At 72.9% G+C, this 56,437-nt stretch carries 53 protein-coding genes and 2 rRNA genes (1 of these 55 cut by a window edge); 21 read left to right on the top strand and 34 right to left on the bottom strand.

The features are described from left to right. The 3 genes from thrS to E1266_RS03395 all read right to left on the bottom strand — a co-directional run. Positions 1-1,183: the 5' portion of a threonine--tRNA ligase gene (gene thrS, locus E1266_RS03405; protein ID WP_132043606.1), read on the bottom strand. 803 nt of this gene lie to the left of the window's left edge; the window shows 1,183 of its 1,986 coding nt (coding positions 1-1,183); it begins with the start codon at positions 1,181-1,183; its stop codon lies beyond the left edge, outside the window. Between the two features lie 305 nt (positions 1,184-1,488). Continuing rightward, complete coding sequence (locus E1266_RS03400; protein WP_132043604.1) at positions 1,489-2,952, bottom strand: sugar porter family MFS transporter; 1,464 nt, start codon at positions 2,950-2,952, stop codon at positions 1,489-1,491. 56 nt (positions 2,953-3,008) lie between these two features. Next, positions 3,009-3,638, bottom strand: coding sequence for a class I SAM-dependent methyltransferase (locus E1266_RS03395; protein WP_132043602.1), 630 nt, complete (start codon positions 3,636-3,638; stop codon positions 3,009-3,011). A gap of 147 nt (positions 3,639-3,785) precedes the next feature. Here E1266_RS03395 and E1266_RS03390 point away from each other — a divergent pair, with 147 nt between their 5' ends. Then, the gene (locus E1266_RS03390; RefSeq protein WP_243718199.1) at positions 3,786-5,039 is read left to right on the top strand and encodes a sensor histidine kinase; all 1,254 of its coding nucleotides are present in this window, start codon (positions 3,786-3,788) and stop codon (positions 5,037-5,039) included. 24 nt (positions 5,040-5,063) lie between these two features. Continuing rightward, entirely contained in the window at positions 5,064-5,738 is a 675-nt protein-coding gene (locus E1266_RS03385; RefSeq protein WP_132043600.1) for a response regulator transcription factor, read from the top strand. Positions 5,739-5,753: 15 nt separating this feature from the next. Here E1266_RS03385 and E1266_RS03380 read toward each other — a convergent pair whose 3' ends face one another. Together E1266_RS03380 and E1266_RS03375 are read right to left on the bottom strand one after the other, a co-directional pair. Beyond that, positions 5,754-6,710 carry an NADPH:quinone oxidoreductase family protein gene (locus tag E1266_RS03380; protein ID WP_132043598.1) on the bottom strand — a complete coding sequence of 319 codons (957 nt, stop codon included), beginning with the start codon at positions 6,708-6,710 and terminating at the stop codon, positions 5,754-5,756. A 23-nt stretch (positions 6,711-6,733) separates the two neighbouring features. Beyond that, positions 6,734-7,492: an SDR family NAD(P)-dependent oxidoreductase gene (locus E1266_RS03375; protein ID WP_132043596.1), complete on the bottom strand. Its 759-nt coding sequence runs from the start codon at positions 7,490-7,492 to the stop codon at positions 6,734-6,736. Positions 7,493-7,544: 52 nt separating this feature from the next. Between E1266_RS03375 and E1266_RS03370 the strand changes: the two genes are divergently transcribed. Then, a complete protein-coding gene (locus tag E1266_RS03370) occupies positions 7,545-8,768 on the top strand; it encodes an acyl-CoA dehydrogenase family protein (protein ID WP_132043594.1) in 1,224 nt (407 codons plus the stop codon). Further along, positions 8,765-9,433, top strand: a complete 669-nt coding sequence (locus E1266_RS03365) for a TetR/AcrR family transcriptional regulator (RefSeq protein ID WP_132043592.1) — start codon at positions 8,765-8,767, stop codon at positions 9,431-9,433. Before E1266_RS03370 ends, E1266_RS03365 begins: the two co-directional genes overlap by 4 nt. Before the next feature lie 70 nt (positions 9,434-9,503). Here E1266_RS03365 and E1266_RS03360 read toward each other — a convergent pair whose 3' ends face one another. The 8 genes from E1266_RS03360 to E1266_RS03325 all read right to left on the bottom strand — a co-directional run bounded on the left by E1266_RS03360 (position 9,504) and on the right by E1266_RS03325 (position 16,268). Then, positions 9,504-9,707 carry a cold-shock protein gene (locus E1266_RS03360; protein ID WP_131974991.1) on the bottom strand — a complete coding sequence of 68 codons (204 nt, stop codon included), beginning with the start codon at positions 9,705-9,707 and terminating at the stop codon, positions 9,504-9,506. A gap of 193 nt (positions 9,708-9,900) precedes the next feature. Further along, positions 9,901-11,151, bottom strand: coding sequence for a kynureninase (gene kynU / locus E1266_RS03355; RefSeq protein WP_132043590.1), 1,251 nt, complete (start codon positions 11,149-11,151; stop codon positions 9,901-9,903). Positions 11,152-11,215: 64 nt separating this feature from the next. Further along, positions 11,216-12,241 carry an amidohydrolase family protein gene (locus E1266_RS03350; protein ID WP_132043588.1) on the bottom strand — a complete coding sequence of 342 codons (1,026 nt, stop codon included), beginning with the start codon at positions 12,239-12,241 and terminating at the stop codon, positions 11,216-11,218. Between the two features lie 11 nt (positions 12,242-12,252). Further along, complete coding sequence (locus tag E1266_RS03345; protein WP_132043586.1) at positions 12,253-12,825, bottom strand: 3-hydroxyanthranilate 3,4-dioxygenase; 573 nt, start codon at positions 12,823-12,825, stop codon at positions 12,253-12,255. Continuing rightward, the gene (locus E1266_RS03340) at positions 12,822-13,280 is read right to left on the bottom strand and encodes a RidA family protein (RefSeq protein ID WP_207945394.1); all 459 of its coding nucleotides are present in this window, start codon (positions 13,278-13,280) and stop codon (positions 12,822-12,824) included. The genes E1266_RS03345 and E1266_RS03340 overlap by 4 nt, the downstream gene beginning before the upstream one ends. Next, the gene (locus E1266_RS03335; protein WP_243718198.1) at positions 13,277-14,020 is read right to left on the bottom strand and encodes a fumarylacetoacetate hydrolase family protein; all 744 of its coding nucleotides are present in this window, start codon (positions 14,018-14,020) and stop codon (positions 13,277-13,279) included. The genes E1266_RS03340 and E1266_RS03335 overlap by 4 nt, the downstream gene beginning before the upstream one ends. Further along, the gene (locus E1266_RS03330) at positions 14,020-14,820 is read right to left on the bottom strand and encodes a fumarylacetoacetate hydrolase family protein (protein ID WP_279436299.1); all 801 of its coding nucleotides are present in this window, start codon (positions 14,818-14,820) and stop codon (positions 14,020-14,022) included. Before E1266_RS03330 ends, E1266_RS03335 begins: the two co-directional genes overlap by 1 nt. Before the next feature lie 11 nt (positions 14,821-14,831). Continuing rightward, entirely contained in the window at positions 14,832-16,268 is a 1,437-nt protein-coding gene (locus tag E1266_RS03325; protein WP_132043584.1) for a 2-hydroxymuconic semialdehyde dehydrogenase, read from the bottom strand. A gap of 84 nt (positions 16,269-16,352) precedes the next feature. On the opposite strand from E1266_RS03325, the gene E1266_RS03320 reads away from it, so the two are divergent. Then, a complete protein-coding gene (locus E1266_RS03320) occupies positions 16,353-17,279 on the top strand; it encodes a LysR substrate-binding domain-containing protein (protein WP_132043582.1) in 927 nt (308 codons plus the stop codon). Here E1266_RS03320 and E1266_RS03315 read toward each other — a convergent pair. Both E1266_RS03315 and E1266_RS03310 read right to left on the bottom strand, forming a co-directional pair. After that, positions 17,269-18,132 (bottom strand): alpha/beta hydrolase, encoded by an 864-nt coding sequence (locus tag E1266_RS03315; RefSeq protein ID WP_243718197.1) that lies wholly within the window; start codon positions 18,130-18,132, stop codon positions 17,269-17,271. The genes E1266_RS03320 and E1266_RS03315 overlap by 11 nt on opposite strands. A 58-nt stretch (positions 18,133-18,190) precedes the next feature. Then, complete coding sequence (locus tag E1266_RS03310; RefSeq protein ID WP_132043580.1) at positions 18,191-19,780, bottom strand: ATP-binding cassette domain-containing protein; 1,590 nt, start codon at positions 19,778-19,780, stop codon at positions 18,191-18,193. Positions 19,781-19,852: 72 nt separating this feature from the next. Here E1266_RS03310 and E1266_RS03305 point away from each other — a divergent pair, with 72 nt between their 5' ends. Beyond that, complete coding sequence (locus tag E1266_RS03305) at positions 19,853-20,518, top strand: TetR/AcrR family transcriptional regulator (RefSeq protein WP_132043578.1); 666 nt, start codon at positions 19,853-19,855, stop codon at positions 20,516-20,518. Here the strand turns inward: E1266_RS03305 and E1266_RS03300 are convergent. After that, positions 20,515-21,366, bottom strand: a complete 852-nt coding sequence (locus tag E1266_RS03300; RefSeq protein WP_132043576.1) for a helix-turn-helix transcriptional regulator — start codon at positions 21,364-21,366, stop codon at positions 20,515-20,517. The genes E1266_RS03305 and E1266_RS03300 overlap by 4 nt on opposite strands. A gap of 126 nt (positions 21,367-21,492) precedes the next feature. Here E1266_RS03300 and E1266_RS03295 point away from each other — a divergent pair, with 126 nt between their 5' ends. Next, positions 21,493-22,488 (top strand): aldo/keto reductase, encoded by a 996-nt coding sequence (locus tag E1266_RS03295; protein WP_132043574.1) that lies wholly within the window; start codon positions 21,493-21,495, stop codon positions 22,486-22,488. A gap of 43 nt (positions 22,489-22,531) precedes the next feature. Here the strand turns inward: E1266_RS03295 and E1266_RS03290 are convergent, their stop codons facing one another. Then, positions 22,532-24,880, bottom strand: a complete 2,349-nt coding sequence (locus tag E1266_RS03290) for a penicillin acylase family protein (RefSeq protein ID WP_132043572.1) — start codon at positions 24,878-24,880, stop codon at positions 22,532-22,534. A 67-nt stretch (positions 24,881-24,947) separates the two neighbouring features. Continuing rightward, positions 24,948-25,406 (bottom strand): NUDIX hydrolase, encoded by a 459-nt coding sequence (locus tag E1266_RS03285; protein WP_207945393.1) that lies wholly within the window; start codon positions 25,404-25,406, stop codon positions 24,948-24,950. Positions 25,407-25,609: 203 nt separating this feature from the next. Between E1266_RS03285 and E1266_RS03280 the strand changes: the two genes are divergently transcribed. Beyond that, entirely contained in the window at positions 25,610-26,449 is an 840-nt protein-coding gene (locus E1266_RS03280; protein ID WP_132043570.1) for a DUF4253 domain-containing protein, read from the top strand. A 25-nt stretch (positions 26,450-26,474) separates the two neighbouring features. Continuing rightward, complete coding sequence (locus E1266_RS03275) at positions 26,475-27,623, top strand: hypothetical protein (protein WP_132043568.1); 1,149 nt, start codon at positions 26,475-26,477, stop codon at positions 27,621-27,623. 30 nt (positions 27,624-27,653) lie between these two features. Here the strand turns inward: E1266_RS03275 and E1266_RS03270 are convergent, their stop codons facing one another. The 7 genes from E1266_RS03270 to E1266_RS03240 all read right to left on the bottom strand — a co-directional run bounded on the left by E1266_RS03270 (position 27,654) and on the right by E1266_RS03240 (position 36,162). Next, positions 27,654-29,621: a SpoIIE family protein phosphatase gene (locus E1266_RS03270; RefSeq protein ID WP_132043566.1), complete on the bottom strand. Its 1,968-nt coding sequence runs from the start codon at positions 29,619-29,621 to the stop codon at positions 27,654-27,656. A gap of 161 nt (positions 29,622-29,782) precedes the next feature. Next, complete coding sequence (locus E1266_RS03265) at positions 29,783-30,643, bottom strand: fused MFS/spermidine synthase (RefSeq protein WP_132043564.1); 861 nt, start codon at positions 30,641-30,643, stop codon at positions 29,783-29,785. Positions 30,644-30,685: 42 nt separating this feature from the next. Beyond that, on the bottom strand, positions 30,686-31,705 hold the full coding sequence (locus E1266_RS03260; RefSeq protein ID WP_132043562.1) for a dipeptide ABC transporter ATP-binding protein: 1,020 nt from the start codon (positions 31,703-31,705) through the stop codon (positions 30,686-30,688). Further along, on the bottom strand, positions 31,698-32,741 hold the full coding sequence (locus E1266_RS03255) for an ABC transporter ATP-binding protein (protein WP_132043560.1): 1,044 nt from the start codon (positions 32,739-32,741) through the stop codon (positions 31,698-31,700). Before E1266_RS03255 ends, E1266_RS03260 begins: the two co-directional genes overlap by 8 nt. A 3-nt stretch (positions 32,742-32,744) precedes the next feature. Beyond that, complete coding sequence (locus E1266_RS03250) at positions 32,745-33,647, bottom strand: ABC transporter permease (protein WP_132043558.1); 903 nt, start codon at positions 33,645-33,647, stop codon at positions 32,745-32,747. Between the two features lie 10 nt (positions 33,648-33,657). After that, the gene (locus E1266_RS03245; RefSeq protein WP_132043556.1) at positions 33,658-34,584 is read right to left on the bottom strand and encodes an ABC transporter permease; all 927 of its coding nucleotides are present in this window, start codon (positions 34,582-34,584) and stop codon (positions 33,658-33,660) included. A gap of 6 nt (positions 34,585-34,590) precedes the next feature. Next, positions 34,591-36,162 carry an ABC transporter substrate-binding protein gene (locus E1266_RS03240; protein WP_132043554.1) on the bottom strand — a complete coding sequence of 524 codons (1,572 nt, stop codon included), beginning with the start codon at positions 36,160-36,162 and terminating at the stop codon, positions 34,591-34,593. Between the two features lie 272 nt (positions 36,163-36,434). Between E1266_RS03240 and E1266_RS03235 the strand changes: the two genes are divergently transcribed. From E1266_RS03235 to E1266_RS03215, 5 genes are all read left to right on the top strand, one after another. Next, on the top strand, positions 36,435-37,772 hold the full coding sequence (locus E1266_RS03235; protein WP_132043642.1) for a M20/M25/M40 family metallo-hydrolase: 1,338 nt from the start codon (positions 36,435-36,437) through the stop codon (positions 37,770-37,772). Between the two features lie 44 nt (positions 37,773-37,816). Next, positions 37,817-38,779, top strand: coding sequence for a hypothetical protein (locus E1266_RS03230; protein ID WP_132043552.1), 963 nt, complete (start codon positions 37,817-37,819; stop codon positions 38,777-38,779). Positions 38,780-38,899: 120 nt separating this feature from the next. Then, positions 38,900-39,937, top strand: a complete 1,038-nt coding sequence (locus tag E1266_RS03225; protein WP_132043550.1) for an MBL fold metallo-hydrolase — start codon at positions 38,900-38,902, stop codon at positions 39,935-39,937. A gap of 105 nt (positions 39,938-40,042) precedes the next feature. Further along, positions 40,043-40,789, top strand: a complete 747-nt coding sequence (locus E1266_RS03220; RefSeq protein ID WP_132043548.1) for a DUF899 domain-containing protein — start codon at positions 40,043-40,045, stop codon at positions 40,787-40,789. Between the two features lie 222 nt (positions 40,790-41,011). Next, positions 41,012-41,650, top strand: a complete 639-nt coding sequence (locus E1266_RS03215; RefSeq protein WP_132043546.1) for a pyridoxamine 5'-phosphate oxidase family protein — start codon at positions 41,012-41,014, stop codon at positions 41,648-41,650. An 85-nt stretch (positions 41,651-41,735) separates the two neighbouring features. Here E1266_RS03215 and E1266_RS03210 read toward each other — a convergent pair whose 3' ends face one another. After that, positions 41,736-41,924 (bottom strand): DUF5302 domain-containing protein, encoded by a 189-nt coding sequence (locus E1266_RS03210; RefSeq protein ID WP_132043545.1) that lies wholly within the window; start codon positions 41,922-41,924, stop codon positions 41,736-41,738. Between the two features lie 143 nt (positions 41,925-42,067). Here E1266_RS03210 and E1266_RS03205 point away from each other — a divergent pair, with 143 nt between their 5' ends. Further along, a complete protein-coding gene (locus tag E1266_RS03205; protein WP_207945392.1) occupies positions 42,068-43,483 on the top strand; it encodes a cytochrome P450 in 1,416 nt (471 codons plus the stop codon). Positions 43,484-43,496: 13 nt separating this feature from the next. Here E1266_RS03205 and E1266_RS03200 read toward each other — a convergent pair whose 3' ends face one another. Then, positions 43,497-43,862, bottom strand: coding sequence for a hypothetical protein (locus tag E1266_RS03200; protein WP_132043541.1), 366 nt, complete (start codon positions 43,860-43,862; stop codon positions 43,497-43,499). Between the two features lie 115 nt (positions 43,863-43,977). Here E1266_RS03200 and E1266_RS03195 point away from each other — a divergent pair, with 115 nt between their 5' ends. After that, positions 43,978-44,385, top strand: a complete 408-nt coding sequence (locus tag E1266_RS03195; RefSeq protein ID WP_132043539.1) for a DUF2795 domain-containing protein — start codon at positions 43,978-43,980, stop codon at positions 44,383-44,385. A gap of 28 nt (positions 44,386-44,413) precedes the next feature. On the opposite strand, the gene E1266_RS03190 is transcribed toward E1266_RS03195, so the two are convergent. The 4 genes from E1266_RS03190 to E1266_RS03175 all read right to left on the bottom strand — a co-directional run bounded on the left by E1266_RS03190 (position 44,414) and on the right by E1266_RS03175 (position 50,641). After that, a complete protein-coding gene (locus E1266_RS03190) occupies positions 44,414-46,405 on the bottom strand; it encodes an aconitate hydratase (RefSeq protein WP_132043537.1) in 1,992 nt (663 codons plus the stop codon). Between the two features lies 1 nt (position 46,406). After that, complete coding sequence (locus E1266_RS03185) at positions 46,407-47,972, bottom strand: FAD-dependent monooxygenase (RefSeq protein ID WP_132043535.1); 1,566 nt, start codon at positions 47,970-47,972, stop codon at positions 46,407-46,409. 133 nt (positions 47,973-48,105) lie between these two features. Then, on the bottom strand, positions 48,106-49,707 hold the full coding sequence (locus E1266_RS03180) for an acyl--CoA ligase family protein (RefSeq protein ID WP_132043533.1): 1,602 nt from the start codon (positions 49,705-49,707) through the stop codon (positions 48,106-48,108). A 70-nt stretch (positions 49,708-49,777) separates the two neighbouring features. Next, on the bottom strand, positions 49,778-50,641 hold the full coding sequence (locus tag E1266_RS03175; protein WP_132043530.1) for a hypothetical protein: 864 nt from the start codon (positions 50,639-50,641) through the stop codon (positions 49,778-49,780). Positions 50,642-50,758: 117 nt separating this feature from the next. On the opposite strand from E1266_RS03175, the gene E1266_RS03170 reads away from it, so the two are divergent. Then, the gene (locus E1266_RS03170; protein ID WP_132043528.1) at positions 50,759-51,292 is read left to right on the top strand and encodes a hypothetical protein; all 534 of its coding nucleotides are present in this window, start codon (positions 50,759-50,761) and stop codon (positions 51,290-51,292) included. Here the strand turns inward: E1266_RS03170 and murA are convergent. Then, complete coding sequence (murA, locus tag E1266_RS03165; protein ID WP_132043526.1) at positions 51,289-52,590, bottom strand: UDP-N-acetylglucosamine 1-carboxyvinyltransferase; 1,302 nt, start codon at positions 52,588-52,590, stop codon at positions 51,289-51,291. The genes E1266_RS03170 and murA overlap by 4 nt on opposite strands. Positions 52,591-52,804: 214 nt before the next feature. On the opposite strand from murA, the gene E1266_RS03160 reads away from it, so the two are divergent. From E1266_RS03160 to E1266_RS03145, 4 genes are all read left to right on the top strand, one after another. After that, a complete protein-coding gene (locus tag E1266_RS03160; RefSeq protein WP_132043524.1) occupies positions 52,805-54,031 on the top strand; it encodes a PHB depolymerase family esterase in 1,227 nt (408 codons plus the stop codon). Positions 54,032-54,215: 184 nt separating this feature from the next. Continuing rightward, positions 54,216-54,770: a hypothetical protein gene (locus tag E1266_RS03155; protein ID WP_132043522.1), complete on the top strand. Its 555-nt coding sequence runs from the start codon at positions 54,216-54,218 to the stop codon at positions 54,768-54,770. Then, positions 54,754-55,116 (top strand): hypothetical protein, encoded by a 363-nt coding sequence (locus tag E1266_RS03150; protein ID WP_165965908.1) that lies wholly within the window; start codon positions 54,754-54,756, stop codon positions 55,114-55,116. The genes E1266_RS03155 and E1266_RS03150 overlap by 17 nt, the downstream gene beginning before the upstream one ends. Before the next feature lie 392 nt (positions 55,117-55,508). After that, positions 55,509-56,003: a tetratricopeptide repeat protein gene (locus E1266_RS03145; RefSeq protein ID WP_132043518.1), complete on the top strand. Its 495-nt coding sequence runs from the start codon at positions 55,509-55,511 to the stop codon at positions 56,001-56,003. Between the two features lie 58 nt (positions 56,004-56,061). Here the strand turns inward: E1266_RS03145 and rrf are convergent. Then, positions 56,062-56,178 (bottom strand): 5S ribosomal RNA (gene rrf, locus E1266_RS03140). Between the two features lie 163 nt (positions 56,179-56,341). Further along, a 23S ribosomal RNA gene (locus tag E1266_RS03135) occupies positions 56,342-56,437 on the bottom strand; the annotation flags it as partial.

Below are 56,437 nucleotides of genomic sequence, written 5' to 3'. Positions count from 1 at the left end.
TGAGGCCGTGCACCACGCCCGACTTCTCGAACCGGTACACCGAGCCGAACTCGAACAGCCGCAGCGGCAGCTCGCGGTAGGACCGGCCGCGCGCCCCGAAGATCAGGTTGTGCATGGGGCAGTTCATCGGCTTGAGGTAGTAGTCGCCGCCGTCGACCTGCATCGGCGGGAACATGTCGTCCTTGTACCAGCCGAGGTGCCCGGAGACCTCGAACAGGTCGCCCTTGGTGATGTGCGGGGTGTTGACGAACTCGTACCCGCCCTCCTCGTGGCGCCTGCGGGAGTAGTCCTCCATCACGCGGCGGACGACGCCGCCCTTGGGGTGGAAGACGGCCAGGCCGCTGCCGATCTCGCTCGGGAAGGAGAACAGGTCGAGCTCGGCGCCGAGCCGGCGGTGGTCGCGCTTCTCGGCCTCCTCCAGGAACTTCAGGTACTCGTCCTGCCGCTCCCGGGACTCCCATGCGGTGCCGTAGATCCGCTGGAGCTGCGGGTTCTTCTCGCTGCCGCGCCAGTAGGCGCCGCCGGTGCGCATCAGCTTGAACGCGGGGATGACCCGGGTGGACGGCAGGTGCGGGCCGCGGCACAGGTCCTTCCAGCGCAGCTCGCCGGACTTGGCGTCGAGGTTGTCGTAGATGGTCAGCTCGCCGCCGCCGACCTCGACGCCGGCGCCCTCGGCCGCGTCCTCGGCGGACCCGGAGCCCTTGAGGCCGATCAGCTCCAGCTTGTACGGCTCGCCGGCCAGCTCGGCGCGCGCGTCGTCGTCGGAGACGGGCCGCCGGGAGAACCGCTGCCCCTGCTTGACGATCTCCCGCATCCGCTTCTCGATGCGCTTGAGGTCGTCGGGGGTGAAGGGCTCGGCGACGTCGAAGTCGTAGTAGAAGCCGTTCTCCACCGGCGGGCCGATGCCGAGCCTCGCGTCGGGGAACAGCTCCTGGACGGCCTGCGCCAGCACGTGCGCGGCGGAGTGCCGCATGATCGCCCGGCCGTCGTCGGAGCCGATCTCGACGGGTTCGACGGCGTCCCCGTCGCGCAGCTCGCCGGCGAGGTCGCGCAGCTCGCCGTTCACCCTGGCCGCGATCACGGTGCGGCCGTCGGCGTCGAGGGCCTGACCCGCGGTGGTGCCCGCCGGCACCGCCCGCTCGCTCCCGTCGAGGGTGATGCGCAGCTCCGACACGGTGGACACGGGTACTCCTCGCAGTATTCGGTCAGGACTCGATGGGCTTGGATCAGCGGTTCCCGATGCTATCGACTCGGGATGTGCTCCGGACGCATCCTGCTTCATCGGCCGCTCCTCTCGTCGTGGAGGGCCCGGCGCGGTCCCGGAACGCGGCCTGACATGCGGCAGGGCCCCGGGATCGCTCCCGGGGCCCTGCCGCGTGCAATGTTCAGGACATGCCGCGATCGCGCCGGGAACGACCCGGCGTCGTCGTCTCGAAGACGTGCGGCATGCGTCCATGCTATGCGACCTGCGCGGGGCCTCGCACGGCTTTACGCGCGGGCCCTCGGCGAGGTGAGCGAGTCCATGTCCTCCAGTTCCCGCCCCTTGGTCTCGGGCACGGCGCGGAGGACGAAGATGATCGCCAGCAGGGAGAACGCGGTGTACATGCCGTAGGCGAGGCCGAGGGACACGCCCGAGACGGCCGGGAACGTGGTGGTGATCACGAAGTTCGCGATCCACTGCGCTGAGGCGGCGACGGCGAGGGCGGAGGCGCGGATGAAGTTGTTGAACATCTCGCCGAGCATCACCCAGACGACGGGGCCCCACGTCGCGGCGAACGAGGCGACGAACGTGTTGGCGGCCACCAGCGCGACCGGGCCGGCGACGTCGCCGAGGGCGGGCTCGCCGTCCACGACGGGCGCCGTGGCGAAGCAGACGGCGAGGGCGCCGAGGGAGAGCGCCATGCCGGCCGCGCCGCCGAGGAGCAGGGGGCGCCGCCCGATCCGGTCGATGAGCGCGATCGCGACCAGCGTGAACGCCACGTTGACCAGCGAGTTGATCACCGAGGTGAGCATCGCGTCGCCCTCGGAGAACCCGACCGACTGCCAGAGCGACGTCGAGTAGTAGAAGATGACGTTGATCCCGACGAACTGCTGGAACACCGACAGCAGGAGCCCGACCCAGACGATCGGCAGCAGGCCGAGCCGGGGGCCGCGCAGGTCGGCCAGGCGGACCGGGCGGTCCTCGGCGAGGGAGCGGGAGATCTCCTCGACCTTGGCGTCCACCTCGGCGGGGTCCATGACCCGCCGCAGCACTTCCCGGGCCCGCTCCGGCTGCCGCTTCTTCACCAGGTAGCGGGGCGACTCGGGGATGACCAGGGCGATCACGCCGTAGAGGGCGGCGGGGAGCAGCTCGCTGGCGAACATCCACCGCCAGGCGGTGCCGCCCAGGGGGAACTCGCCGGAGGCGCCGCCGTCGGACACGCGGGCGATGAAGTAGTCGGCGACCAGCGCCGCGAAGATGCCGAGGACGATCGCCATCTGCTGCAGCGACCCGAGCCGCCCGCGCATCCGGGCGGGGGCGATCTCGGCGATGTAGGCGGGCGCGATCACCGACGCCGCGCCGATGGCGAGCCCGCCGACCAGCCGCCAGACGATGAGGTCGGCGGCGCCGAAGGAGAGGGCGGAGCCGATCGCGCTGATCAGGAAGAGCGCCGACGTGATCAGCATCACCCGCACGCGGCCGATGCGGTCGCCGAGCGGCCCGGCGAACCACGCGCCGGCGGCGCAGCCGAGCAGCGCCGACGACACGACGAACCCGACGACGAAGGCGCTGAGCCCGAAGTCCCCCTCGATCGCGTCTACCGCACCGTTGATGACCGAGGAGTCGAAGCCGAACAGGAAGCCGCCGACGGCGGCGGCGGTGGCGAGGAGGGCGGCGATGGCGGTCGGGTTGGCGGGCCCCTTGCCCGCCGGGTCGCCCTGGGGGTGCGGGATCCCACCGGCTGCGGTCATGCCCCACCGCTTCCCGGGAGAAGGGGGCTTATGCGGCTTCGCGGTCGCGCGGTGGATCAGTCGCGGACGGCGATCCCGATGACGTGCGGCGACGCCGGGTTGCCGCGGGTCTCCGGGAACTCGAAGCGCCGCTCGGTCCGCACGGTGAAGCCGGATCCGGCGATCCACTCGTCCGTCCGGCGGGACACGTGGCACCCGCCGGCGAGGTACGGCCACACGACGTCGGTCCAGCGCTGGAAACGCACCTTCCCGGGCGTGCTCCCGCGGACGTGCTCGTAGTAGCGCAGCTCGCCGCCGGGCCGCAGGACGCGCCTCAGCTCGGCCAGCGCGCGGACCGGGTCGCGCACCGAGCACAGCACGAGCGAGGCCACCGCCACGTCGAAGGACGCGTCGTCGGCGTCGAGGTCCTCCGCGACTCCGGGCCGCACGGTGACGGGGACGGGCGCGCGGGCGGCGCGGGCGGCGGCCCCGGCGCGCAGCCGCGGCTCGGGTTCGACCGCGACGACCTCGGTGACCTCCGGCGGGTAGTGCGCGAAGTTGGCCCCGTACCCCGCGCCCACCTCCAGCACGCGGCCGGACGCCCCGGCGAGCAGCTCGGCGCGGTGCTCGGACCCGCCCGCCTTGGCGGTGGCGGCGTCCAGCCGCGGGTAGAGCCGGGCGAAGATCGGATGCCTCAGGTCGGTCATCAACGCAGTGTCCGCCGCCCCGGGCGATCACCGCAAGATCGCCGCCCGGCGGGGCGCGCCGGGCGGCCTGATACCAGCGGACCGGGCCGGATCTCCCCCGCCGGGGTCAGGCGGTCCGTCACCGGCGCGTTCTAGGCTCCGAGTCAAATGAACGAACCAGACCGCTTCGCGCCGGGGGGCCGTCCCCGGCTGCTCGCCGGGGCCCGCTCGGCGCTCATGCCCGGCGGGGACGACCCCGCCGTCACCCTGCTGCCCGAGCACAAGGCGCTGCGCATCCCGATCCTGCTGCTCCTGCTCGCACTCACGATCGGCTTCACGGCCGGGTCCATCGCGATCTCCATCACGCAGGACGGCGTCGACACGAGGCTCGCCTGGCCGCTCGGCGTGCTGCAGGCGACGCCGCTGATGTTCGCGGCGCGCTGGCCGCTCGCCGCGTGGCGGGCCGCCGCGGCGGGCCTGCTCCTGATGGTCTTCGTCCGGCACGGGGAGGGCTTCATGCCCTGGCCGGTCACCGCGATCCTCGCCCTGATCGTCATCCTGTTCTTCACCGGGGTCGGCGCCGACCGGCAGACCACCCTCGGCGTCGGCGCCGTCACCATCACCGGGGTGCTGCTGCCCGCCGTGCTGTTCGGGATGCCGGGCTGGTTCGCCATGATCCTCGGCGGGCTCGCGGCGCTCGCGCTGACCTTCGGCGACGCGGTCGGCGGCCGGCACTCGGCCGTGGAGGAGCTGCGCAGGCGCGAGGAGCAGCACCGGCAGGACCTGGCGCGGCAGGCGGTGCTTGAGGAGCGCGCCCGCATCGCCCGCGAGCTGCACGACGTGGTGGCGCACCACATGTCGGTGATCGCGATGCAGGCGGAGGCCGCCCCCTACAAGATCCCGGACCTGCCGGACGCGGCGCGGCAGACGTTCGGGGTGGTGCGGGACGCCGCGCGGGAGGCCCTCACCGAGACCCGCCGCGTCGTGGGGCTGCTGCGCTCCGACGGCGAGGACGCCGAGCGCACCCCGCAGCCCGGCCTGGAGCGGCTGGACGACCTGGTCGGCGGGGCCCGCCGGTCCGGGCTGTCCGTCGCGGTCGTCGTCACCGGGGTGCCGCGGCCGCTGAACGCCGGGGTCGACCTGTCGGCGTACCGGATCGTCCAGGAGTCGCTGAGCAACGCGTCCCGGTACGCGCCGGGGTCCCGGGTCCACATCGAGGTCAAGTACGGCGCCGAGACGCTGGCGGTGTCGGTGACCGACGACGGCGCGCGCAGCACGCCGGAGGAGTCGCAGGGCGGCGGGCACGGGCTCGTGGGGATGCGCGAGCGCGTGACGATGCTCGGCGGCGGGCTGACCGCCGGCCCGCAGGACGGCGCCGGCTGGTCGGTCGTCGCCGAACTGCCCTACGGCGACCCGGAGTGATCTTAGGCGCCGTAGGGTGTTGCCGTGACGATTCGGGTGCTGATCGCCGACGACCAGGTCATGATCCGCGACGGGCTCGCGGCGCTGCTGTCCTCCGACCCGGGGATCGAGGTGATCGGGCAGGCGGGCAACGGCCGCGAGGCGGTGGAGATGGCCCGGCGGCTCGATCCCGACGTGGTCGTGATGGACATCCGGATGCCGGAGATGGACGGGCTCGCCGCCACCGCCGAGCTGATCGGCGCCCCGGCTCCGGACACCGACCCCGCCGACGTGCGGCCGAAGGTCCTCGTGCTGACCACGTTCGACCTGGACGAGTACGTCTACGAGGCGCTCGGCGCGGGGGCCAGCGGTTTCCTGCTGAAGGACGCCTCCGCCGCCGACCTGGTGAACGGCGTGCGGGTCGTCGCGTCCGGCGACGCGCTGCTCGCCCCGTCGATCACCCGGCGGCTGATCGGCGACTTCGCGCGCCGGCGGCGGCACCAGCGGCCCAGCCCGCAGGCGACCGCGGGGCTGACGCCGCGCGAGCTGGACGTGCTGCGGCTCATCGCGCGCGGTCTCTCCAACGCCGAGATCGCCGCGGAGCTGGTGCTGGCCGAGCAGACGGTGAAGACGCACGTCGGGCACGTGCTGACCAAGCTCGCCTTGCGCGACCGCACGCAGGCCGTCGTGTACGCCTACGAGAACGGTCTCGTGGGCTGACCCCGTCAGGCCCTCTCAGCGCGACGGGTCGAGGACGAGCTTCCCGGTGGTGCGGCGGGCGCGCAGGTCCTCGTGGGCGCGCCTGGCCTCGGTGAGGCCGTACTCGCCGCCCCCGACCGCGCGGAGGCGTCCGTCCGCGACGAGGCCGAACAGCTCGTCGAGGGCGGTCCGCATCACGTCGCCGGGGAGCTGGAAGACGTGCGCGAGCCACATCCCGGCGATCGTGGTGGAGTGGCTCATCAGCGTGGCGGGGCGAACCGGCGACGGCTCCTTCCGCGACGCCATGCCGTAGAAGGCGAGGCGCCCGAACGGGGCGAGGGCGCGCAGGCTGTCGTCGGTGACGGTGCCGCCCGTCATCTCCAGGACGGTGTCCACCCGCCTGCCGCCGTTGGCCTCGATGAGGGCGGCCTTGAGGTCGGGCTCGCCGGGGTCGACCGCGGCGTCGGCGCCGAGTTCGAGGGCGAGGTCGCGCTTGTCGGGCGACGAGGCCGTGGCGATGACGCGCCCCGCGCCCCACGCCTTGGCGAGCTGGACGGCGAGGCTGCCGACGCCGCCCGCGGCGGCGTGCACGACGACGGACTCCCCCGGTGCCAGGTGGACGCTGCGGCGCAGCAGCACCCATGCCGACGCGCCCTGGATGACCATGGCGAGGGCGGTGAGGTCGTCGATGCCCTCCGGGACGTCCCACGCGAGCGCCTCGGGCGCGACGGCCTTCTCGGCGTACCCGCCGGTGCCGACGAGCGCGACGACGCGGCGGCCGTCCGCGGTCGTGCCGACGACCTCGCCGCCGGGGACCAGCGGCAGCGTGGACTCCGACAGGTAGCTGTTCTCGGCCTGGTGGGTGTCGGCGTAGTTGATCCCCGCCCGCGAGACGTCGATGAGCAGGTGGCCCGGCCCGGCCTCGGGGTCGGGCAGCTCGGTGACGGTGAGCACGTCGGGCCCGCCGAACTCGGTGATCTGGATGGCGCGCATGATTCTCCCTGTCCGGTCGGATTTCAGCGCGGGCCGGGGACGCCGCGGAACTTGAAAGGCTCGGACGGGCGCCCGGGGACCACGTACCAGGCTTCGCCCGCCCCGTCCGCGGCGAGGATGCGGATGAACGCCTCCACGACGTCGGCCACGTCCAGGATGGGGAATCCGGTCTCCTGGAGATGCCCCTTCATCGGGGTGAGGATGTCGGTGTCGGCGAACGAGGGGCACAGCGCGTTCACCCGGACGCCCTCCTCCGCGAGCTTCGGGCCGAGGGCGCGGACCAGCCCGACCACGGCCGCCTTGTTCGCCCCGTAGACCGGGTCGAACGGCGTGGCGGTGAGCGCGGCCATGCTCGCGGTGGCGACGATGTCGCCGCCGCCGCGGGCGCGCAGCGCGGGCAGCGCGGCGTGCACGCCGAAGAAGACGCCGTCGAAGTTGATGCCCATGGCCCGCCGGTAGGCGGCGAGGTCGAAGTCGTCGCCGACCCCGCCCCCGCCGGCGACGCCGGCGTTCAGGAACGCCACGTCCAGGCCGCCGAAGCGCTCGACGGCGGCCGCCACGGCGGCCTCGCTCTCGGCGGGCTCGCGGACGTCGCAGCGGACGAAGGCGCCGTCCAGCTCCTTCGCGAGCGCTGTCCCGGCGGCCGCGTCGACGTCGGCGAGGACGACCCGGGCACCGTCCTCGGCCAGCCGGCGCGCCACCGCGGCCCCGATGCCGTTGGCTCCGCCCGTGATCAGTGCGACCTTGCCGGTGCCGTCGAAGCCGCGGTCGTCGACTGCCATGGGACTCCCCTCACGGAGTGAAAGTAACTGACTCGTCAGTTACTCTAGCGGAATGGACTTCGGTTTGAGCGAGCGCGCCCAGGACCACCTCGGCCGCCTCCAGGAATTCATGGACTCCCACGTGTATCCGGCGGAGCCGGTGTACGAGGCCCAGCGGGCGGAACTGCGCGCGGCGGGGCGCGAGCACCACCTGCCCCAGATCGTGGAGGACCTCAAGGTCGAAGCCCGCAAGCGCGGCCTCTGGAACCTCTTCCTGCCCGACAGCGAGGACCCGGCCCACGGCCTCAGCGTGACGGACTACGCGTCCCTCGCCGAGGTGACCGGCCGGTCCCCCGAGCTGGCGCCCGAGGCCACCAACTGCGCGGCGCCCGACACCGGCAACATGGAGGTCCTGCACCTGTTCGGCACGCCCGAGCAGAAGGAGCGGTGGCTCAAGCCGCTGCTGAACGGCGAGATCCGCAGCGCGTTCGCCATGACGGAGCCGGAGGTGGCCAGCTCCGACGCGAGGAACATCTCCACCCGCATCGAGCGGGACGGCGACCACTACGTCATCAACGGCCGCAAGTGGTGGATCACCGGCACCGCCGACCCTCGCTGCAAGATCATGATCGTGATGGGCAAGACCGACCCGGACGGGCACCCGTACCGCCAGCAGTCGATGGTGCTGGTCCCGGTCGACACGCCCGGGGTGGAGATCGTCCGGCCGCTGCCCGTGTTCGGCTACCAGGACCAGCACGGCCACTGCGAGATCACCTTCACCGACGTCCGCGTCCCGGTGGAGAACCTCGTCGGCGAGGAGGGCGGCGGCTTCGCCATCGCCCAGGCGCGCCTCGGCCCCGGCCGCATCCACCACTGCATGCGCGCACTCGGCGCGGCCGAGCGGGCGCTGAAGCTGATGTGCCGGCGCGCCCTGTCCCGCGAGGCGTTCGGCGGGCCGATCGCCCGGCAGGGCGTGGTGCGGGAGCAGATCGCCGAGTCGCGGATGGCGATCGAGCAGGCCCGGCTGCTCACGCTCAAGACCGCCTGGCTGATCGACAAGCACGGCGTGCAGGCCGCCCGGTCCGAGGTGGCGGCGATCAAGGTGATCGCGCCGCGGGTCGCGCTGGAGGTCGTCGACCGGGCGATCCAGGTGCACGGCGGCGCCGGGGTCAGCGGCGACACCCCGCTCGCCGCCATGTGGGCGGGCCTGCGGACGCTGCGCCTCGCCGACGGCCCGGACGAGGTCCACGTCCGCTCCGTCGCCCGCGCCGAACTGGGCAAGTACACCGACGCATGACCGACGGCACGGGGGAGCGCGCGCCCGGCGTACGGCGGCGGATGCCGTACGCCCGGCGGCGCGAGCAGCTGCTCCAGGTGGCGCTGGAGGAGTTCGGCCGCCGCGGCTACCACCTGACGCAGATGGAGCACGTGGCCGCCGCGGCGCAGGTGTCCAAGGCGCTGCTGTACCAGCACTTCACCTCGAAGGAGGAGCTGTTCGCCGAGGTCACCGAGGCGATCGTCGCCGAGCTGACGGCGCGGCTGAACGAGGCCGTGCTGGCCGAGCGCGGCTCGCCGCACGGCATCCGCGCCATGATCCGGGTCTTGTTCGACTACGCCACCGAGGAGCCGGACGCGTGGGCGCTGGTGGTCCGGCACCTCGACAAGCCCGACGACGTCGGGGTGGAGCTGCGCGAGCTGCGGGACCGCCTCGGCGGCGCGTTCGCAGACCTGCTGCTGCGCCGCCGCCGCGCCGACCCGAAGCTGTCCCCGGCGGCGCTGGCGGTGAACGAGCGGCGCGCGCGGCTCCTCGTCCCCCTGATGTACGGGTCGATGCTGTCGATGGTGTCGTGGTGGCTGGAGCATCCCGACACCCCGCGCGACCGCGCCGAGCAGATGGCGATCGAGTTCATCTGGCTCGGCCTCGACCGGCTGCGCACCGGCGAGCGGCTGCCCCGGGAGTAGCCCCCGGAGGGCGGGCACGCGAAAGGCCGGGGACGGCGTGCGTCCCCGGCCTTCTAAGCTCGCTGTGGCCTTAGAGCGGGGAGACGCCCTCGGCCTGCGGGCCCTTCTGGCCCTGCGTGATCTCGAACGAGACGCGCTGGTTCTCGTCCAGGCTGCGGTAGCCGTTGGTGGCGATCGCCGAGTAGTGGACGAACACGTCCGGGCCGCCGCCGTCGGGCGCGATGAACCCGAAGCCCTTCTCGGAGTTGAACCACTTCACGGTGCCTTCGGCCATGGTCTTTCCCTTCGGGTGAAACTCACCGGCCCGCCGGGCGGCGGACCGGGCTGCAAGCGGACTCATCTCACGCCCGCCGGTCACCCGGAGAAAACGCTTCGAGACTGCCTGGCTCCCGGCCGGCCTGACCGGGCGCCATCGTGCAACGCAACCGAACCTACCCGATGCCGGGCCACCCTATGCACCGACACTCCTAAACAAGATCCCGGAGGGCCTCGGCGGCGCGGTGGCAGTCGTGGAACGTGCAGTACAGCGGGGCGGGCGCGAGGCGGACGACATCGGGCTCGCGGGCGTCGGCGACCACTCCGCGGTCCTGGGCGAGCCGCCGGACGAGGCCGCCCGCGTCGTCCACCCGCAGCGAGAGCTGGGCGCCGCGGGCCGCCGGGTCGGCCGGGGTGATGATCCGCGCCCCGGTCTCCGCGAGGCGGTCCGCGAGGTAGCCGGTGAGCCGCTCGCTCTTGGCGCGCAGCGCCGCCATCCCGACCCGGTCGAAGATCTCCAGGGACGCCAGCACCGGGGCCAGGGCCATGATCGGCGGGTTGGACAGCTGCCACGCGTCGGCGGAGGCGGGCGGCGAGATGTCGGGGTCCATCCGGAACCGGACGGCCGGGTCGGTGCCCCACCAGCCCGCCAGCTTCGGCACGGACGCGCCCCGGACGTGCCGCTCGTGGACGAAGCATCCGGCGACGGCTCCGGGCCCGCTGTTCAGGTACTTGTAGGTGCACCAGGCGGCGAAGTCGACGTCCCAGTCGTGCAGCCGCAGCGGGACGTTCCCGGCGGCGTGCGCGAGGTCCCAGCCGACGGCGGCGCCGGCGGCGCGGCCCGCCTTGGTGATCGCGGGCATGTCCATGAGCTGGCCGGTGAGGTAGTTGACGCCGCCGAGCAGGACGAGCGCGACCGTGTCCCCTTCGCGTTCGAGGAAGGCCACGACGTCCTCGGTGCGCAGGTCGTCCTCGCCGGGGCGCGGCCGCAGCCGCACCACGGCCGCGGCCGGGTCGAGGCCGTGGTGGACCGCCTGGCTGGCGACGGCGTAGGAGTCGGAGGGGAACGCCGAGTCCTCGATGACGATGCGGGTGCGGTCCCCGGCGGGCCGGTAGAAGCTCGCCATCATCAGGTGCAGGTTGACCGTCAGCGAGTTCATGGCGACGACCTCGTGCGGGAGGGCGCCGACGAGGCGCGCCGCGGGCTCGCGCAGCAGCTCGTGGTAGGCCACCCACGGCCGGCGGGCCTCCGTATGGGCCTCGACGGCGAGCCGCGCCCAGTCGTCGAGCTCCTCGCGGAGCCGTCCCGCGACCGCCCTCGGCTGGAGCCCGAGGGAGTTGCCGGCGAAGTAGGCGGCCTCCTCGTACGCCCCGCCGGGGGCGGGCGGGACGAGGAACTCCCCGCGCAGGGTGGGCAGCGGATCGGCGGCGTCGAGCCGCCGCGCCTCGTCCTCGGCCGTCACGGCGTCCCTCCCCGGTTCGTCGTCATCACGGTGCCTCTTGCGTTGCCTCTGCAGGGTGTCTGTCTCACGTGGCCGGCATCGTCGCGGCGGGGACCTCGGCCGGCGCGAAGAAGTCCAGCGCGTTGCCGCCGAGGAGCCGCGCGCGTTCGGCGTCGTCCAGCCCGGGGCAGGCCCGGATCGTCGCGCCCGGCTCCTCCTCCCCCAGCGGGAACGGGTAGTCGGTGCCGAGCATCACGCGCTCCACGCCCATCACGTCGACGAGCAGGCGGAGCGCGCGCGGGTCGAACACGGCGGAGTCGACGTGGAACCGGTCGACGTACTCCGACGGCGGGCGCGGCGAGTCGGCGCGGACGATGTCGCGCCGGTGCCAGGCGTTCTCGGCCCGCCCGAGCAGGAAGGCGAAGCTGCCGCCGCCGTGGCAGAAGCACAGCCGCAGCGACGCCGGGATGCGCTCGAACGCGCCGGACAGCATCAGCCCGAGGATGCTCAGCTGCGTCTCGGCGGGCATCCCGGACAGCCACGGCAGCATGTGGCCGCGCATCCGGTCCCCGCCGAGCATGTCCCACGGGTGCGCCAGGACCGGCAGCCCGATCCGGGCGCAGTGCGCGAGGAACCCGGTGATCCCCTCGTCGTCGAGGTTGCGGTCGCCGACGTGGTTGCCGATGTGCACGCCGCGGTGCCCGTCCGCCGCCGCCCGGGACGCGACCTCGCAGGCCAGCGCCGGGTCCTGCAGCGGGACCTGGCACAGCGGCAGCAGCCGGCCGGGGGCCTCCGCGCAGAACGCGAGGATGCGGTCGTTCACCAGGTCGCACCAGTCGGCGGCGCGGGACGGCTCGGCCGCGTACCCGAACATCAGCGGCGTGGACGAGACCGCCTGGACGTCGACGCCCGCGGCGTCCATGTCGGCCAGCCGCCGGGCGGGGTCCCAGAGCGCCTCCCCGACCGGCCGGTACTCCTCGTCGCCGCACATCATCATGCCGGTGCCGGCGCCGTCGACGCGCAGCCACGGCTCCGCCTCGTCGGTGAGCGTCCGGCCCTCGTTCCGGCCGAGCCGCGGGAAGACGTGCGTGTGGACGTCGATGACGGTCACGGGATCACCTGTCAGGCCCGGGGCGCGGTGACCGGGGTCATCGTCCGCGGCCACTGCCTGCCCGGGTGCATGGCGCCGCAGTTCGGGCACTCGCGGTCGCTGTCGTAGAAGCCCTGGAACGCGGGCGGCAGGTCGTCGACGATCGAGCGGACCTGCAGTTCGGCGCGGTGGACGAGGTGGTGGCACTCGGTGCAGTACCACTCGAACGCCTCCCGCAGCCCCTCCGGCCGCGGGATCTCCACGACGAGGCCGATCGACCCGGCCTCGGGCCGCTGCGGCGAGTGCCGCACGTGCGGCGGCAGCAGGAAGACGTCGCCCTCGTTGATCTGCACGTCCCGCGGCGGGCGGCCCTCCTCCTCCATGACGCGCAGGACCATGTTGCCCTTGAGCTGGTAGAAGAACTCCTCGGTCGGATCGTCGTGGAAGTCGGTGCGCTGGTTGGGGCCGCCGACCACCATGATGATCAGCCCGGCGTCGTCGAACACCTGCACGTTGCCGACCGGCGGCTTGAGCAGGTCGCGGTGCTCGTCGATCCAGGACCCGAAGTTGAACGGCGTTCCGAACGACAGCTGGGGCAGGGTCATGTTCCGGCCTCCTCGGCGGTTGTGTCGGCGGGCGCGCGGCCCCTGGGGATGTGCGCGACGCACGAGATCTCGATGAGCAGGTGCGGGTGCGGGAGCTGGTGGACGGCGACGGTCGTGCGGGCCGGGCCGGTCTCGTCGAAGTACTCCCCGTACACCTCGTTGTAGCCGCCGAAGTCGTTCATGCTGACCAGGTAGGTGGTGACGTTGACGATGTCGGACAGCCCGCCTCCCGCGGCCGCGAGCAGGTCGCGGATGTTGCCGATGACGGCGCGGGTCTGCTCGCGGATGTCGAGGTCGGTGACGCCCATCGCATCGGCGCTCGCGCCCGCGAACGTCCCGTCGGGGCGGCGGGAGCTCGTCCCGGACACGAACACGAGGTCGCCGGCGCGCCGCACGTGCGGGAAGCGGCCGCGCGGCGCGGCCTTGCCCTCGACGAGGATCGCGTCGCCCGTCACGTCGTCACCTCCACGCCGCCCAGCCCGGCGCCGGTGACGCGGACGTGCGCGTCCTTCGGCAGCGGGACCGCCGCCGTCGCGGCGCCGGCCAGCACGATCCAGCCCGGTTCGAGGGGCGTCCCGGCGCCGAGCGCGAGCCGCGCCGCCGCCCGCAGCGACCGCGCCGGGTCGCCGAGGATCGCGGCCGACGAGCCGGTCTGCACGGGCCGCCCGTCGATCTCCACGAGCAGGCCGACGTTCGACACGTCGCGGGGCGGATGCCAGGCCCCGAAGCCGAACCGCGCGGCGGACGCGTTGTCGGCGATGACGTCGGGGAGCGTGAACTTGAAGTCGGAGTACCGGGAGTCGAGGACCTCGAACCCGACCGCGACGCCGGCCACCGCCGACTCGGCCTCGGCGGGGGAACGGACCTCCCGCCCGATCAGGTAGGCGATCTCCGGCTCGATCCGCGGGTGGATGAGGCCGGAGACGTCGACGGACGACTCGGCGAGCATCCGGTCGGTGAGCAGGCCCCAGATGACGTCGTCGACGCCCATCTGCACCATCTTGGCCCGGCTGGTGAAGCCCATCTTCACCCCGGCGAGCCGCTCGCCCCGGCGGCGGCGCAGCTCGATCCCCGCGCGCTGCACGGCGTAGGCGGCCGCCTCGTCGAGCGGTGCCTCGTCGGTGAGCCGCGGGATCGCCCGGACCTCCCGGGCGGCGTCGTCCAGCCTCTCCGCGAGGGCGTGCACGTCCACCATCAGGACTCCTCCCCACCCGGCTCGACACGGCCGAACGCGACGCGCACGTCGCCCAGTCCGTCGATGCGGGCCTCGAACACGTCGCCGGGCGCGGCGGGGACGACCGGGCCGAGCGCGCCGGTCAGCACGGTGTCGCCCGCGCGGAGCGGACGCCCGACGCGGACGAGGGTGTCGGCGAGCCACAGCGCGGCGTTCAGCGGGTGCCCCAGGCAGGCGGCGCCGTTGCCGGTGGAGACCTGCTCGCCGCGCCGCTCCATCACCATCCCGCAGAGCCGCAGGTCGACGTCGGCGAGCGGGACGGGGCGGCTGCCCAGTGCGTACATGCCGGACGAGGCGTTGTCGGCGACGGTGTCGGCGAGCGTGATGTCCCAGTCGCGGACCCGGCTGCCGACGACCTCGATGGCGGGCAGCGCGAACGCGGTCGCGCGGATCACGTCGGCGACGGTGTGCCGCTCGTGGGCGAGGTCGTGCTCCAGGACGAGCGCGACCTCCGCCTCGGCGCGCGGCTGCAGCACCGCGCCCGCGGGGATCTCGTCCCCGTCCGGGACGGCCATGTCGGCGAACAGCATCCCGAAGTCCGGGCTGTCGACGCCGATCTGCGCCTGCACGGCCCGCGACGTCAGGCCGATCTTGCGCCCGGCGAGGCGGCGGCCCTCGGTGAGCCAGCGCTCGGTCAGCCGCTCCTGGACGGCGTAGGCGTCGTCGGCCGTGCCGATCAGGTCGCGGACGGGTTCGCACGGCGTGCCGGAGGCGTAGGCGCCGAGGAGCCGCTCGGCGGCGGCTTCGATGTTCGTTGTCACTGGGCTCGCTCTCAGATCTGGATGCACACGTTGACGGGCTCGGAGAAGAAGTCCAAGGAGTACTCTCCCCCTTCCCGCCCGATCCCGGACGCTTTGACACCGCCGAACGGTGTGCGAAGGTCGCGAAGATTCCAGCAGTTCACCCAGACGATCCCCGTCTCGAGGCGCGGCGCCACCCGGTGCGCCCTCGACAGGTCCCGCGTCCACAGCGTCGAGGCGAGCCCGTACGGGCTGTCGTTGGCGAGCGCCAGGGCCTCGTCCTCGGTGTCGAACGGCGCGACGTGGCAGACCGGCCCGAAGATCTCCTCCCTGACCGTCCGGGCCGTCTCCGGGAGGCCGGTCAGGACGGTCGGCTGCACGTAGAAGCCCCCGTCGCGGTCGTCGCCGAACTCGGGCGCGCCGCCGCCCGCGACGACCGCGGCGCCCTCGTCGCGGGCGAGGCGGTAGTACGACAGGACCTTGTCGCGGTGCTCGGCGGAGATCATCGGCCCGTAGCCGCCGAGGGCCTTCGCGCGCTCGGCCAGCCGGCCGGTGAACTCCTCGAAGACGGGCCGCTCCACGTAGACGCGCTCGGTGCACAGGCAGATCTGCCCGGAGTGGGTGAACGTCGAGCGGACCGTGCCGTCCACGGCCGCGCCGAGGTCGGCGTCGGCGAAGACGAGCGCCGGGTTCTTGCCGCCCAGCTCGAACGACAGGGGCGTGACGTGGTCGGCGGCGTTGCGCATGATCGCGGCGCCGGTGGCGGACTCGCCGGTGAAGGCGATGGCGTCCACGCCCGGGTGGCCGGTGAGGAACTCGCCCGCCGCGCCCGCGCCGTGCCCGTGCACGACGTTGAACACGCCGTCCGGCAGCCCGGCGTCGTGGACCACCCGGGCGAGCAGCGTCGCGGTGGACGGCGTCTCCTCGGACGGCTTGAGCACGACGGTGTTGCCGCACGCCAGCGCGGGGGCGATCTTCCACGTCGACAGGAGCAGCGGCAGGTTCCACGGGGAGACGACCGCCACCACGCCCAGCGGCCGGCGCACCGTGTAGTTGAGCGCCTCGCCCGTCCCGGAGCTCCACCCGGGCACCTGCGTCATGTAGGCGCGCTCGGGCCGCCCGTACAGCAGGTCGGCGTAGGCGCGGAAGTTGCCGACCGCCCTCGGGACGTCCACGGTGGACGCGAACTCCCGGGACCTCCCGGTGTCGGCGACCTCCGCCTCGACGAACTCGTCGAACCGCGCCTGGATCCCGTCGGCGACGGCCCGCAGCGCGGCGGCCCGCTCCTGGGCGCCCAGCGCTCCCCACGGCCCCTTCAGCGCGGCCCTCGCCGCGGTCACCGCGTCGTCCACGACCTCCCGCGTGGCCTCGGGGACGGTGCCCAGCTCGGAGCCGTCCGCGGGCGCGATGAGCGGGAAGGGCGTCCCTTCCGTGCGGAAGGTTCCGCCGACGTAGTGTTCGGCCTTCATACCGCGATCCTCCGCCCTCCGAGCTATGCCTGACAAATACCAATCATCCCGGGAGCTATCACGAAACTGTGATAGCAAGGAGGCATGCGCCAGCTCGACCTGCTCAACGGACGGCTGAAGCTCCGGCACCTCGTCCTCGTCGTCGCGATCGCCGAGCACGGCAGCGTCCTGCGGGCGGCCGAGCACCTGCACCTCGCGCAGCCCGCGGTCACCCGGAGCCTGCGCGAGGTCGAGGGCATCCTCGGGGTGGAGCTGTTCACCCGCGGCCCGCGCGGCGTGACGCCGACCCTGTTCGGGGACGCGTTCACCGAGCACGCCCGCGCCGTCCTCGCCGAGCTGCGCCGCGCGGGCGAGCGGATCACCGGCCTCGCGGACGGCGAGGTCGGCACCGTCACGATCGGCACCCTGCTCGCCGGCTCCAACGTCCTGCTCCCCCGCGCGATCGCCGCGCTGAAGAAGGACAGGCCGGGCATCACGGTGATCGTCCAGGAGGCCACGTTCGACGCGCAGGTCCCCCGCCTGCTGGACGGCGAGATCGACCTGATCCTCGGCCGTCTCAACCCCATCGACGACCTGCACGGCCTCCGGCAGATCACCCTCTACGGCGAGCCGGTCCGCCTCGTCGCCCGGCGCGGCCACCCCGCGCGCTCGCTACCGCACCTCGGCCTGGCCGACCTGCTCGGCTACCCGTGGGTCCTGCCGCTGGAGCAGACCGCGCTGCGCGCGGAGCTGGAGCAGGTGTTCCGCGCGGAGGGCCTCGTCCTGCCGGGCAACCTGGTCGAGTGCACGTCGGTGCTGACCGTCCGGACGCTCGTCCGCGACACCGACATGATCGCGGCCCTCCCCGAGCTCGTCGGCCGCACCGACGCCGACATCGCGCCGCTGCCGGTCCCGCTGGAGACCGTCCGCCGCCAGGTGGGCGTCACCCTCCCCGCGCACCGCGCGCCGACGCCGTCCGCCCGCATCATGCTCGACCACCTGCGCCGGGAGGCGGCCGCGCTCACCGCCTGAGCAGGCCGAGCAGCGCCGCACCGACCGGTGACGCCGGATCCGCCAGATCGCAGACGACGTCGAAGTGGTCCCGTCCGGGCGCCACCAGCAGTTCCCCGGCGCCCCACTTCGGCTGGAACGACCGGGACTGCTCCAGGAACCCCTCGCCGTCGTTCTCCGCGACCACGAAGACCGCCGGGCACCGGTACTCCGCGGGCAGCAGCGCGGGGCTCAGCGCGGCCGCCCGCTCGACGTCGAGCCGCACGGCCTCGTTCACGTAGACGCGGGTGATGGGACGGATGTCGAACAGCCCGCTGATCGGCATGGCGGCCTTCACCACGTCGCCCGGCAGCCCCAGCGGCTCCTGCCACCCGCCGACCATCGTCATGCCGGTCAGGTGCCCGCCGGCCGAGCTGCCGCCGACCGCGATCCGCGCCGGATCGAGCCCGTGCTCGCGGCCGTGCCGGTGGATCCACGCGATCGACGCCCGGACCTGCCGGACGATCTCCTCCAGCGACGCCTTCGGCGCCAGCGTGTAGTCCGGCACGACGGTCGCGACGCCCTGCTCGTAGAGCCCGCGGGCCATGAACGACGACACGTCCCGCGAGAGCGCCATCCAGTAGCCGCCGTGCAGGAAGACGAACACGGGCCGCAGCCCCTCGCCGGCGCCCCAGACGTCCAGCCGCTCTCCGCTCGCCTCGTCGTAGACGATCCCGGGATGCCCGGGGAGCCCGTCGACGGCGCGCGCCGACTCGTCCCGGTACCGCGCCATGTGCCGCGCGAAGAGCTCCTCCCCCGCCTTCCGCCGCACGTTGTAGGCGACGTCCAGCTCCTCGTCGCTCAGCTCGCTCCCGGGCCACTCCTCTACCACCACAGCCCTCCTCTGCTCGAGATGAGTCCTTCCGCGGACGGCCCCATCGAACACCGGCGGATCACCCGTGCCCGCCGGTCCAGACCGGAGTGTCCGACTCGTGGACGGCTCCGTCGGACCCGAAGATCAGAAAGCGGTCGAAGTCGCCCGCGAACCAGCGGTCGTGCGTGACGGCCAGAACGGTTCCCGAGTAGGAGGCCAGGCCCTCCTGCAGTGCCTCGGCACTGGCCAGGTCCAGGTTGTCGGTCGGCTCGTCCAGGAGGAGCAGGGTAGCGCCCGACAGCTCCAGGAGGAGGATCTGCAGGCGGGCCTGCTGGCCGCCCGAGAGGGTCTCGAACGGGCGGGTGCCGGCGGGCGCGAGCTCGTAGCGGGCGAGGGCGGCCATGGCGTCGTTGCGGGTGAGCGCGTACTCCGACATGACGATGTCCGCGGGGGCGCGGGCGTGCAGGTCCGGGCGGGTGTGGGTCTGGACGAAATGGCCGGGCACCACCCGGGCGCCGAGGCGGAACGCTCCGCTGTGCGGTATCGGACCCCCCGCCAGCAGGCGCAGGAACATCGACTTGCCCGAGCCGTTGGAGCCCAGCACCGCGACGCGCTCGCCGTACCAGATCTCGGTGTCGAACGGGCGCGTGGTGCCGGTCAGCTCAAGGGACTCGCAGATGAGGGCGCGCTTGCCGGTGCGGCCGCCGCGCAGGCGCATCCGCACGTTCTGCTCCTTGGGCGCGCTCTGCGGCGGCCCCGCCTCCTCCAGACGTCGCAGGCGGGTGCGGGCGGCCCGGTAGGAGGAGGCGACCGCGTCGTTGTTCGCCGCGCGCTGGCGCAGTACGTGGACGAGCTGCTTGAGGCGGGCGTGCTCCTCGTCCCAGCGGCGGCGCAGCTCGTGGAGGCGTTCGGTACGGTCGCGGCGAGCCTGCGCGTAGCCCGCGAACCCGCCGCCGTGCACCCAGACGTCACGCGACTCCACCGTGACGATGCGCTCGGCCGCGTCGGCGAGCAGTTGCCGGTCGTGGGACACCAGCAGGACGGTCTTGCTCGTCGCGCGCAGCTTCTCGGCCAGCCACTCCTTGCCGGGGATGTCGAGGTAGTTGTCGGGTTCGTCCAGCAGCAGGACCTCGTCCGGGCCGCGCAGGAGGGCCTCCAGGACGAGGCGCTTCTGCTCGCCTCCCGACAGCGTGTTCACTCCGCGGGTCCTCACCTCATCGAAGGGCAGGCCGAGCGCCATCGTGGTGCAGGCGTCCCAGACGACCTCCATGTCGTAGCCGCCCGCGTCGGTGTAGACGGTGATGGCCTCGGCGTAGGCGAGCTGGCTGGGTTCGCCGTCGTCCAGCTCCCGCTCGGCGCGCGCCAGCCGCTCCGCCGCGGCCCGGACCCCGTCCGGCGCCGCCGAGAGCAGCAGGTCGTGGACGGTCCGCCCGTCGCGGACCCCGCCGATGAACTGGCGCATGACACCGAGGCCGCCGGAGCCCGCCACCACGCCCCCTGCCGGCTCGATGTCCCCCGCGATCAGCCGCAGCAGCGTCGTCTTGCCGGCCCCGTTGGGCCCGACGAGCGCGGCGACCACCCCGTCCCCGACGCGGAAGGAGACGTCGTCCAGGAGCAGCCGGCCGTCGGGAAGCGCGTAGGTCAGCCGGCTCACTTCGATATGGCCCATACACCCACTCGTACATTGTTCGAGTCACCAGATCAACGGTCTAATTCTCGTTCAATGTACTAGAGTGGGCGCATGACCGAGAGCGTGTGGCTGCGGCAGAACCGGCGCCGACGGGAGGCGCCGCCCCTGACGCGGGAGCGGATCGTCGCCGAGGCCGTGGCGCTGCTGGACGAGGAGGGCGCCGGGCGGCTGACGATGCGCCGGCTCGCCGAGCGTCTCGACACCGGGGCAACGACCCTGTACTGGCACGTCAAGACGAAGGACGACGTCCTGGAGCTGGCGCTCGACGCCGTGTTCGGAGACGTTTCCGTACCCGAGGCCGGGACGGACTGGCGCGCCGACGTGACCGCGCTCATGTCGGGCTGGCGGGCGGCGATGCTGCGCCACCCCTGGTCGGCGTCGGTCCTCGGAGGCCGCCCGCTCCTCGGCCCGGAGGTCATGGCCCGGACCGACTTCCTGTACGCCGCGCTGTCCGGGACCGGGCTGACCGGCACGCGGCTCGCGGGCGCCGCGTACGCGGTCGCGAACTACGTCATCGGCTCGGCGCTGATGGAGGTCGGCGCCCGGCACGGCGACGGGCCCGAGGCGGAGAAGGCCGCCGAGGAGCATCTCGCCGGCCACCGCGACCGGTACCCGCATCTCGCCGCGCACGGCCATCTCAGCGGCGGCGAGTGGGACGCCGCCTTCCTCCAGGGGCTGGGCTACATCCTGGACGGCGTGGCCCGCGCCGAGTTCTAACGCGCGGGCGCGTCGGAGGGGAACTCCTCAGTGCCGAGCACCCGCAGCAGTTCCAGGCGCTCGCGGGCCTCCTCGTCCGCCGGGGTGAGCACCACCAGCTCCTGCCGCTGGTCGGGGGTGACGAGCGTCTCGCAGTCCATCCGCAGGCTCCCCACCCGCGGATGCACGATGGTCTTGCGGTCGGCGCGCCGCACCGCGACCTCGTGCTCGTCCCAGAGGCGGCGGAAGTCGCCGCTGGCCGCCCGCAGCCGGTCGACCAGCCGCGAGACCTCCGGGTCGCCCGGCCGGCGGCCCGCAACGACGCGCAGGTCGGCGACGATCTGGCGGGAGTGCCGCTCCCGGTCGTCCGCCGCGTGGGCGGCGCGGACGTCCGGCTCGGTGAACCAGCGGTACGGGAGGTAGCGCCGGTCGCCGGAGAAGCCGGTGAGGTCCCCCGCCAGCAGGACCGACGTGCGGTTCTGCGCGAGGACCTCCCCCAGTTCGGACAGCACCAGCGCAGGGGTGCCGTCGAGCAGGTCGAGCATGCGGATCAGGCCGGCGCGGGCGAGGCAGGCCGTCCCGTCGGCGGGCACCGGCTGGTGGCCCGCGAGGTGGAACAGGTGGTCGCGCTCGTCGTCGGACAGGCGCAGCGCCCGGGCCAGCGCACCGAGCAGCTGGGCCGACGGCCGGCTGCTGCGGCCCTGCTCGAGGCGGACGACGTAGTCCACGGACATGCCGGCGAGCATCGCGACCTCTTCACGGCGGAGGCCCGAAGTGCGGCGGCGCGGCCCCTCGGTGAGCCCCGCCTCCGCCGGCCTGACGGCCTCGCGGCGGCGGCGCAGGAAGTCGGCGAGCTCCTCACGTTGCATGACTCCATGGAACCTCGCCGCGAGGCGCGTTATCCAGGGAGCGGCTCTCCCACGATGAACGCTCCGCTTTCGGCCGCCCCGGTTCGGACGCAGGGTCGTGGTGACAGCGAAGCGAGGGAGAACGTGATGAAGACACGAACCTTGGGCAAGTCGGGACCGGTCGTTTCCGCCCTGGGGCTGGGTGCGATGGGGATGTCGGACGCCTACGGGCCCACCGACCGGGCGGAGAGCATCGCCACCGTGCACGCCGCGCTGGACGCCGGCGTCACGCTGATCGACACCGGCGACTTCTACGCCATGGGGCACAACGAGCTGCTGCTGGCCGAGGCGCTGCGCGGGCGCGATCGCGACGGCTACCGGCTGAGCGTCAAGTTCGGGATGCTGCGGGGGCCGGGCCCCGGCTTCGGCGGGCACGACGGCCGGCCCGAGGCGGTCAAGAACTTCCTGGCCTACTCGCTGACGCGGCTCGGCACCGACCACATCGACGTCTACCGGCCCGCGCGGCTGGACCCCGACGTGCCGATCGAGGAGACGGTCGGCGCGATCAAGGAGATGATCGACGCCGGGTACGTGCGGCACCTCGGCCTGTCGGAGGTCGACGCGGCGACGGTCCGCCGGGCGCACGCCGTGCACCCGGTCGCCGATCTCCAGATCGAGTACTCGCTGATCTCCCGCGCGGTGGAGGACGACGTCCTGCCGACGCTGCGGGAGCTGGGCATCGGCATGACCGCGTACGGCGTCCTCGGCCGGGGGCTGATCTCCGGGCACTGGTCCGCCGGTCGCGGCGCCGCCGGCGACGGCCGCGCCGCGATGATGCCGCGGTTCTCCGGCGAGAACGTGGCGCACAACCTCGCCCTCGTGGAGGCGCTCCGCGGGGTCGCCGACGCGAAGGGATGCACGGTCGCCCAGCTCGCCATCGCCTGGGTGGCGGCGCAGGGCGAGGACATCGTGCCGCTGGCCGGCGCCCGCACCCGGAAACGGCTGGACGAGGCGCTGCCCGCCGTGGACGTCGCCCTCACCGCCGACGACCTGGCCGAGATCGAGAAGGCGGTGCCGCGAGGCGCGGCGCGCGGGGACCGCTACCCGTCGGCGTTCATGGCCAACCTGGGCGCGGGCAACTGAGGACCGGCCCCTGGCGGGCCCGCGGGCCCACCAGGGGAGGACGTCAGCGTCCGCTGAGCTGGACGACCTTCAGGCCGGGGGCCTTGGTGATCTCGTCCTGGCAGAAGCGTCCGGTGACCCAGCCCTTCTTCGAGAAGAGGCGGGTCTGGTCGGCGTAGTGGGGGGACGTCGGGTCGGCGGACTGGGAGTACGTCATGAGGGTCCGGGTGTCAGGGCAGCGGTCGCCGTCGAAGGAGACCACCTGGACGTAACTCGATCCGGTCCCGACCTCGGTGTACCCCTGGCCGGGCGTCCACCTGGCCTCGATCTTGTTGAGGATGCCGAGGTCCTCCGTGCCGCCACCGACCGGGATCCTCTCGCCGTTGCGGATGACGTACTGGTGGTCGCCGAGGGGCGCGTCAAGAGGGATGTTCGACGCGCGCAGTTCGCCGACCGCGTCGACCAGTGCCTTGCGGGCCGCCCAGGAGGCGGTGTTGAAGTCGCGCGGCGTGTTGACCGGGTCGGAGACGTCGAACGGGGTCTTCCACAGGTCCCAGGCGGCCGTCGCCTTGCGCCAGTAGCGGTCGAACAGGAGGGCGCCGCGGCTGCCGGTGTCGGCGGTCTTGTCCCACTTGGCGAGGACGTCGCAGGGCTCGCCGAGCCGCATCTCGCGGCACATCTTCACGCTGCCCTCGGCGGCGAGTTCACCCGCGATGTTGCGGTTGGCGAAGACGAGGTCCTGCATGTCCGGGCGGGTGAAGCGGCCCTGGCCCAACCGGTCCTGGACGGCGACGAGGCCGCTCCGGGTGCGCAGGGTGCGCTCCGCGTCCTCGTCGCCGATGATGCGGTCGTAGCCGTTCAGCGGCTGCCGGGGGTTGGACAGCCAGTAGCTGTCGTTGGAGTTGGTGACGTAGTCGGCGCGGTGCAGCACCGGGTAGCGGTCCGGGGCGAGGATGCCCGGCTGGACGGTGCCGGGGGCCCTGCCCGGCGCGCAGGACGACCGGGTGCCGTCCAGGATCGCCAGACCGGCCTGGCGGAACGTCAGGTGGCCGAGCAGGCTGTTGCAGCGGTCCGCGAACTCGTCGGTGACGTTCGGGAGCACCTGGATCTGCGCGAAGAGGGCCCGCCCCCGCGAGTCGGCGGCGATCGTGTTGACCCAGGGCAGGCCCTGCGTCTGCTTCAGCGCGCGGAGGGCGTCGTCGGTGGTCTGGGCCTTGCTCAGTGCGAGCGAGGTGTTGGCGAGGCGGACGTTGGTGGCGTTCGGGTCGGTGAGCGCGTAGGCGTTCCACGTCGTCCACGGCAGGTCGACGGGCGGGACGGACGTGACGATGGGGCCGTAGCGGCTGCGCCACAGCGTCCTCGCCACCGGCTTGAGCGAGCCGTCCTGCTGCTTGACCTGGACGGTGACCTGCCGCTTGGTCAGCTTCTCCTTCTTGCCGTCCACGAAGTACGACGTCGGGTCACCGGGCACCAGGCGCAGTTCCGTCAGGCTGAACGGCACGCCGGTGGCGACGGTGTGGCTCCACGCGAAGGTGGAGGTGTGCCCGATGTTGACCGCGGGCGAGCCGAGGAGGCCGGCGCCGCTCACGTCGAGCTTGCCGGGGATCGTCTGGTGCATCTGCCAGAAGCGCCGCCCGTTGTGCCACGGGTAGTGCGGGTTGCCGAGGAGGAGCCCGCGGCCGTTCGCGGTGGCCTGGCTCCCGACGGCGATCGCGTTGCTCCCCATGGCGCCGTCCGCCATCACGTTCCGGGCCGCCTTCGCGGCCTCCTGCGGCGACTGCGTGCTGCGCCTGACCTCGTTCCCGCCCGGCGGGGCGGCCGCCACGATCTGGTCGGTGCTCCGTCCGGAGGCGCCGAGCATGGCGAGCGCGTAGCCGCGGCGGTGGACGTCCAGTTCGGTGACGGGCCGCAGCCAAGCGGCGCCCTTGCACGCCGGGTCGGTGATCTCGCCTTCGCGCAGGAACCGGTTGTACCCGGCCGCCCATCCGCGGCTGATCTCGCGCGTCTCGGCGGCCGGGCCGTAGGGCGCGGGCGCGGCGATCAGCTTCTCCACGATGCCGCTGTCGTTGACCGACGTGAAGAACACGTCGCTGGCCAGGTTGGTCGACGCCGACGACAGCGAGCCGTCCGGGGCGGCCTCGGGTCCGAAGTACTTGGAGCGTTCCCCGCGCAGGGTGACGACGCCCTGCGCGATCAGGCAGAGGTTGTCCTTCGCCGCGGCGTAACCGGTGCCGTAGCCGAGGCCGGCGTAATCCTTCGCCGTGATGTGCGGAATGCCGTACTCGGTGTAGCGGATGGTGGCCGACATGCCGCGTTCCGAGGGCAATTCGGTGGCGGCGGAGGCGGGCACGGGCGCCAAAAGGGCGACGCCGAGGACGGCGGTTCCCGCCACACGCAGGAGAGGTCGCGGCATTGCGGCTCCTTGATCACAGAGGCTCCGCAAAATTCGCATATACCGACGAATCTGACAAGGCCCCAGATCAGGTGGCGAGCAGGCCGGCGAGGTCGGCGGCGTGGTCGCCGAGATAGGCGGCGAGCGTCCTGGGGACGAGGTCGACGGACGCCAGCCCGGCCGGCGTGCAGGTCACATGCTCGACGTCGTAGCGCCCGTCGGCCTCGGCGCCGAACTCCGGACCGTGCCGGCGGGACAGGTCCATCGAGATCAGGCGGCACACGTAGAAGGTGTCGAGGCGGCACTGCCCGGGGCCCAGCTCGCCGGACGCGAAGACCTGCCGGAGGGGGCCCGCGGTGGCGCCCAGCTCCTCGTCCAGCTCGCGCCGCAGCGCCGCCTCGGGCGAGGCGTCGTCGGGCTCGATCTTGCCGCCCGGCGTCGTCCAGTAGACGGGGCGGCCGGGCTTGGTGCGCCGGATCAGCACGAGCGCGTCACCGTCCAGCAGAAGGGCCCGGACGGCGCGCCGCAGCCGGGGGGACTCACTCACGTGTTCGGGCCCTCGCGTGGTCGGGTGGGGAGGGGAAGACCCCGCCATCATCCCGCACCCCGCTCGCCCGCCGGGCGGTTTCGCGTCCGACGCCCGCCCGGAACGGCCGAACCGTACGGCTCGTCCCCCTCGGCGGCCCCTGCGCCGTTACCATCACCAGTGCCAAGATCCTGTTGGCGTGCTCTGTACCGGAACGGCGTGAAATGGATGATGTGGAGGTCCGGCACCTGCCGGGCGACCTGCCGCAGCTCTTCGAGGGCGGCATCGACGGCGCTGCCGCCGGGCGGACGCTGTCGGTGCCGCTGCCCGAGGGCGACCTGGTCTGGCCCGACCCGGGCTATCCGCAGCGGCTGCTGCTCATGCGTCCCGCGTTCTGGCTGAGCGACGAGCCCGTCCACGGCGAGCTGTGGTGCAGGCTCCGAGCCGAGCACCCCCGGTCGGGGCTGTGGCCGCTGCTGATGGACGAGACCGACCAGCCCTGGGCGTCCGGGCAGATCGCGCCCGAGCCGGCGACCGAGATCGGCAACTACCACCCCCACGCGTTCATGTCCGAGGTGTGGGCCGACTGGGCCGAGCAGGCGGACGCGGACGACCACGACGACCTCGCCCCCTTCGGCCGGCACTGCCCCGGGCTCGCCCCGCCCGGCGTCCCGCTCGACGACCCCGGCGCCGTGGCCGACCGGTACGCCCGCGCGCTCGCCGCCCGCGGCCTCCCGCTGGGCCTGGTCGCGGTGGACCGCGGCGCCGACGCGCCGGCCGTCGCGGGCTGGCAGGGCGCCCTCAACCACAACGAGTGGACGGCGCCGCTCGCCGCCGTCCTGCGCAGCTGGGAGGACCGCTTCGGCGCGCACGTGGTCGCGCTGGGCTTCAACACGCTGGAGCTGAGCGTCGCCGCGCCCCCGGTCACCACCCGGCACGCCGTCCACGTCGCGGCCGAGCACTGGGCGTTCTGCCCCGACATCCTGTTCCAGGGCCCCGGGACCCTCGCCGGCTACGCCGAGGAGATCCGCGGCAAGACCAGCTGGTCCTTCTGGTGGGACTGAGCCGATTGGTGATGAGCGGGTGTTGATGAGGAGGCGCGGGCGCACGCTGCCCGCCGTCATCGCGTTGGCCGTGGGGCTCACGCTGGCGGCCGACGTGACCGTTCTCGTCTCGGGGCACCTCGACGAGGACTCCGGCGCGGACGACCTGGTGTCGGTGGACCAGGGCGCGGCGCCGCTCGCGCCGTCGGTCGCGCCGCTGACCCGCCGCCACACGCCGCACCTGCTGGTCGCCGGGACGTCCTCGCTGCCGCCCCAGGCCGTCGAGCGCACACGGGGCCTCAAGGGCGTCGCCGGGGTCACCGTCGTGGACGCCGCGCGGGCCCAGGTCGGCGGGCGCCGCATGGGGCTGCTCGGCGTCGACCCGTCGAAGTTCCGGGCGTTCGCGCCGGAGGCGACGGCCGAGTCCGACCAGCTGTGGCGGACGATCGCGGCCGGCGGCCTGGCCGTGTCGTTCGAGCACGGCCAGGACGGGGCGCTGCCGCTGGGCGCGGTCGTCCCGGCGGGCAGCAGCGAGCGCTCCGGCCGGGTGCGCGTCGGCGCCTACGCCTCGATGGGCATCGGGGACGTCGACGCGGTCGTTTCCCGCGAGCGGGCCAGGGAGCTCGGCCTGCCGGTGGGCAACGCCCTGATCATCAGCGCCCCGAAGGCCGACACCGGGAAGCTGACCGCGCGGCTGAAGAAGATCCTCCCGCGCGGCACGAAGGTGGCGGCGCTCGCGCCGGCGCGGTCCGCGCGGCGGCAGCCCGCCGGGCAGGGCGGCCGCGTGCGGCTGACCGGGCGGCCCGACGGGGTGACGGGCGACTCGACCCCGATCACCGGCAACCGGATGACGCCCACCATGCGGGCGCTGGTGCTGGAGATCGCCCGGCTGTTCGGCCCCTTCCCGGTCATCGGCTGCTACCGCGACAACGCCGACGCGCAGGACCACGGGCACGGCCGGGCCTGCGATTTCATGGCCAGCACCGGCGGCCGCATGCCGAGCGCCGGCGCGATGCGGCACGGCGACCAGGTCGCGCAGTACGCCGTCCAGCACGCGCGGCGCCTCGGGGTCTCCTACGTCATCTGGAAGCAGCACATCTGGAACGTGCGGGGCGGTGGCTGGCGCCCGATGGCGGACCGCGGGAGCCTCACGCAGAACCACTACGACCACGTGCACATCTCGGTGCTGCGCTAGCCGCCCCGCGCCCGGCCGTGCGAGCCGGGGTCAGGGCAGTTCCTGCTCGCACCAGACGACCTTGCCCCCGGCGGTGCGGCGCACGCCCCAGCGCTGCGCCAGCCGGCCCACGACGTGCAGCCCCCGGCCCGACTCGGTCATCTCGTCCTCGTCGTCGTGGTGGCGGATGCGGGGCCGGCCGTCGGAGGAGTCGAAGACCTCGCAGACCAGGCCGCCCTCGCGCACGAGCCGCAGCGTGATCCGGCCGCCCGCGTGCCGGATCGCGTTGGTGACCAGCTCGGACACCAGCAGCATCGTCGAGTGGGCCATGTCGTCGAGGTCCCAGCGGGCGAGCCGGTCGCGGACGAGGCCGCGGGCCCGGCGGACCGCGGCGGGCTCGGCGGGCAGCTCCCAGGTGGCGTGGTGGTCGGCGGGGATGCGCGCCAGCCGGGCCACGAGCATCGCGATGTCGTCGCGGTGCTGGTCGTCGTAGACGCCGTCCAGCGCCGCCTGGCACAGGTCCTCCAGCGGCCGGGCGGCGGCGCCCGGCCCGAAGGTGGCCTGCAGGCGGGCGAGACCGTCGTCGATGTCGCGGGCCCGGTTCTCCACGAGCCCGTCGGTGTAGAGGAACAGGAGCGTCCCGTCCTCGACGGTGAACTCGCGGCTGACGATGGGTCCGTCGCCGCCGACGCCGAGCGGCGGCGCGGGCGGCACCGGCAGGTACTCCGAGTCGGCGCCGGGCGGGGCGAGCAGCGGCGGCAGGTGCCCGGCGCTGGCGACCTCGCACCGGCCGCTGACCGCGTCGTAGACGACGTAGGCGCAGGTGGCGAAGTGCGGTTCCCGCTCGCCGAGCGTCCGCATCAGCGAGTCGAGCCGCTCCAGGGCCTCGGCGGGCGGCAGCTCCAGCCCGGCGAGGGTGTGGATGGCGGTGCGGAGCCGCCCCATCGTGACGGCGGCCTTCACGCCGTGCCCGGCGACGTCCCCGACCACCAGCGCGACCCGCGCGCCCGGCAGCGCGATCGACTCGTACCAGTCGCCGCCCACCTCGATCAGCCGGCTGCCCGGCAGGTAGCGGTGGTGCACCTCGACCGGGGACGGCGCGGACAGCCCGGTCGGCAGCAGGCTGCGCTGCAGGGTGAGGGCGGTGGCGCGCTCCCGCGAGTACTGCCGCGCGCTCTCGATGAAGATGGACGCCCGGTTGGCGAAGTCCATCCCGATCTCGACGTCGTAGGCGTCGAACGGGCGGTGCGCGGCGTTGCGGGTGCAGGTGAAGAAGCCGAGGACCCCCGCCGCCGACGTGATCGGCAGCAGCAGCATGGAGGCGCCCTTGAGCAGGTCCGCGACCGGCGGCCGGCGCCAGGCCGCCGCGAGCTGGGCGGCGCCGTCGCGGCCGAGCGAGCGCAGTACGGGCTCGCCCGACCCCATGCACAGCGCGTGCGGGGTGCCCTCCGGGTAGACGAGGGACTCGCCGGTGGGGAACGTCGCGTCCCAGGCCGGGTCGTCGTCGTCGAACCCGATCGCCATCCGGCGCATCTGCGGGCCGTCGGGGCCGTCCGGCGGCTCGTCTGCGTCGATGTGCCGCTCCAGCAGGAGCAGGGCGCCGGAGTTGCAGAAGTGCGGGACGAGCACGTCCATCAGGCCGCGCGCCAGCATCTCCAGGTCGAGGGTGGAGCCGATCCGCGGGAGCGCGTCGTCCAGCAGGGCCCGGCGGATCACGGCCGGGTCGACGAACCGGTCGGCGAGCGGCACCGGCACCCGGACGACGGCGAGGGCGACGACGTCGGGCCCGCCGCCGTTCATCGGGTGGACGGTGACGACGGCGTCGAGCATGCCGCCCTCGGGGTTGTCCACGGCGAGCATCGCGGTCCGCTCCCGGCCGGCCTTGATGGCCTCCAGCAGCGGATCCCGCGCGCCGGGGATCACCTCGTCCAGGTCGGCACCGCGCAGGTCGTCGCCGTTCGGGGCGAGAACTGCGGCGGCGTTACGGTCGAACTGGAGTATTCTCCCCGACGAATCCATGCCGAGAATCAGAATTCGGGTGGACGACTCCATCGCTCGATTATGGGACATCGCGGGCCCGCGTGCGGCCGATACGGCAGGGGAAACCGTCCGGGAATTCCGTCGCTCGCGTTCCAGCCTAGCGGTCATCCGGAAAACGCCCGTCCGCCGGAACTCTCCGGTCAGGAATCGCCGAAGACCTGTGGCGGCGGGACGGGGGCGACGATCTCCTCGCCGTCGCGCAGCGGCGCCGCGCCCCCGCAGAAGGCGGCGAGGTCGCCGCCCTCCAGCAGCCGGGCCCGCGCGATGCCGCCCGCCGCGCGGCGGGTCAGCTCCGCCACCGGCAGCGGCTCCGGGGACCCCGCCACGATGAGGTTGCCGAACCGGCGGCCCCGCAGCACGCCCGGGTCGGCCATGAGCAGCGTGTGCTCGAACACCGAGCGCACCGTGGCGGCGACCCTGCGGGCGAAGGGCAGCCGGAAGCCGTCGGCGACGTTGGCCATGTAGACGCCGCCGGGCCGCAGCACCCGCGCGGCGTCCAGCACGAACTCGCGGGTCGCCAGCTCGGCGGGCATGGACGCCTCGGCGAACGCGTCCATCACGACGAGGTCGTCGGAGTCGTCGGCGAGCGCCGCGATGCCCGAGCGGCCGTCGGTGATCCGGATCCGCAGGCCCGGGATGCCCTTGACGGGCAGCTGCTCGCGGACGAGTCGCACCAGTTCCGCGTCCGGCTCCAGGACGATCTGCCGGGACCCCGGCCTGGTCGCGGCGATGTAGCGGGGCAGCGTGCAGCCGGCGCCGCCGATGTGCACGGCGTCGAACGGCTCGCCGTCCACCCCGAGCTCGTCGACCACGTCGCCCATGAGCCGCATGTACTCGAAGTCGAGGTAGGTCGGGTCGGACAGGTTCACGTACGACTGGGGCACGCCGCCGACGAGCAGCATCCAGCCGCCGTCGCGGTCGGCGTCGCGGAGGAGCTCGGCCTCCCCGCCGTCGACCCGGTAGACGTTCGGCCGGGGTTCACGCCTGCCCTTACGCGCCATGGCCCCACCCTACGGAACCCTTTGAGGAGTGCCCGCCGAACGTCAGGCCCGCTCGGTGAGGGCGTCCTCGCCCGCGAAGTGGCAGGCGCTGGGGTGCGCGGAACCGTCCCGCTCCTCCAGCCGGGGCTCCTGCTCGGCGCACACGTCCCGGGCCTTCCAGCAGCGGGTCCGGAACCGGCAGCCGGACGGCGGGTCCAGCGGTGACGGCGGCTCCCCCTCCAGCCGGATCCGGTCCGTCCAGCCGGGCGCGTCCGGGTCGGGCACGGGGACGGCCGACAGCAGCGCCTGCGTGTACGGGTGGGTCGGATGCTCGTAGATCTCGGTCTCGTCGCCCGTCTCGACGACCTTGCCCAGGTACATGACGGCGACGCGGTCGGAGATGTGCCGGACGGCGGCGAGGTCGTGCGCGATGAACACCTGCGCCAGGCCCAGCTCCCGCCGGAGGTCGGCGAGCAGGTTCATCACCTGCGCCTGAACGGAGACGTCCAGCGCCGATACGGGCTCGTCGCACACGAGCACGTCGGGCCGCAGCGCCAGGGCGCGGGCGATCCCGACGCGCTGGCGCTGCCCGCCGGAGAACTGGTGCGGGTACCGGTCGACGTGGCCGGGGTCCAGGCCCACGCGCTCCAGCAGTTCGCGCACCCGCGCGCGCCGCTCGCGCTTCGGCGCGACCTCCGGGTGGATCGCGAACGGCTCGCCCACGATGTCCCCGACCGTCATCCGCGGGTTGAGCGACGAGTAGGGGTCCTGCAGGACGATCTGGATGCGGCGGCGCAGTGCCCGCAGCTCGGGTTTCGGCAGCGCGAACACGTCGCGGCCGTCGAAGCGGACCGTCCCGGCCGTGGGGCGTTCCGCGGCGAGCAGCAGCCGCGCCAGCGTCGACTTCCCGCAGCCGGACTCGCCGACGACGCCGAGGGTCTCGCCCCGGCGCAGTTCCAGGTCGACGCCGTCCACGGCCTTGACCTGGCCGACCGTGCGTTTCAGCACGATCCCGCGGGTCACCGGGTAGTGCTTGACGAGCCCCTCCACCCGCAGGATCGGGGCCTCTGCCGGGTCAGGCACCGTGCACCTCCTCGGCGAAGTGGCAGGCGGCGGCGTGGCCGGGCGCGACGGTGGCGAGCGGCGGCGTCTCCGCCGCGCAGACCGCCTCCGCGCGCGGGCAGCGCGGCCGGAACGGGCAGCCGGGCGGCAGCGCGGCCGGGTCCGGCGGCGCCCCCTTGATCGGGACGAGCGGCCCGCCGCGCCGGTCGAGCCGCGGCACCGACGCCAGCAGCCCGCGCGTGTAGGGGTGGGCGGGCCGCGCGTACAGCTCCCGGGCGGGCGCCTGCTCGGCGACCGACCCGGCGTACATGACGACGATCCGGTCGGCGACGCCGGCGACGACGCCGAGGTCGTGGGTGATCAGGACCATGCCCATGCCCAGTTCCTCCTGGAGCCCGGCGAGCAGGCGCATGATCTGCGCCTGGACGGTCACGTCGAGGGCCGTGGTGGGCTCGTCGGCGATCAGGACGTCCGGCTCCAGCGCCAGCGCCATCGCGATCATGGCCCGCTGCCGCATGCCGCCGGAGAACTGGTGCGGGTGGTCGCCGAACCGCCGCGCCGCCGACGGGATCCGCACCCGCTCCATCAGCTCGACCGCCCGGTCCCGGGCCTCCCGGCGGCCGAGCCCGCGGTGCACCCGGTACATCTCGCGGATCTGGTCGCCGACGGTGAACACCGGGTTCAGCGCGGTCAGCGCGTCCTGGAAGATCATCGAGATGCGCTCGCCGCGGTACTCGCGGCGGCGGCGCTCCGGCAGGCCCAGCAGCTCCTCGCCGCGCAGCCGCACCGAGCCCCGCTCGATCCGGGCGGGCGGGACGTCGAGGATGCCCATGACGGCCTGCGCCGCGACGCTCTTGCCGGACCCCGACTCGCCGAGGACCGCGACCGTCTCCCCCTCCGCGAGGGTGTAGGACAGCCCGTTCACGGCGTGCACGTCCCGGCCGCGCACCCGGAAGCGGACGTGCAGGTCGTCGACGGCCAGCAGCGGCTCCGCCGGGCGCGGCGCCGGGACCGCCTCGGCCTTCCGGCCCGCGGCCGTGTCACGTTCTCCGGTCATCGCTCACCGCAGCTTCGGGTCGAGGGCGTCGCGGACGGCGTCGCCGAGCAGCAGGAAGCTCAGCACCGTGGCCGACAGGAACGCCGCGGGGAAGATCAGCAGATGCGGGTGGACCATGAAGGCGTCCTTGGCCTGGCCGAGCTGGAGGCCCCAGGAGACCTGCGGGTACTGGAGGCCGACGCCGAGGAAGTCCAGCGTCGCCTCCCCCACGATGACGTTGCCGACGTTGAGGGTGGCGACCACGATCACCGGGGCGATCGCGTTCGGCAGGATGTGCCGGGCCATGACCCGGCGGTCGGACGCGCCGAGCAGCCGCGCGGCCTGCACGTAGTCGGCGGCGCGGACGGAGATGACCTGCCCCCGCATGATGCGGATCATCGTCGTCCAGCCGAGCAGCACCAGCACCAGCGTCATCGCGCCGATGCCGTGCCCGGGGAACGCGACGAGGATCACCGTGCCGCCCAGCACGAACGGCAGCCCGAAGAACACGTCGGTCAGCCGGGAGACCAGCGCGTCGAGGACGCCGCCGTAGTAGCCCGACAGCATCCCGAACACCACCGCGATCAGCAGCGCGAACAGTGTCACCGCGACGCCGATGAGCAGCGTGGGCCGGGCGCCGTGCACGACGTGCGCGTAGTAGTCGCAGCCGGCGAGGTCGGTGCCGAACCAGTGCTCGCCGGACGGGCCGAGCTTGGACAGGTTCGGGTCGCAGCCCTCGTTGGCCGCGGTGCCGGTGAACAGGCCCGGCCGGGCGGCCATCACCGCGACCACGGCCAGCACCGTCACCGAGGCCCAGAAGATCCAGCGGCGCCGCAGGTCGCGCCACGCGTCGCCCCACAGCGACGCCCGGCCGACCTCGCCGCCCGCCGCCGCGGTGACCTCGGCCTGCGCCTCCTCCGTCGTCATCCCCGGCCCCCTACTCGTACCTGATCCGCGGGTCCAGGACCCCGTACAGCAGGTCCACGACCAGGTTGACCAGCAGGAAGATCAGCACCAGCACGGTGACCGCGCCGACCACGACCGGTCCCTCCTTGAGCTGGATCGACTGGAACACCTGCTGCCCGACGCCCGGCAGGTTGAAGATCCCCTCGGTCACGATCGCGCCGCCCATCAGGTTCCCGAAGTCGACGCCGAGGTAGGTCACCACGGGGATCAGCGAGTTGCGCAGTGTGTGCCGCCCGATGACCCGCGCCTTCGACAGCCCCTTCGCCCGCGCGGTCCGGACGTAGTCGGCCCGGAGGTTCTCCGCCAGGCTCGTGCGGGTCAGCCGCGCCACGTACGACAGGCCGAGCGAGCCGAGCACGATGCCGGGCAGCAGGTAGCTCATCGGCCACCCGTCCTCGGTCCCGGCCGTCGGGAAGACCTGCCAGTGCAGGCCGAACACGATCTGCGCGATGTAGCCGAGGACGAACACCGGCACCGCGATCACCAGGGTCGTCCCGCCGAGGACGAGGGTGTCGGCGAGCCTGCCGCGCCGCAGGCCCGCCCACACGCCGAGCGCGATCCCGATGACCAGCTCGAAGAGCCAGGCGGTGAGCGCGAGCCGCGCGGTCACCGCCCAGCGCCCGCCGAGCATCTCCGACACGCTCTGGCCGGTGTAGTTCTCGCCCAGGTCGCCCTGGGCGAGGCCCCACATGTACTTCGCGTACTGCACCAGCAGCGGGTCGTTCAGGTTGTACCGGTCCCGGAGCGTCCGCAGGACGTTCTCCGGGACCGGCTTGTCCCCGGCGAGCGCCTGGATCGGGTCCCCCGGCAGCGCAAACACCATCGCGTAGATGAGGAGCGTGGTGCCGAAGAAGACCGGGACCGCCTGGAGGAGCCGCCGGACGACGTAACGCCACATCGGGGGCTACTTCACCGTCACTTCGTGGGCGAGCAGACCCGTCGCGTACGGCGTGACGGTGACGTTGCCGACGTCGTCGGAGTGCCCTCCCTGGCGGGCCCACGTCCACAGCGGGATCATCGGCATCTCCTCGATGGCGATGTCCTCCGCCCGGTTGTAGAGCCCGATGGCCTTCTGCTGGTCCGCCGTGCGGTTCGCCTCGGCGATGAGCTCGTCGAACTCCTCGCTCTTCCAGCCCATGCGGTTGTTGTCCGAGCCCCACATGTTCTCGAGGTAGTTCTGCGGGCTCGGGTAGTCGGCCTCCCAGTTCTGCCGGTACGGGCCCTTCTCCTCGCGGGCGCGCAGCATGGAGAAGTAGTCGGACGCGGGGACCTGCCGGAACTCGATCTTCTGGATGCCGAGGTTGTCGCGCAGGGAGTTCGCGACGATCCGCATCCATTGCGCGTAGGTCGGCTGCGCGTTGGAGAAGTACAGCTCCAGCGTCCCCTCGAAACCGCCGGCCTTGTCGAACAGCTCCTTCGCCTTGGCCGGGTTGTAGGTGCACAGCTCGCCGCAGGCGTTGTCGCGGTGGCCGGGGATGATCGACGGCAGCAGCGAGTCGGCCGGGAAGTAGGCGCCGTTGTAGACGGCCTTGTTGATGCCCTCCCTGTCGATGACCATCGAGATGGCCCTGCGCAGGTCCGGCTCGGCGAAGCGCTTGTCGAACAGGGGGAAGCCGAGGTAGTCGATCGTGCCCATCTCGCCGGTGATGAACCGGTCGCCGAACACCTTCTCGGCCTCGGGCACCTTTCCGGACGGGATGGTCTGGAGCACGTCCAGGCTGCCCGCCCGCAGGTCGGTGTAGGCGGTGTCGGCGCTGGAGTAGCTCTTCCAGGTGACGCCCTTGTTCTTGGGCTTGCGCGGCCCGGTGTAGCCGGGGAACGCGACGAGCTTGATCTGCTTGTTGCGCTCCCACTCCCCGTCCATCATGTACGGGCCGTTGCCGATCGGGCGCTCGTCGAACGCCTTGGTGTCCTTGAGACCGGCCTTCGGCATCGGCGCGTACGCCGGGTAGGTGAGCAGCAGCGGGAACTGGCTGAACGGGTGGTTGAGCGTGACCTCGAGGGTGTTCTCGTCGACGACCTCGACCCCGGACAGCGTGTCGGCCTCCGGTTCGGCGTTCTCGTCCTCGGGGTTCATCGCCCCGTAGCCCTCGATATGTGAGAAGTAGTCGTTGGCGCCCATGCCGTTCGGCCCGTAGGCGGCGTAATTCCACGCGTCGGCGAAGCTCTGCGCGGTCACGGGCTCGTCGTTGTGGAACTTCTGGCCCGGCTTGACCTTGATCGTCCAGACCTTCTGGTCGTCCGAGGCGACCGACTCGGCGGCGAGCGGGACGGCCCGGCCCTCGCGGTCCAGCGTCATCAGGTTGTCGAAGAGCTCGCTGATCACGTCGAAGGAATAGCTGCTGGTCGTGTTGGCGGGCATCAGGTGGTCGGGTTCGGAATGGCCCGCGGTGAACGTGCCGTCGCTCGCGCCGGCGTCACCGCCGCCGCCGCAGGCGGACAGCCCGAGCGAGGCCGCCAGCACCACCGCGGCCATGGCCCTCGCGCGCCCGGACACACCCCTTGCGCGCACACCCCTTACGGCACCCCTCTGGCTTCGCATCGTCCTCCCACCCGTCGCTGCCTCGCGCCGCGGGTGCTTGGCCACCCGCCGCACCTAGATTGCTCGCAGGGTCGTACTCTCGGTGACGCTTTGGATACGGGGCTCACGGAGTCGAGACCGGATCGAGACATCTTGATCATCATTGACAGGGGCGGGCGTGGGGGAAGAATGAGGTCGCGTTGCAGGAGCGGCGTCCGGGGGTGAAGGTGCGCGACGACCGGGACGGCCGTGACGCCGGCGGTGACGACGGCGGGGCCGCGGCCGACGCGGCGGCGATCTGCGCCGACCTGATCCGGTTCGACACCACCAACCGGGGCGAGGGCGTGGCCCGTCCGGAACGGCCGGCCGCCGAGCACGTCGCCGCGCTGCTGGCCGAGGCGGGCGCCGAGGCGAAGATCGTGGAGTCCGCGCCCGGCCGCGCGAGCGTGCTGGCCCGCGTCCCCGGCACCGATCCCGGCCGTCCCGCGTTCCTGGTCCACGGCCATCTGGACGTGGTGCCCGCCGACCCGGCGGAGTGGACCGTTCCCCCTTTCTCGGGCGAGGTCCGCGACGGATGTGTGTGGGGCCGCGGCGCCATCGACATGAAGGGCAGCCTCGCGATGACCCTCGCCGTCGTCCGGCGGCGGCTGCGGGAGGGGCGGCGGACGCGCGGCGACCTCGTCCTGGCGTTCCTGGCCGACGAGGAGTGCACCGGCGAGCACGGCTCCCGGTACGTCGCGCGCGAGCACCGCGGATTCTTCGACGGGTGCGCCGAGGCGATCAGCGAGTCCGGCGGCTTCAGCGTGGAGGCGGGGGCCGCGCGCGTCTACCCCATCGCGACCGGGGAGCGCGGCACGGCGTGGATGCGGCTCACGGCGCGCGGCACCGCCGGGCACGGGTCCAAGCCCGCGCCCGACAATGCCGTCGCCGAGATCGCGCACGCCGTGTCCCGGCTGGCCGCCCACGAGTGGCCCGTCCGGCTGACCCCCGGAGTCCGGGCGCTGCTGGACGGCCTCGCGGACGCGCTCGGCACCGCCGTCGACCACGACCGGCTGGACGAGGAGGCGGTGCGCCTCGGAGCCGCCGGCCGCCTGTTCGCCGAGACGATCCGCAACTCGGCCAACCCGACCCGCCTCGACGCCGGATACAAGGTGAACGTCGTGCCGGGCACGGCGACCGCGCAGGTCGACGGGCGCTACCTGCCGGGGACCGGCGAGGAGTTCCTCGCCACCGTCGACCGGCTGCTCGGCCCGAAGGTCACCCGCGCGTTCCTCAACCACGAGGAGGCGCCGGCCGCCGACCCGGCCGGGCCGACGTTCGCCGCGCTGGCGGACGCGCTCCGCGCCGAGGACCCGGCCGCCCGCCCCGTCCCGTACGTCATGGCGGGCGGCACCGACGCGAAGGCGTTCCACCGGATCGGCATCGCGAGCTACGGCTTCGCCCCCCTGCGCCTCGGGCCGGGCCTGGACTACCTCGGCATGTTCCACGGCGTGGACGAGCGGGTGCCGGTCGACGGGCTCGCCTTCGGCACCCGGGTGCTGGACCGGTTCCTCGACACCCGCTGAAGCCCCGGGCGCGGGCGGGCGGACCAGGTGGGTAGGGATCAGGCGTGGACTTCTCCAGCGCGGCCGGCGAGCTGTACGGCGTCCCGCCGTCCGGGTTCGTGGCGACGAGGAAGCGGCTGGCCCAGGAGGCGAAGGACGCGGGCGACCGGGCCCTCGCCAAGCGGATCGGGGAGCTGCGCCGCCCGACGCTGTCGGCGTGGGCGGTGAACCTCCTCGCCCGCTCGGCCGCGGACGACCTGGAGCGCCTGCTGGACGTCGGCGCCGAGATCCGCGCCGCGTGGGGTTCCGGCGGCGGGCTCGGGGACCTGGAGCAGCAGCGCGCGCGGCTCGTGGGCTCGCTGGTGCGAACGGCGGCGGATCTCGCCGCCGAGGCGGGCGCCCCGCTGCGCGAGCAGGCCCTCCGCGAGGTGGAGGACACGCTCCAGGCCGCCACCGTGGACGCGGACATCGCCGGCGAGGTCCGTGAGGGGCGCCTCTCCCAGCCGCGCAGCCACACGGGCTTCGTCCCCGCCGGGTTCCCCATGGCGCCCCGGAACGGCGAGGAGGGCGCCGAGCCGAAGGCCAAGGAGAAGAAGGCAGAGGAGAAGAAGGCCAAGGAGAAGCCGCCCGCCAAGGCGCCCGCCCGGGAGAGGCCGGCAATGGAGCCCGCCGAAGCGGAGGAGCCGGTCAAGGCGAAGGGGCGCGGCCGGTCGAACGTCACGCGGACGAGCGCGGCGCGGGCGCGGCGGGCGGAGACGCTGCGCAGGCGCGCCGAGGCCGCGGACCGCAGGCTCGCCGAGCGGCGGGAGCGGGCCGAGGCGGCGAGCCGGGAGGCCGAGGAGGCGTCCGCCGAGGTCGGGCGGCTGCGCCACGAGCTGGACCGGGCGATCGCCGGACGCGACGCGGCGGTGCGCCGGGCCGAGCGCGCCGCGCAGCACCGCGCCCGGGCCGAGGAGGAGGCGCGGGAGGCCCGCGAGGCCGCGCGGGAGGCCCGCCGCGCCGCCGACCGTGACGCACGGCACGGCTGACCGCCACCCCAGATGCCGGGAGGACCTCCGGCATCGAGTACGTTCGATTGGAACGAGATTCCAGAATCGCCGGGACAGCGGCCGTGACGGCGACGGCGAGATGACGACAGGGGGCGCGCGGTGACGGCACCGGCCGTGCAACAGCAGACCGACTGGACGGAACCGGGCGCGCATCCCGTGGCGCCGGGGGTGCACCGCATCCCGCTGCCGCTGCCGATCCCGTCGCTGCACGCGGTCAACGTCTACGTCATCGAGGACTCCGCCGGACTCGTCGTCGTCGACTCCGGCTGGGCGATGGACGACACGCGGACGACCCTGGAGCGCGCCCTCCGCACGCTCGGCCACGGGCTGGACGACGTCGCGCAGTTCCTCGTCACCCACGCGCACTGGGACCACTACTCGCAGGCCCTCGCGCTGCGCGAGTCGTTCGGGACGCGGGTGCGGATCGGGCGCGGCGAGCAGGCCTCGATCGAGGCGTTCGACGTGCGCCGTGGCCTGCACCCCCGGCAGGTGGAGATGCTGCGCCGCTGCGGCGCGCCCGGCCTCGCCGACGAGATCGCGAGCCTGCCGATGGACAGGTCCGAACAGAACATCCCGCACACCCGCCCCGACGGGTGGCTGGACGACGGGGAGCGCATCGGCCTCACCGCCCGCGGGCTGGACGTCTTCGCCACGCCGGGCCACACGCGCGGCCACGTCGTGCTGCGGGACGCCGCCGCAGGGCTGCTGTTCGCCGGCGACCACGTCCTGCCGCACATCACCCCGTCGATCGGGCTGGAGACCGAGCCCGAGCGCAAGCCGCTGCGCAGCTACCTGGAGTCGCTGCGGCTCGTCCGGGACATGCCCGACACGCTGCTGCTGCCCGCGCACGGCCCGGTGACGCCGAGCGTGCACACCCGGGTCGACGAGCTGCTGGAGCACCACGCCGAGCGGCTCGACGCCGCCGCCGCGGAGGTCCGGGCGGGGCACACGACGGCCTTCGAGGTCGCCGCCGCGCTGCCGTGGACGCGCAGGAAGCGCACCCTGGACGACCTGGACACCTTCAGCCGCATGCTGGCCGTCCTGGAGATCGAGGCCCACCTGGACGTCCTGGCCGACAGGGGCGTCCTGGACGCCCACGACGAGGCGGGAGTCCGCCGCTACGCCGTGCGGCGCTGACCGCCCCGTCCGGAACGGGGACGGTGGGAGCGATGAGTTTCCGCGGCCCCGCGGGTCTGCATCGGATGAACCACCGACGGACCGTTTCGGACGGAGGACACACCCATGGCGCTCCCCGAAGTCGTCTCTCGCGAAGAGTGGACGGCCGCACGCAAGAGACTGCTCGCCAAGGAGAAGGAGCTCACCCGCGCACGCGACGCGCTGAACGCGGAGCGGCGCCGCCTGCCGATGGTGCGGGTCGAGAAGGACTACGTCTTCGAGGGCCCGGACGGCGAGGCGAGCCTGCTCGACCTGTTCCACGGCCGCCGCCAGCTCATCCTCGGGCACGCGATGTGGGACCCCGAGTGGGACCGCGCCTGCCGGAGCTGCTCGTCGGGCCTCGCCGAGATCTCGATCGGCCACCTGCGGCACCTGAACGAGCGCGACACCACCTACGTGGCGGTCTCCAGGGCCCCGCTGTCGAAGATCGCGCCGTTCAAGGCGGAGATGGGCTGGGTGTTCCCCTGGTACTCCTCGTACGGCAGCGACTTCAACTATGACTACCACGTCACGATCGACGGGTCCGTGGCGCCGGAGCAGTACAACTACCGGCCCCTGCCGCCGGAGGGCGAGCGCCCGATGGAGCTGCCCGGCACGAGCTGCTTCCTGCGGGACGGCGACACCGTCTACCACACCTACTCGATGTTCGCCCGCGGCGCGGAACAGGTCGGCGGCGCCTACTACTTCCTGGACCTGACGGCCCTCGGCCGTCAGGAGGAGTGGGAGGAGCCGAAGGGCCGCGGCACGGGCGGCATGCCGGCGGGCAGCAAGCTGCCCTACCCCGACGAGTACGACGACGAATACTCCTCCTGAGAAACGCCGCCCTTCCCCATGGGCGTCCCGCCTAGTGCCCACGGTCAGCCGTGCGCATGGCGGGCGTCCGGCGCGGCGGCCCGTGACCGTGCGCGCGGCCTCGCGGAGAGGCCGCGGCACGGTCATCGGCGCCCGGTCACCGGCCGCGCCCCGGGGCGCGGCCGTCGGGTGAAATGCCGCCGGTTAGGCTGACCTTCCGGTTCCCTCCCGGAAGGAGCGGCGATGACGCTCGTCCCCGAGTCCGCGACGATCACCTCCCCCGAGGAGCTGCGCGAGATCCTCGGCGCGCCGATGCCGCGGGCGGTCGCCAAGGAGCGGGTGAGGCTGCACGCCCGGGACCGCGACTGGCTCGCCCGCTCGCCGTTCTGCCTGATCGCCACCAGTGACGCGGACGGCAACTGCGACGTCTCCCCCAAGGGCGACCCGCCCGGGTTCGTGCACGTCATCGACGACACGACGATCGCCGTCCCGGAACGGCCCGGCAACCGCCGCGCCGACGGCTACCTGAACGTCCTGAGCAACCCGCACGCGGGGCTGATCTTCCTCGTCCCCGGCCGCGGCGAGACGCTGCGCGTCAACGGCCGGGCCAGGCTCGTCCGCGACGCGCCGTTCTTCGACGAGATGGTCGTCAACGGGCACCGCCCGTCGCTCGCGCTGGTCGTGGAGATCGAGCAGATCTTCTTCCACTGCGCGAAGGCGCTCATGCGCTCCAAGCTGTGGAAGCCCGGCACGTGGGAGCCGGACGCGCTTCCCTCGCACGCCCGCATCGTCGCCGACCTGCGGTACGCGCAGGAGAGCGTGGAGGAGCTGGAGCGGTACTACTCCGAGGACAACTATGCGAAGAAGCTGTACCAGGGCTGACAGAAGCACGCCCGCCGGACGGCCTCCGGCGGACATGGATCGACCCCCGCGCTTCCGCGCGGGGGTCGCGGGCCGGGCGGCCCAATCAGCCGCTCTTGCGGCGGAACTGCCGCTGATGGTCGGCACGGTCGTGCGTGCCGCGCACCTTGGGGCCGTTCCGGCCCGCCGAGCCGGCGTTCTTGCCCCCCGCGCCGCGCTTGCGCTCCAGGGCCTCCCGGAACCTGCGCTTCACATCGTCCTCGCCGTCCTCCGGCGCTCCTGGCGAGTCGGCCATGCGGACCTCCAGCTCTTGTAGGGACACCCCCAGCCTCACATAAGCCGCGGCGACCGGCCATGCTGCCCCCACCGGAAGATCACGCAGGGGATATTTCGTCATCGACCGGTCACTACGGAAGGATCTCTCCTAAGTTTGTGCGGGTGGAGCCCCAGACGTCGCACGCAGAGACCGCGCCCGCACACCCGCCGCTGGAGTCGCTCGCCGTCCAGCCGCTGGTCAACCGGGACTACGAGTCCCGCCCCGCCCTCTTCTACGAGCGCCTCCGCGCCGAGTACGGACCGGTCGCCCCGGTGGACGTCCTCGGCGTGCCGGCATGGCTCGTGATCGGCTACCCGCAGACCCTCGACATCCTGCGCGACACGCGGGGCATCTGGAGCAAGCGGCTCGACTCCTGGCGGGCGCGCCGGGAGGGCCGCGTCCCCGCCGACTGGCCGCTGCTCCCGGCCTTCGAGATCGACAACTCGGTGTTCCGCGACGGCCCCGACCTCACCCGGCTCCGCGGCGCATGGAGCGAGGGACTGCGCCCCTTCCAGGACCGCACGCGGACGCAGGCGAAGGAGCTGGAGCGGGCCATCCGGCGGTACGCCGACGAGCTGATCACCGTGCTGTCGGAGAGCGGCGGCCGGACCGGGTGGACCGACCTGTCGGCGCAGTACGCGCGGCCGCTGCCGCTGATGATCGTGGGCCGGCTGCTCGGCGCCGAGCCCGGCCGCGGCGACGACATCATCATGGACATGTGGCGGATGCTGGACGCCGGGCCGGACGCCGCCGAGGCGGCCGGGCGGCTGACCGCCGAGGTCGCCGCCATCTGCCAGGCCAAGCTGACCACCCCCGGCGAGGACCTGCCGTCCTACATGATCGCCGCGGTGCCCGACCTGACCGTCGACGAGCTCACCCGCGAGATGACCATGCTCATCGGGCTGGTCGGCGACTACACCGGGACGCTGGTCTGCAACACGATCGCCGAGGTGATCGCCGGGGACACCGGGGTGCGCGACAGCATCTCCGCCGGGATGCTGCCGGAGGCGGTCAACCGCGCCGCGATCACCAGCCCGCCCATGGCCAACCTGACGTTCCGGTGGCCGAAGACGGACGTGCGCGTCGGCCGGTTCCTGATCGCCGCCGGGGACCCGGTGATGCTGTCGCCCGCGGCGGCCCACCTGGACCCCGCGTTCACCGGCACGATGACGCCGGACTCCATCTACAGCTCCCGCGCGCACCTGGCGTGGGGCGCGGGGCCGCACGCGTGCCTCGGCCGCGATCTCGCCACGACCATCACCACGATCGCGGTGGAGCGGCTGTTCGAGCGGTTCTCCGGGCTGCGGCTCGCGCTGCCCGCCGACCAGCTTCCGTGGCGGTCGTCGCCGATGATGCGCGGCCTGCGGTCGCTGCCGGTCACCTACGAGCTGGCCGACGAGCCGCGGCGGTCGCCCGCCGGCCCGGCGGGCGGGCCCGCCGCCGGGGACGCGGCGCCGGAGGCGGACACCCCGGCGGCGGCCGAGCAGAAGTCGCTGGTGCGCCGGGTCCTGCGGATGATGCGGCTGTCGCAGCCCTGAGGGGGCCGCGTTCTCAGGGAGCGCCGCTCCCGGGGGCGCCGATCCGGTCGAGTTCCACCGTCCACACACCGTCCATGACCTCGGTCAGGGTGAGGTACAGGTTCAGGGCGGAGCGGCCCTCCTGCGCCGTCCACAGCGGGAACGCCACGCGGAAGCGGGGCCGCCCGCCGGGGGCGCCTTCGACGCCGGTCGCGCCGACCGCGTCGAAGGCGTCCTCCGGCGGGCTGATCAGGTCGAGCCCGCGGCCCTCGATCGCCCCGGCCAGGTCGGCCGCGCTGAGCCGGCGCCCCTCGGCCAGCGTCTCCAGTTCCGCGTAGTCCCCGGCGACCAGCAGGGAGACCACGACCCTGACGGCGTTCACGCCCTCCCGCGGCAGCATGCGCCACACCGTACCGTCCCCCGCCACATGACCCGCCGCAGGATCGGCCGCATGTTTGGGCACGTGCGCCCGGGAACGATCCGTCCGGTAGGCGCGCAGGGAGGACGAACGAACGATGCCAGACAAGAGCGACAAGCACGGCGCGAAGCTGGACGAGCAGATCGAGCGCGAGACGCAGGGCATGGTCAGCGGCGGTCATCCCACCCACGCCCAGGAGTTCAAGGAGACCGAGCCCTTCTCCAACGACGACCCCGACGACCCGGCCGCCCAGCCGGCCGCGGACCGGGAGGGCTCCCCGCCCGGGATGACCGCGCAGGACGTCGAGGGACGCAGCGCCCTCGCCCGGATGCTGACGGGCGTGCGGTACCCGGCGCGGCCGAACGAGCTGATCCGGCACGCCGCCGAGGGCGGCGCCCCCGACACCGCCGTCGAGGCGCTGCGGACGCTGCCCAAGCGCGAGTACGAGAACGTCGCCGACGTGGCCGAGGAACTCGGCTACGGCCGCGAGGAACGCCGCTACTGAGCGGCCCCCGGACGACCCCCGGAGAGCGTCACCGCTCGTTCAGGGCGCGTTCGCGGAGCAGCGGGATCTGGCCGCCGGCGGCGACCAGGTCCCGCTGCCGCTGCGATAGGCGGTGGCGCGCGCGGTACGTCTCGCCCTTGGCCACGTTGCGGACCTCGACCTCGTTCCCTGCCTCCAGCGCGTCGCGGACGCCCACGATGCGCAGCACGTCGCCCTGCCCGACCCGGTCGTAGTCGTCCCCGTCCGCGAATTCGAGGGGCAGGATCCCGAAGTTGACGAGGTTCTGCCAGTGGATGCGCGCGTACCCGCGGGCCAGGACGAGGCGGAGCCCGAGGTGGCGGGGCGCGATCGCGGCGTGCTCGCGCGAGGATCCCTGGCCGTAGTTGCGGCCGCCGACCACGGCGTGCGGCCCGGCCTCCCGCGCCCGCCGCGGGTAGTCCTCGTCGATGCGGGTGAACGCGAAGTCGGCGAGCCTGGCGATGTCGCTGCGGAACGGCAGGGCCCGCGCGCCCGCCTGGAGGATCTCGTCGGTGGACACGTCGTCGCCGACCTTGATGACGACGGGGATCTCCAGCTCCTCCGGGAGCGGGTCGAGTTCGGGCAGTACGCCGATGCTCGGCGCCTTCTCCAGCTCGGGGCGGGGCGCCGCGTCCGCGGGGGGCGGCGCTTCGAGCATGTCGCGGTTGACGCTGGAGCGCCGCGGCAGCCGGACGGCGGGCGGGTCGGTGCCGAGGTCGCGGGGGTCGGTGATCCGGCCGGTGAGCGCGGCGGCCGCGGCGGTCTCGGGCGAGCAGAGCCAGACCAGGTCGTCCTTGGTTCCGGACCGGCCGGGGAAGTTGCGCGGGAACGTCCGCAGGCTGTTGCGGCCGATCGCGGGCGCCTGCCCCATGCCGATGCAGCCGAGGCACCCCGCCTGGTGGATGCGGGCCCCGGCCTGGACGAGGTCGGCGGTCGCGCCCATCCGGGTCAGGTCGACGAGGATCTGCCGGGAGGTCGGGTTGACGTCCAGCGACACCTGCGGCGGCACCTGGCGGCCCTTGACGATCGCCGCGACGGACGCGAAGTCGCGCAGCCCCGGGTTCGCCGACGACCCGACGACCACCTGGTGGACCTCCTCCCCCGCCGCCTCCCGCACCGGCACGACGTCGCCGGGCGAGCCGGGCCGCGCGATCAGCGGTTCGAGGGCGGACAGGTCGATCTCGTCGGTGACGTCGTAGGACGCGTCCGGGTCGGCGACGATCTCGGTGAAGGCGTCCTCGCGGTCCTCGGCGACCAGGAACTCCAGGACCCGCCCGTCGGAGGGGAACACCGTCGTGGTCGCGCCCAGCTCGGCGCCCATGTTGGCGATGACGTGCCGGTCCATCGCGGTCAGCGACGCGAGGCCGGGGCCGTGGTACTCGATGATCCGGTTGACGCCGCCGCGCACGCCGTGCCGCCGCAGCATCTCCAGGATCACGTCCTTGGCGCTCAGCCACGGCGGCAGCTCCCCGGTCAGCCGCACGCCCCAGATCTCCGGCATCGTCACGTGCAGCGGCTCGCCCGCCATCGCCATCGCGACCTCCAGGCCGCCGACGCCGATCGCGAGCATGCCGAGCGACCCGGCCGCGCACGTGTGCGAGTCGGAGCCGACCATCGTCGCGCCGGGCACGCCGAACCGCTGCATGTGCGTGGGGTGCGAGACGCCGTTGCCGGCCTTGGAGTACCAGAGCCCGTACCGGCGGCACGCCGACCGCAGGAAGATGTGGTCGGCCATGTTGCGCTCGTCGGCCTGGAGCAGGTTGTGGTCGACGTACTGGACGGACACGTCCGTGCGGACCCGGTCCAGATCGAGGGCCTCCAGCTCCAGCATGACCAGCGTGCCGGTCGCGTCCTGGGTGAGGGTCTGGTCCACGTGCAGGCCGATCTCGCGGCCGGGCGCCATCTCACCGCTCACCAGGTGCGACGCGATCAGCTTGCGGGCGACGTTGCGCCCGCCCGCCCGGTCCCCCGGCACCTCGCCTGGTTCCGTGTGCTCCGCCATGTCAGGTCCTCCGCTCCTCCCGGGGAAGGTCGCCGCCGGGCACGCCGCCCGCCGGCCGCGGTCCGTGGACGTGCCGGTCCGCGGGCTGCCCGCACCACTGGTTCAGGGCGTCGCGGATCACCGCGGCCCGCCGGTCGGGCGCCGTCTCGTCGGTCGCCCACGCGATGTACCCGTCCGGCCGCACCAGCGCGGTCGTACGGGTCGCACCGCCGGCGAGGACGCAGTGCACGCGGCCCGCCCACCGCTTGGCCGCGAGGTAGGTCACCGCCGGATCGTTCGCCGCGACGACCAGCACGAACCGGCCGTCGCCGATCAGCCCGTACAGCCGTCCCGGACTCCCCGCCAGCGGGACGTCCGGTGCGCGCCGCCCGGTCAGCCGGTGGGAGCCGCGCGGCGCCGGGTAGGCGATGTCGATGCCGGAGACGGCCCCCGCCAGCCGCCGCGCGACCGGCCGGGTCCGGGTGGCCGCCCAGGCGGCGGCGACGCGGGCCCGGCGCACCCAGAGCGGCTCGGCGAGGACGATCCGCAGTGCCGCGCCGCTGCCGCGCACGACGAGCCGCCCGACCGGGTGCCGTTCCTCGTGGTAGCTGTCGAGCAGCCACGACGGCGCCCAGCCGCGCAGCTGCGCCGCGAGCTTCCAGCCGAGGTTCGCGGCGTCCTGGATGCCGGTGTTCATGCCCTGCCCGCCGACCGGCGAGTGGACGTGCGCGGCGTCGCCCGCGAGGAACACCCGGCCCACCCGGTACTTGGGCACCTGCCGCTCGTCGCTGTGGAACCGGGACGTCCAGCGCGGGTCGTGCATGCCGTGGTCGGTGCCGAGGGCGCGGCGCGTCACCTCGCGCAGCTCGGCCATGTCGACGGGCTCGGAGTCGGGCGGCTGGTGCCGCCGGTTCCAGGCGATGGCCCGGTACCAGCCGTCCCCGAACGGCGCCAGGAACGCGAACGCGTCGCCCACCGCGTTGACCGTCAGGACGCCGGCGGGCGGGTCGGCCAGCCGGACGTCGGCGAGCATCACCGACCGGACGGCCGCCTGGCCGGGGAACGGCAGGCCCAGCAGGCGCCGGACCGTGCTGCGGACCCCGTCGGCCCCGACGACGTAGGACGCGCGGCGGGTCTCGGTGCCGCCTCCGGACATCCGCGCCTCGACGTCGACGCCCGCCGCGTCCTGGTGCAGCCCCACGACCTCGGCGCCGTGCACGATCTCCGCGCCCTCGGCAACCGCCCGTTCCCTCAGCACGCGCTCGGTCTCGTACTGCGGTGTGACCAGCACGTACGGGAACCGGCCCGGCAGCCGCGACAGGTCGAGGCTCGCGGTCCCCAGCAGCTGGATCGCCCCGACCCGCCGGCCCGTCGAGGTGAGCTCGTTCGCCACGCCCCGCGCGTCCAGCATCTCCAGCGTGCGGGCGTGCACGGCGAACGCCCGCGTCAGGTTGCTCGTCTCCTCGCCGCGGCGCTCCAGCACCGTGCAGCCGATCCCGGCCGCGGCCAGGTCGCCCGCGAGCAGGAGACCCGTCGGGCCCGCCCCCACGATCAGCACGTTTCCCGTCGGCTTCCCGGTGGGCGCCATCCCGTTCCCTTCTCACGCGCTCGGCGACCGGACCCCGGCCCCCGCCCAGGGAACACTTCCCCCGAACGGCCGGTCCTCACCTACGGGAGGCCCTGTGCGGCGGGCGTTCCCGCGTCGCCGGCGCGCGGCGCCGTCAGCCCTGGACGCGGCGTCCCAGGCCGGCCCACTCCTTCTCCCGGAGCTGGAACTTCTGGATCTTGCCGGTGGACGTCTTCGGCAGCTCGGCCACGAACTCCACCGAGTCGGGCGCCTTGAACCGGGCGAGGCTCTCCCTGACGTGCCCGATCAGCTCGGCCTCGGTGGCGGCGTGCCCGTCGCGGAGCACCACGAACGCCTTGGGTCGCTCGCCCCACTTCTCGTCCGGCACCGCGACGACGGCGACCTCCAGGACGGCCGGATGCGAGTCGACCGCGCGCTCCACCTCCACCGTGGAGATGTTCTCGCCGCCGGAGATGATGATGTCCTTGGAGCGGTCGCGCAGCTCGACGTAGCCGTCGGGGTGGCGGACGCCGAGGTCGCCGGAATGGAACCACCCTCCGCGGAACGCCATCGCGGTGGCCTCCTCGTCCCGGTGGTACCCCTTCATGACGTTGTTGCCACGCATGACGATCTCGCCGAGCGTCTCGCCGTCCGCCGGGACGTCGTTCATCTCCTCGTCGACGACGCGCAGCCCGTCCGTCTGGATCATGCCGACGCCCTGCCGGGCCAGCAGCCGGGCCCGGTCCGGCGTGGGCAGCGCGGGCCATCCGGGCTGCGCCTCGCACACCGAGTACGGCCCGTAGGTCTCCGTGAGCCCGTAGACGTGCACGATGCCGGCGCCGAGCTCCTCCATCTGCCCGATGATCGTGGGGCTCGGCGGGGCGCCCGCGGTCGTGACGGTCAGCGGCCGCTCCAGCGGATGCGCCTCGGCCGCGTTCGCGATCGCCACCAGCACGGTCGGCGCGGCGTTGAGGTGCGTGACGCCCTCGGTGTCGATGAGCCGCCACACCTCCCCCGCCGCGACGGCGCGCAGGCACACCTGCGTCCCGCCGATCGCGGCGAGCGCCCACGGCGTGCACCACCCGTTGCAGTGGAACATCGGCAGCGTCCACAGGTAGACGCTGTCGGGGGTGTGGCGCGAGTGCGTCACCTCGCCGAGCGCGTTCAGATACGCCCCGCGGTGCGTGTAGACGACGCCCTTCGGCCGCCCCGTGGTGCCGGACGTGTAGTTGATCGAGATGGCCGCGTTCTCGTCGTCCACGTCCCAGGGGAGCGGGTCGTCCGAGCCGCGCCCCAGCAGCTCGGCATAGGGGATGCCGCCGACCGCCGGGTCGGGGTCGGTGCCGGCGGCCGGGACCGTGACGACCTGGGGCAGCGCGGCCGCGAGCGGCGCCACCGACGGATGCAGGCCCGCGTCCACGACCAGCGCCTTCGCCCCCGAATGGTCGAGGATGTAGCGAATCTCCTCCGCGGCCAGCCGCGTGTTGATCGCGACGAGCACGGCCCCGGCGAGCGGCACGGCGAAGTGCGCCACCAGCAGCTCCGGGACGTTCGGCGCCAGATAGGCGACCCGGTCTCCCGGCCCGATCCCCGACGCCCGGAGCGCGTTGGCGAGCCTCGTCGTCTCGGAGGCGAACTCCCGGTACGCGGCGCGGCGGTCCCCGTAGGCGTAGGCGGTCTTCCCGGGGAAGACGTCCGCCGACCGTTTGAGGAAAGCGAGCGGGGTCAGCGCCGTGTGGCCAGGGCCGTTGTCCATCGGGAGCCTCCGTCTGGTCGCATGTGACCTGCGTCTCAGCATTTCATGGCTCCCCGGACGCGCCCCGGTTCTAACGTCCGGTGTCGGCCGTCAGGATGGAGACCGCCTTGACGGTCGTGTACCCGCGCCATTCGAGCTCCGCGGCGGGCGAGTAGCTCGCGAAATCGACCGTCCACCCGCCGTCGTCCTGCTGCTGGTCCTCGAGGCGCCGCAGCTCCGCCGCCACGGCCTCCGGCGCGAACAGCGCCCGAGCGGGGCGGCCGGGGTAGGGCGCGAAGTCGAGGGGCCGCATCATCTCGTCCGCAAGCCCGCCCTCGACGTGGACCAGGCCGTTCTCCGGGATGTGCGCGCCGAGCAGCGCCAGGACCTCGGCGTCCTCGACGGCGTCCGCCAGCCACACCGCGAACGCCAGCTCCAGGGCGTGCAGGTCGTCCCTCGCCCGGACGCCGTCGAGGCAGTAGCGGGTCGCGCGGTCGAGCCAGGGATGCGCGGCGACCGCCTTGTCGTGCACGGCGACGCGCTGCGCCATCGCCGCCACCACCGCGGTGATCTGCAGCGAGGACGCCGCCGGATCGGCGCCCGTCCAGAACGGCGCGCAACCCGCCGGGTCCGGGATCGGCAGCGCGAACGGCAGGCCGCCGTCCGGCAGCGTCACCGAGTCCAGCCAGTCGCAGAGCGCGACGGCCTCGGGCGCCGTGGCGGGCCCGAGTTCCGCGAAGACCTCGAAGGCGTGCAGCGCGGGGCCGGGCTGGCTCGTCCTCGACCGCAGGTCGGGTTCGAGTCCGTGACCGTAGCCGCCGTCGGGGTTCCGGTAGGCGTTCAGCGCGGCGAGCAGCGCGTCCGGGTCGCCCCGGCCGGTCAGCACCTCGAACCGGCGCCGGTCGAGCGTCCGCGCGTGCGTGGCCATGAAGTCGGATGCGTTCTTCATATTCATGCCCCCAGCGTGCCCACCGCCTCCACACCCCGTCTTGTACCTTCCGGCCATCAGCCCAACCGGTGGGCGGCGGAAAATGGAGTGCGCGCAGCCAGGTCTCGTCCCTAGCCTGGCCGGATGAAGGTCAGCTTCGAACGCACCGGTGAGCGCCGGTACGCGACCGTCGTCACCCTCCCGGGTCAGGCGCCCCGCCGGATGGACCCCGCGCCCGCGTACGACGACGAGATCCCGCACGACCTCGTCCACTACCTGGTCGAGGCGGAACTGGGGCTGGCGTCCGGCGTCTACGGGCGGGCCGCGGCCGGCGGAGGCGAGTTCCTGGCGGCGTCCGACGCGCCCGGCGACCCGCGCAGGCAGGCCCGGGAGCGGCGCAGGCTGAAGAAGCGCGAGGCGTCCCTCAGCCGCACCGACCCCGGCGACATGGCCAGGTCGGAGCACCTCGCGGGCCTGTGCGATCTCGCCTGGCGGCGCCGGGCGGGAGCGCGGACGCCCGCGTGGGCCGAACGCAGGCCGATCCCGGCCGAGGACGCGCCGATCGTCGACCGCGTCCTCGACCGCCTGGACGAGACGGCGCCGCTCTGGCGCGACCTCCCGATCGGCGGCGCGCTCACGTTCACCTGGCCGGACACGTCCGTGACCGTCAGCCGCTAACCCGCCCGCAGGGCCAGGCCCAGCGCGCGGAACTGCTCCACCGGCCGGTGGTAGCCGCGCTCGATGTGGTGGACGCCCCGGAGGGTGGACGGCCCTTCCGCCACCGCCGCCGCCAGCACCGCCGAGAACCCGGCCCGGATGTCGGGCATGGTCACGTCGCCGCCGCGGAGCTTGCTCACGCCACGCACCACGGCCGAGTGCAGCGCCGCCGTGTCGTGGTAGCGGCACGCGGGACCGCCCAGGCACGTGTCGTAGACCTCGATCTCGGCGCCCATGCTCTGCAGCGCCGGCACGTACGCGAGCCTGTTCTCGTACACGGTCTCGTGCAGCACCGACATGCCCTCCGCCTGGGTGAACAGCACCATCAGGGGCGTCTGCCAGTCGGTCGCGAACCCGGGATGCGTGTCGGTCTGCACGGCGGCGGGCCGCAGCCCGTTCGGCGCCGACGCCATGATCCAGTCGTCGGTGATCTCGAACTCGGCCCCCATCCGGGCGAGCGTGGTGATCGCGGTGACGAGCCGGTCCTGCGGGCATCCGTGCACCCGCACCTCTCCCCGGGTGACGAGGCCCGCCACCAGGTAGGAGAACGCCTCGATCCGGTCGCCCTCCAGCCGCGTCAGCGCGCCGTTCAGCCGCTCGACGCCCTCCACCACGATCCGCCGGTCAGGCGCGAACGAGATCCGCGCCCCCATCCGCTGGAGGAACAGCGCCAGCTCGATGATCTCCGGTTCGGTGGCGGCGTTCCGGATGACGGTCTTGCCCTGCGCCCGCACCGCCGCGAGCAGCACCGTCTCGGTGGCGCCGACGCTCGGGTACGGAAGCTCGATCCGCGCCCCCACGAGCCGCGACGCCCGCGCGTGGATCCCGTCGGCCTCGTGCGTCACCTCGGCCCCGAACGCGCGGAGCGCGTCGACATGGAAGTCGACCGGGCGCCTGCCGATCGGGTCGCCGCCGACCATCGGCACGAACGCCTCGCCCGCCTGGTGCAGCAGCGGCCCCAGCATCAGGATCGGGATGCGGTTCAGCCCGGTGAACGCCTTGCCGACGCTCGGGTCCGTCACCGGCCCCGGCACGACCGTCACGTCCCCGTTGGCCCGCTCCACCGTCATGCCGACGTGCTCCAGCATGCCCGCCGTGATCCCGACCTCACCGACGTCCGGCGCGTTGCCGATGGTGCTCGGCCCGTCCCCCAGCATCGCCGCGACCATGTGCTTGCTGACCGCGTTCTTCGCTCCCCGCACGGTGACGTCCCCGCGAAGCGGCCCCGACGGTTCGATCTGCCAAAGCTTCTCAGTCACCAGAGCAGCCTACGGCGTCCCCGGCGGCCCTCCGGCAGATTCACCACCAACTCCCGGAAAACCACCACCGCCGCCCCGCGCCCGTCCCCGCGGGCGGCCATCGGCCGTGGCTCTGCTCTCCATGTTGATCTACGCGATTGTGTTCGTGCTCGATCTGGTGGACGGCACGCCGATCTCCGGACGATGACGGCACCACCCCGTCCTAGGAGGTCAGGTGCGACTGAGGACAAAACAGGGAATCTGGGCCGCGATCATGGCCGTCACCCTGGCAACGACCTCACTGTCCATCGTCCACGCCGCCGTCCCGGCACCGGCGCCCGCCCCGCTCGCCAAGTACGACATCAGCTCCACCCATGTCAGCGGAGTGTCGTCCGGCGGATTCATGGCGAACCAACTCCACGTCGCCTACTCCACCCTCTTCCAGGGAGCCGGCATCTTCTCCGCCGGCGCCTACGACTGCGCGCAGAACAGCCTGAGCACCGCGCTCAACGCGTGCATGGCGACCTACCTGCCGCGCAAGACCCCCGCCCAACTCGAACAGCTCACCCGCGACCGCGCCGCGGCCGGCACCGTCGATCCCGTCGGCAACCTGTCGGGCGACCCCGTGTGGCTGTACCACGGCACGTCGGACACCACCGTCGCCCAGGCGGTCAACGACGACCTCGCCACCTACTACCGCGATCTCGGCGCCGACGTCGTCTACGAGCGCGGCTCCCCCGCCGGACACGCCTGGATCAGCCCCATCGGCCCCGGCGCCTGCTCGGTCACCCAGTCGCCATGGATCAACGACTGCGGCGGCGACTCCGTCGGGGAGATGCTGACGCACCTGTACGGCATGTTGCAGCCCGCCGCCTCGTCCTTGACCGGACAGCTGATCCAGTTCGACCAGAACGCCTATGTCCCCGGCGGTGACGCCACTTCGATCAGCATGGGCGACGAAGGGTTCGCCTACGTCCCGCAGTCCTGCGAGCAGGGATCCTGCAAGCTGATGGTCGCGCTGCACGGCTGCTACCAGTACTACGGCAACATCGGCGACACCTTCATGGACAAGGCGTACCTCAACGAGTACGCCGACACCAACGACATGATCGTCCTCTATCCGCAGGCCACGGCGACGGCGGGGACCAACCCGCGCGGCTGCTGGGACTGGTGGGGCTACCAGTCCGCCCAGTACCCCCTCAAGAGCGGCCCGCAGATGAAAGCGGTCGTCAACATGGTCACGGCCATCACCGACGGCGGAGCGACTCCGCCGACCACACCTCCCACGGAAACACCCGAGTGCGTGACCGCGTCGAACTACGCCCACACCACCGCCGGGCGAGCCCACCATTCGATGGGCATCACCTACGCCAACGGCTCCAACCAGAACCTGGGCCTGTGGAACGTCTTCACCACCAGCACCATCAAGGAGACCAGCCCAGGACACTGGATCAAATGCTGACCTGAACCCGAATGGCCCGAATGGGTCTTGCCCGTCCCTCCGGCCGGGCAAGGCCCATCCTCCACTCGCTGACGCTTTGGAATGTTGACCGACCAGCGGCATCCGGACGATCTGTATCGGCCATGCCGAACCAGAACAGCCTCGACTGGGTGTTCGCGGAGCCTCATCGGCTCAGCTTCAAGCCATGGCGATCGGTGAGTCTTCGCTGCGGCTACTGCGGAATCTCAAACTCGGCCGGGAGGAGTACTGCCAACGCCTCCTGACCATGCCGCTCCTCAACGGCCCCTATCCGCGGTGGAACAGCCGCAACGCCCCGGGCCCCAAGGGCCGCGACTTCCTGCTCGCCTTGGACGGGCTCTGCTTCGAAACCGAGGAATGGGCGACGCTCCCCTCCTTCGTCGACGAATTCGACCTGCCCCGGCGCCCTGACGGCGAGGCCGGCGCGGCGCCGGACGACGCGGTGCTGTGGGACGACCGACTCTGGATGATCGAGCTTAAGGCCGCCGCATCCAGCCATCGACCGACGCAGATTCCGACCCACCTCACGCTCGCCCGCCACCATCACCAAGCACGCAGTATCGACCTCACCTACCTGACGCCTGAAATGGCCTGGACGCCACCGAAGTCGACCGACGCACGCCTGGCTCACATCACCTGGGACCAGGTTGGTACCGCTCCTCAGCAAGACCTGGAGCAGCGGCGACCGCGACGAAGTCCACGCGTTGACTCTGCTGATTGAGGCGATCAAGGGGATCGGGAAAGGCCGTCCACCTGAGCCACCGAAGACCGTCCAGCCGACTCGCCGACCGGACCTCCTCCAGGCCGCGATGGAACTGGCGGAAACGACCAGCCAGGACGGCCGCCAGCGAGCTCTCGACCACGCGGCCACAAGCGTGGAGGAACTCCAGCGACTTCGGCTGGCCGTGAACGAAACGATCAGCGCCACGCCCGTCGGTGAATCCGTCCGGCTCGTGCAGGCCTGGATCTGGAGTGCCGCAACGAGCACCGGCCACGCACTCACCGAAGCCGGCGAGTCGACCGGTTACGAACTCCGCCTATCCCGCTACCGCTCCGACCACTACTGAGCCACCAAGACAATGAACCCGTCGGCGCAGGCTCAACTGACAACGGTCTACCCGCCCCGACGAAAACTTCTGTCCGATCCGTAGGCACCGTGCCACGATGCCATGGCTGGACAGGCATCCTGGGTTGGTCAGCAGATCCGACACGAGCCAAGCTCACCGCTCCGACCCACAATGCAGTCGAGCGAGGCCTCGGGTGAGGGAGACGCGTGTGGCAGGGGCCACCGAGACGGGTGGCCGCGCCGACGCAAATGTGTGGGTTGGCCCCGGCGCGACCATGGTCCGAACAACGTCGAACACTCCGATTCTCACCTGCCATACGTTGCACAAGCGTTGCAGGCTGACCGTCATCGGTCGGCTCCTGTTTGCGCCCCGATCTGCCCTATCCTTGGCCGATGATCAACGCGAAGCCGGACTGGGAACGGCGGATTTCCGAGCTCTGGGCCACCTTCGACGACCACGAGCCGGCAGACTTCCTCGCGAAGGTCAAGGACCTGACCGCCGAGCTTCCTGCCGACGACGCCGTTGCGAACTACGAGCTCGCATCAGCCCATGACTCAATCGGGAATGAGGCGGAGGCTGCCACGCACTACCGCATGGCCTTCGAGGCGGGCCTGGATGAGAAGCGCCGACGTCAGGCGACGATCCAGTACGCCAGCACGCTTCGCAATCTGGGGCGGGCCGAAGAAAGCGTCGCCCTCCTTACCGCGGAACGAGATGCCGTGTCCGACGAGCTGGACGACGCTGTCACCGCGTTCTTGGCACTCGCGCTCACCGATCTCGCCCGCGACCGGGAGGCCGCATCGCTCGCGCTGGGCGCACTCTCGCGCCACCTGCCGGCGTACAACCGCTCGCTTGCCAACTACGCGAGAGCGTTGGTGGAGGAGTGAGCAGCCCATAGAAATGAGGAAGGGCCCCGCCATAAGGCGGGGCCCTTCCCTAATATATGTCCGGCGGTGTCCTACTCTCCCACACAGTCTCCCATGCAGTACCATCGGCGCTGAAGAGCTTAACTTCCGGGTTCGGAATGGGACCGGGTGTTTCCCCTTCGCCAAAACCACCGAACGTCTCAACGCACCACCCCCACAAGGGGGGGCGTGCAAGTTCAACGTCCAAGCCGACAAGGCTCAGCACATTCAATTAACAACACGGGTTGCCCAGGGTTGTTTCCTGAGAACCACACAGGGACGCGAACAACTCTCGCAGCGGTTTGCTTTGAACGAATTGTGTGTTCAAGCCACTCGGCCTATTAGTACCGGTCAACTCCACACGTTACCGCGCTTCCATACCCGGCCTATCAACCCGGTCGTCTACCGGGAGCCTT

This window comes from Actinomadura sp. 7K534, from assembly GCF_004348575.1.
In the GTDB taxonomy this organism is placed as follows: Bacteria; Actinomycetota; Actinomycetes; order Streptosporangiales; family Streptosporangiaceae; genus Spirillospora; species Spirillospora livida.
Note: the sequence above shows the minus strand (reverse complement) of the source record. Positions and strands in the feature narration are given on the sequence as shown.

Coding starts and splice junctions, on each gene's coding strand:
- E1266_RS03400 (WP_132043604.1), bottom strand. CDS start 2,952: ATGACCGCAGCCGGTGGGATCCCGCACCCCCAGGGCGACCCGGCGGGC.
- E1266_RS03395 (WP_132043602.1), bottom strand. CDS start 3,638: ATGACCGACCTGAGGCATCCGATCTTCGCCCGGCTCTACCCGCGGCTG.
- E1266_RS03390 (WP_243718199.1), top strand. CDS start 3,786: ATGAACGAACCAGACCGCTTCGCGCCGGGGGGCCGTCCCCGGCTGCTC.
- E1266_RS03380 (WP_132043598.1), bottom strand. CDS start 6,710: ATGCGCGCCATCCAGATCACCGAGTTCGGCGGGCCCGACGTGCTCACC.
- E1266_RS03375 (WP_132043596.1), bottom strand. CDS start 7,492: ATGGCAGTCGACGACCGCGGCTTCGACGGCACCGGCAAGGTCGCACTG.
- E1266_RS03370 (WP_132043594.1), top strand. CDS start 7,545: ATGGACTTCGGTTTGAGCGAGCGCGCCCAGGACCACCTCGGCCGCCTC.
- E1266_RS03365 (WP_132043592.1), top strand. CDS start 8,765: ATGACCGACGGCACGGGGGAGCGCGCGCCCGGCGTACGGCGGCGGATG.
- E1266_RS03360 (WP_131974991.1), bottom strand. CDS start 9,707: ATGGCCGAAGGCACCGTGAAGTGGTTCAACTCCGAGAAGGGCTTCGGG.
- E1266_RS03345 (WP_132043586.1), bottom strand. CDS start 12,825: ATGACCCTGCCCCAGCTGTCGTTCGGAACGCCGTTCAACTTCGGGTCC.
- E1266_RS03335 (WP_243718198.1), bottom strand. CDS start 14,020: ATGGTGGACGTGCACGCCCTCGCGGAGAGGCTGGACGACGCCGCCCGG.
- E1266_RS03325 (WP_132043584.1), bottom strand. CDS start 16,268: ATGAAGGCCGAACACTACGTCGGCGGAACCTTCCGCACGGAAGGGACG.
- E1266_RS03320 (WP_132043582.1), top strand. CDS start 16,353: ATGCGCCAGCTCGACCTGCTCAACGGACGGCTGAAGCTCCGGCACCTC.
- E1266_RS03310 (WP_132043580.1), bottom strand. CDS start 19,780: ATGGGCCATATCGAAGTGAGCCGGCTGACCTACGCGCTTCCCGACGGC.
- E1266_RS03305 (WP_132043578.1), top strand. CDS start 19,853: ATGACCGAGAGCGTGTGGCTGCGGCAGAACCGGCGCCGACGGGAGGCG.
- E1266_RS03300 (WP_132043576.1), bottom strand. CDS start 21,366: ATGCAACGTGAGGAGCTCGCCGACTTCCTGCGCCGCCGCCGCGAGGCC.
- E1266_RS03295 (WP_132043574.1), top strand. CDS start 21,493: ATGAAGACACGAACCTTGGGCAAGTCGGGACCGGTCGTTTCCGCCCTG.
- E1266_RS03290 (WP_132043572.1), bottom strand. CDS start 24,880: ATGCCGCGACCTCTCCTGCGTGTGGCGGGAACCGCCGTCCTCGGCGTC.
- E1266_RS03280 (WP_132043570.1), top strand. CDS start 25,610: ATGGATGATGTGGAGGTCCGGCACCTGCCGGGCGACCTGCCGCAGCTC.
- E1266_RS03275 (WP_132043568.1), top strand. CDS start 26,475: ATGAGGAGGCGCGGGCGCACGCTGCCCGCCGTCATCGCGTTGGCCGTG.
- E1266_RS03270 (WP_132043566.1), bottom strand. CDS start 29,621: ATGGATTCGTCGGGGAGAATACTCCAGTTCGACCGTAACGCCGCCGCA.
- E1266_RS03265 (WP_132043564.1), bottom strand. CDS start 30,643: ATGGCGCGTAAGGGCAGGCGTGAACCCCGGCCGAACGTCTACCGGGTC.
- E1266_RS03255 (WP_132043560.1), bottom strand. CDS start 32,741: ATGACCGGAGAACGTGACACGGCCGCGGGCCGGAAGGCCGAGGCGGTC.
- E1266_RS03250 (WP_132043558.1), bottom strand. CDS start 33,647: ATGACGACGGAGGAGGCGCAGGCCGAGGTCACCGCGGCGGCGGGCGGC.
- E1266_RS03245 (WP_132043556.1), bottom strand. CDS start 34,584: ATGTGGCGTTACGTCGTCCGGCGGCTCCTCCAGGCGGTCCCGGTCTTC.
- E1266_RS03240 (WP_132043554.1), bottom strand. CDS start 36,162: ATGGCCGCGGTGGTGCTGGCGGCCTCGCTCGGGCTGTCCGCCTGCGGC.
- E1266_RS03220 (WP_132043548.1), top strand. CDS start 40,043: ATGGCGCTCCCCGAAGTCGTCTCTCGCGAAGAGTGGACGGCCGCACGC.
- E1266_RS03215 (WP_132043546.1), top strand. CDS start 41,012: ATGACGCTCGTCCCCGAGTCCGCGACGATCACCTCCCCCGAGGAGCTG.
- E1266_RS03210 (WP_132043545.1), bottom strand. CDS start 41,924: ATGGCCGACTCGCCAGGAGCGCCGGAGGACGGCGAGGACGATGTGAAG.
- E1266_RS03200 (WP_132043541.1), bottom strand. CDS start 43,862: ATGCTGCCGCGGGAGGGCGTGAACGCCGTCAGGGTCGTGGTCTCCCTG.
- E1266_RS03195 (WP_132043539.1), top strand. CDS start 43,978: ATGCCAGACAAGAGCGACAAGCACGGCGCGAAGCTGGACGAGCAGATC.
- E1266_RS03190 (WP_132043537.1), bottom strand. CDS start 46,405: ATGGCGGAGCACACGGAACCAGGCGAGGTGCCGGGGGACCGGGCGGGC.
- E1266_RS03185 (WP_132043535.1), bottom strand. CDS start 47,972: ATGGCGCCCACCGGGAAGCCGACGGGAAACGTGCTGATCGTGGGGGCG.
- E1266_RS03180 (WP_132043533.1), bottom strand. CDS start 49,707: ATGGACAACGGCCCTGGCCACACGGCGCTGACCCCGCTCGCTTTCCTC.
- E1266_RS03175 (WP_132043530.1), bottom strand. CDS start 50,641: ATGAATATGAAGAACGCATCCGACTTCATGGCCACGCACGCGCGGACG.
- E1266_RS03170 (WP_132043528.1), top strand. CDS start 50,759: ATGAAGGTCAGCTTCGAACGCACCGGTGAGCGCCGGTACGCGACCGTC.
- E1266_RS03155 (WP_132043522.1), top strand. CDS start 54,216: ATGGCGATCGGTGAGTCTTCGCTGCGGCTACTGCGGAATCTCAAACTC.
- E1266_RS03145 (WP_132043518.1), top strand. CDS start 55,509: ATGATCAACGCGAAGCCGGACTGGGAACGGCGGATTTCCGAGCTCTGG.